Origin of the sequence: Mucilaginibacter aquatilis (assembly GCF_009755275.1) — a bacterium.
Lineage (GTDB): Bacteria > Bacteroidota > Bacteroidia > Sphingobacteriales > Sphingobacteriaceae > Mucilaginibacter > Mucilaginibacter aquatilis.
This window is the reverse complement of the sequence record NZ_WQLA01000002.1, coordinates 230,686-288,356: the sequence shown is the minus strand read 5'-3', so window position 1 is coordinate 288,356 and position 57,671 is coordinate 230,686. Positions and strand designations below refer to the sequence as shown.

General features: G+C 41.0%; 43 protein-coding genes (2 of these 43 only partly in view). 7 read left to right on the top strand and 36 right to left on the bottom strand.

Translation table 11 applies throughout. The annotated features are described in order from the left end of the window. The 15 genes from GO816_RS05770 to GO816_RS05695 all read right to left on the bottom strand — a co-directional run. Positions 1–1,062, bottom strand: partial view of a SusC/RagA family TonB-linked outer membrane protein gene (locus GO816_RS05770; RefSeq protein ID WP_157540403.1) — the 5' portion only. Its footprint begins 2,544 nt before the window's first position; only the first 1,062 of its 3,606 coding nucleotides appear in the window; its start codon is at positions 1,060–1,062; its stop codon lies beyond the left edge, outside the window. Between the two features lie 60 nt (positions 1,063–1,122). Continuing rightward, positions 1,123–2,283, bottom strand: coding sequence for a FecR family protein (locus GO816_RS05765; RefSeq protein WP_157540402.1), 1,161 nt, complete (start codon positions 2,281–2,283; stop codon positions 1,123–1,125). A gap of 85 nt (positions 2,284–2,368) precedes the next feature. Next, the gene (locus tag GO816_RS05760; RefSeq protein ID WP_232336501.1) at positions 2,369–2,950 is read right to left on the bottom strand and encodes an RNA polymerase sigma factor; all 582 of its coding nucleotides are present in this window, start codon (positions 2,948–2,950) and stop codon (positions 2,369–2,371) included. A 258-nt stretch (positions 2,951–3,208) separates the two neighbouring features. Then, positions 3,209–4,966, bottom strand: coding sequence for an ATP-binding protein (locus tag GO816_RS05755; protein ID WP_157540401.1), 1,758 nt, complete (start codon positions 4,964–4,966; stop codon positions 3,209–3,211). Beyond that, the gene (locus GO816_RS05750; protein ID WP_157540400.1) at positions 4,963–6,099 is read right to left on the bottom strand and encodes a sensor protein KdpD; all 1,137 of its coding nucleotides are present in this window, start codon (positions 6,097–6,099) and stop codon (positions 4,963–4,965) included. The genes GO816_RS05755 and GO816_RS05750 overlap by 4 nt, the downstream gene beginning before the upstream one ends. Positions 6,100–6,173: 74 nt before the next feature. Then, complete coding sequence (locus GO816_RS05745) at positions 6,174–7,253, bottom strand: porin (protein ID WP_157540399.1); 1,080 nt, start codon at positions 7,251–7,253, stop codon at positions 6,174–6,176. Between the two features lie 81 nt (positions 7,254–7,334). Then, entirely contained in the window at positions 7,335–7,892 is a 558-nt protein-coding gene (gene kdpC / locus GO816_RS05740; protein WP_157540398.1) for a potassium-transporting ATPase subunit KdpC, read from the bottom strand. Between the two features lie 11 nt (positions 7,893–7,903). Next, positions 7,904–9,931 (bottom strand): potassium-transporting ATPase subunit KdpB, encoded by a 2,028-nt coding sequence (gene kdpB, locus GO816_RS05735; RefSeq protein WP_198171431.1) that lies wholly within the window; start codon positions 9,929–9,931, stop codon positions 7,904–7,906. Between the two features lie 114 nt (positions 9,932–10,045). Then, positions 10,046–11,761, bottom strand: coding sequence for a potassium-transporting ATPase subunit KdpA (gene kdpA / locus GO816_RS05730; RefSeq protein ID WP_157540396.1), 1,716 nt, complete (start codon positions 11,759–11,761; stop codon positions 10,046–10,048). A 376-nt stretch (positions 11,762–12,137) separates the two neighbouring features. Then, positions 12,138–12,533, bottom strand: a complete 396-nt coding sequence (locus tag GO816_RS05720; RefSeq protein ID WP_157540395.1) for a YidH family protein — start codon at positions 12,531–12,533, stop codon at positions 12,138–12,140. Between the two features lie 79 nt (positions 12,534–12,612). Next, a complete protein-coding gene (locus GO816_RS05715) occupies positions 12,613–13,692 on the bottom strand; it encodes an efflux RND transporter periplasmic adaptor subunit (protein ID WP_157540394.1) in 1,080 nt (359 codons plus the stop codon). 4 nt (positions 13,693–13,696) lie between these two features. Further along, on the bottom strand, positions 13,697–16,951 hold the full coding sequence (locus tag GO816_RS05710; protein WP_157540393.1) for an efflux RND transporter permease subunit: 3,255 nt from the start codon (positions 16,949–16,951) through the stop codon (positions 13,697–13,699). Positions 16,952–16,959: 8 nt separating this feature from the next. Continuing rightward, positions 16,960–18,348 carry a TolC family protein gene (locus GO816_RS05705; RefSeq protein WP_157540392.1) on the bottom strand — a complete coding sequence of 463 codons (1,389 nt, stop codon included), beginning with the start codon at positions 18,346–18,348 and terminating at the stop codon, positions 16,960–16,962. 115 nt (positions 18,349–18,463) lie between these two features. Next, a complete protein-coding gene (locus GO816_RS05700) occupies positions 18,464–18,835 on the bottom strand; it encodes a hypothetical protein (protein ID WP_157540391.1) in 372 nt (123 codons plus the stop codon). 160 nt (positions 18,836–18,995) lie between these two features. Next, positions 18,996–20,270 (bottom strand): hypothetical protein, encoded by a 1,275-nt coding sequence (locus GO816_RS05695; protein WP_157540390.1) that lies wholly within the window; start codon positions 20,268–20,270, stop codon positions 18,996–18,998. Positions 20,271–20,735: 465 nt separating this feature from the next. Between GO816_RS05695 and GO816_RS05690 the strand changes: the two genes are divergently transcribed. After that, positions 20,736–20,963, top strand: coding sequence for a hypothetical protein (locus GO816_RS05690; RefSeq protein WP_157540389.1), 228 nt, complete (start codon positions 20,736–20,738; stop codon positions 20,961–20,963). A gap of 288 nt (positions 20,964–21,251) precedes the next feature. Continuing rightward, positions 21,252–23,273 carry a right-handed parallel beta-helix repeat-containing protein gene (locus tag GO816_RS05685; RefSeq protein WP_198171429.1) on the top strand — a complete coding sequence of 674 codons (2,022 nt, stop codon included), beginning with the start codon at positions 21,252–21,254 and terminating at the stop codon, positions 23,271–23,273. Here the strand turns inward: GO816_RS05685 and GO816_RS05680 are convergent. The 10 genes from GO816_RS05680 to GO816_RS05635 all read right to left on the bottom strand — a co-directional run bounded on the left by GO816_RS05680 (position 23,257) and on the right by GO816_RS05635 (position 34,813). Then, positions 23,257–24,021 (bottom strand): WecB/TagA/CpsF family glycosyltransferase, encoded by a 765-nt coding sequence (locus GO816_RS05680; RefSeq protein ID WP_157540387.1) that lies wholly within the window; start codon positions 24,019–24,021, stop codon positions 23,257–23,259. The two genes, GO816_RS05685 and GO816_RS05680, sit on opposite strands and share 17 nt — an antisense overlap. Before the next feature lie 388 nt (positions 24,022–24,409). Then, positions 24,410–24,961, bottom strand: a complete 552-nt coding sequence (locus GO816_RS18950; protein ID WP_157540386.1) for an acyltransferase — start codon at positions 24,959–24,961, stop codon at positions 24,410–24,412. Continuing rightward, positions 24,961–26,067 carry a glycosyltransferase family 4 protein gene (locus GO816_RS05670; protein WP_157540385.1) on the bottom strand — a complete coding sequence of 369 codons (1,107 nt, stop codon included), beginning with the start codon at positions 26,065–26,067 and terminating at the stop codon, positions 24,961–24,963. The genes GO816_RS18950 and GO816_RS05670 overlap by 1 nt, the downstream gene beginning before the upstream one ends. Further along, on the bottom strand, positions 26,042–26,614 hold the full coding sequence (locus tag GO816_RS05665) for a serine acetyltransferase (protein ID WP_232336500.1): 573 nt from the start codon (positions 26,612–26,614) through the stop codon (positions 26,042–26,044). The genes GO816_RS05670 and GO816_RS05665 overlap by 26 nt, the downstream gene beginning before the upstream one ends. After that, entirely contained in the window at positions 26,592–27,650 is a 1,059-nt protein-coding gene (locus GO816_RS05660; protein ID WP_157540384.1) for an acyltransferase, read from the bottom strand. The genes GO816_RS05665 and GO816_RS05660 overlap by 23 nt, the downstream gene beginning before the upstream one ends. Next, entirely contained in the window at positions 27,643–28,812 is a 1,170-nt protein-coding gene (locus tag GO816_RS05655; RefSeq protein WP_157540383.1) for a glycosyltransferase family 4 protein, read from the bottom strand. Before GO816_RS05655 ends, GO816_RS05660 begins: the two co-directional genes overlap by 8 nt. Then, on the bottom strand, positions 28,809–30,275 hold the full coding sequence (locus GO816_RS05650; RefSeq protein WP_157540382.1) for an oligosaccharide flippase family protein: 1,467 nt from the start codon (positions 30,273–30,275) through the stop codon (positions 28,809–28,811). The genes GO816_RS05655 and GO816_RS05650 overlap by 4 nt, the downstream gene beginning before the upstream one ends. Next, on the bottom strand, positions 30,235–31,566 hold the full coding sequence (locus tag GO816_RS05645) for an O-antigen ligase family protein (RefSeq protein WP_157540381.1): 1,332 nt from the start codon (positions 31,564–31,566) through the stop codon (positions 30,235–30,237). Before GO816_RS05645 ends, GO816_RS05650 begins: the two co-directional genes overlap by 41 nt. Before the next feature lie 44 nt (positions 31,567–31,610). After that, on the bottom strand, positions 31,611–34,016 hold the full coding sequence (locus tag GO816_RS05640) for a GumC family protein (protein WP_157540380.1): 2,406 nt from the start codon (positions 34,014–34,016) through the stop codon (positions 31,611–31,613). Between the two features lie 2 nt (positions 34,017–34,018). Further along, positions 34,019–34,813, bottom strand: coding sequence for a polysaccharide biosynthesis/export family protein (locus GO816_RS05635; protein ID WP_157540379.1), 795 nt, complete (start codon positions 34,811–34,813; stop codon positions 34,019–34,021). 389 nt (positions 34,814–35,202) lie between these two features. Between GO816_RS05635 and GO816_RS05630 the strand changes: the two genes are divergently transcribed. Then, complete coding sequence (locus GO816_RS05630; RefSeq protein ID WP_157540378.1) at positions 35,203–36,477, top strand: choice-of-anchor Q domain-containing protein; 1,275 nt, start codon at positions 35,203–35,205, stop codon at positions 36,475–36,477. 205 nt (positions 36,478–36,682) lie between these two features. On the opposite strand, the gene GO816_RS05625 is transcribed toward GO816_RS05630, so the two are convergent. Next, a complete protein-coding gene (locus GO816_RS05625) occupies positions 36,683–38,575 on the bottom strand; it encodes a BCCT family transporter (RefSeq protein ID WP_232336499.1) in 1,893 nt (630 codons plus the stop codon). 482 nt (positions 38,576–39,057) lie between these two features. Here GO816_RS05625 and GO816_RS05615 point away from each other — a divergent pair, with 482 nt between their 5' ends. Further along, positions 39,058–39,402 (top strand): hypothetical protein, encoded by a 345-nt coding sequence (locus GO816_RS05615; RefSeq protein ID WP_157540376.1) that lies wholly within the window; start codon positions 39,058–39,060, stop codon positions 39,400–39,402. Here GO816_RS05615 and nhaA read toward each other — a convergent pair. The 5 genes from nhaA to GO816_RS05590 form a co-directional block, all read right to left on the bottom strand. Then, positions 39,382–40,710, bottom strand: coding sequence for a Na+/H+ antiporter NhaA (gene nhaA, locus GO816_RS05610; protein ID WP_157540375.1), 1,329 nt, complete (start codon positions 40,708–40,710; stop codon positions 39,382–39,384). The genes GO816_RS05615 and nhaA overlap by 21 nt on opposite strands. Positions 40,711–41,153: 443 nt before the next feature. Continuing rightward, complete coding sequence (locus tag GO816_RS05605; protein ID WP_157540374.1) at positions 41,154–43,988, bottom strand: glycosyl hydrolase; 2,835 nt, start codon at positions 43,986–43,988, stop codon at positions 41,154–41,156. Positions 43,989–44,260: 272 nt separating this feature from the next. Then, positions 44,261–45,898, bottom strand: coding sequence for a RagB/SusD family nutrient uptake outer membrane protein (locus GO816_RS05600; protein WP_157540373.1), 1,638 nt, complete (start codon positions 45,896–45,898; stop codon positions 44,261–44,263). Further along, a complete protein-coding gene (locus GO816_RS05595; protein WP_198171428.1) occupies positions 45,898–49,332 on the bottom strand; it encodes a TonB-dependent receptor in 3,435 nt (1,144 codons plus the stop codon). The genes GO816_RS05600 and GO816_RS05595 overlap by 1 nt, the downstream gene beginning before the upstream one ends. Before the next feature lie 189 nt (positions 49,333–49,521). Then, positions 49,522–50,658, bottom strand: coding sequence for a FecR family protein (locus tag GO816_RS05590; protein WP_157540371.1), 1,137 nt, complete (start codon positions 50,656–50,658; stop codon positions 49,522–49,524). 128 nt (positions 50,659–50,786) lie between these two features. On the opposite strand from GO816_RS05590, the gene GO816_RS05585 reads away from it, so the two are divergent. The 3 genes from GO816_RS05585 to hemN all read left to right on the top strand — a co-directional run bounded on the left by GO816_RS05585 (position 50,787) and on the right by hemN (position 54,013). Next, positions 50,787–51,389, top strand: coding sequence for an RNA polymerase sigma factor (locus GO816_RS05585; protein ID WP_157540370.1), 603 nt, complete (start codon positions 50,787–50,789; stop codon positions 51,387–51,389). Between the two features lie 216 nt (positions 51,390–51,605). Then, positions 51,606–52,628 (top strand): 2-hydroxyacid dehydrogenase, encoded by a 1,023-nt coding sequence (locus GO816_RS05580; protein ID WP_157540369.1) that lies wholly within the window; start codon positions 51,606–51,608, stop codon positions 52,626–52,628. Positions 52,629–52,645: 17 nt separating this feature from the next. Continuing rightward, positions 52,646–54,013 (top strand): oxygen-independent coproporphyrinogen III oxidase, encoded by a 1,368-nt coding sequence (gene hemN / locus GO816_RS05575; RefSeq protein ID WP_157540368.1) that lies wholly within the window; start codon positions 52,646–52,648, stop codon positions 54,011–54,013. Between the two features lie 301 nt (positions 54,014–54,314). On the opposite strand, the gene GO816_RS05570 is transcribed toward hemN, so the two are convergent. From GO816_RS05570 to GO816_RS05550, 5 genes are all read right to left on the bottom strand, one after another. Beyond that, positions 54,315–54,536 (bottom strand): hypothetical protein, encoded by a 222-nt coding sequence (locus GO816_RS05570; protein ID WP_157540367.1) that lies wholly within the window; start codon positions 54,534–54,536, stop codon positions 54,315–54,317. A gap of 116 nt (positions 54,537–54,652) precedes the next feature. Further along, complete coding sequence (locus GO816_RS05565; protein ID WP_157540366.1) at positions 54,653–55,336, bottom strand: sulfite exporter TauE/SafE family protein; 684 nt, start codon at positions 55,334–55,336, stop codon at positions 54,653–54,655. Then, entirely contained in the window at positions 55,333–55,764 is a 432-nt protein-coding gene (locus tag GO816_RS05560) for a FixH family protein (protein ID WP_157540365.1), read from the bottom strand. Before GO816_RS05560 ends, GO816_RS05565 begins: the two co-directional genes overlap by 4 nt. A 4-nt stretch (positions 55,765–55,768) precedes the next feature. Then, the gene (ccoG, locus tag GO816_RS05555) at positions 55,769–57,145 is read right to left on the bottom strand and encodes a cytochrome c oxidase accessory protein CcoG (protein WP_157540364.1); all 1,377 of its coding nucleotides are present in this window, start codon (positions 57,143–57,145) and stop codon (positions 55,769–55,771) included. 29 nt (positions 57,146–57,174) lie between these two features. After that, positions 57,175–57,671 carry the 3' portion of a cbb3-type cytochrome c oxidase N-terminal domain-containing protein gene (locus GO816_RS05550; protein ID WP_157540363.1) on the bottom strand. Its footprint extends 406 nt past the window's final position, so the window shows 497 of its 903 coding nt (coding positions 407–903); the start codon falls outside the window, past its right edge — the gene reads right to left on this strand; it ends in the stop codon at positions 57,175–57,177.

The following is a 57,671-nucleotide window of genomic DNA, read 5'->3' as shown; positions in this document are numbered from 1 at the left end:
GGCATAATGCATTTTATCCAGATCAGGTTTGGTGGTTACAAAATAATCGGCATTGGCGTTAATGCTAACGCTGCCTTTTGCACCTGACTTCGTGGTTAATACAATTACGCCGTTGGCTGATTTTGAACCGTATATGGAGGATGCCGCAGCATCCTTTAAAACATAGACTGATGCAATGTCATAAGGGTTAACTTCTTCAATACGCAAGTTGGTTGGTAAACCATCAATTACCACTAATGGGTAAGTACCAATGGTCAACGACTGAAATGTAGCCGGTCCGCGTAACTCTAAATCATTACTGCCGGGGCTAAAGCGTAAACCTGCAACCCTGCCTTCCAACGCAGAAGCTAAACTGGGGTTGAGCTGCTGGTTTAACGTTGCCGAATCTATTTTAACAACAGCCGCAGTAGTGCGCTCTTTTAAAAGTGTCTGGTAACCGGTAACAACTACTTCTTTAAGGTTGGCGTTGCTCGCAATCATTACAATACTGATTAAATCAGCCGATTTTACGTTGGCAAGTGGCGTTTCCTTTAAAGTGTAACCCATACTGCGGGTAACGATTACTGGGTTAGCGGTAAAAGACAGAATAGTGAATGTACCGTTATTAGCCGTTTTAGTAATTGCTGTTTCACCTTTAACCTGTACATCAATGCCTGGCAAAGGCATACCTAATGTATCAATAACCTTACCGCTTACCTGTATGGGGTTAACCAGTTGCGGGCGGGCCTTAATGATGATAATTTTTTTATTGACTTCGTAAGTAAAAGGCTGGCCTGCAAAAAGGCGTGGTACCAGCTCGCTAAAATTAGCGTTGCTTGCTGTTAATGTTACCGGCGATGCACTTTTCAAAAAGGCTGCATCGTAAACAAACTGGTAACCGCTTTTCTTTGAAAAATCGGCTATTGCTTTTGCAAATGGTACGTTTTTGTAATCAACGCTGATTTTTTGTGCAAATACCTGTAACGAAAACAGGACTCCGAAGCACAGGAGAAGTACGCTGAATTTACTTTTGGCGGGGCATAGGAAGGGTGCACCCCGATGCTTTTGGGTAAAAAAAATCATTAGTTTTAATTAGGATGTTAATAGTGTAAAGGAGAGTAAAATTGTATTAAGTTGCAGGTGCTACATAACCGTAACCCTCCTTTCATCAATCCTGAACTTAATGCCGCTTGTTGTTGTAATCATGCCCAGTACCTCCGATAGGTTAACCTGCCGGCTGATTCTCATATATAATTTTTTAGTGGGAAGTTTACTGTAATCTATTTCAAAGTTATACCACCTTGACAGTTTGTGTATTATTAAATCCAAAGAAGCGTCTTCAAATACAAATTCGCCGCCTTTCCAGGCGCTGTATAAATCAGCGTCAACATCGGCAACGGTAATGCCGGCCGCAGTGGCATGGCTTTGCTGACCGGGTTTTAAAACGGTAGTTGCTCCGGCACCTGTTACTTTTACGCTGCCTTCATTAAGCGTGGTTATGGTGCCTTCATCTTCGGCAAAATTGCTGACGTTAAATTTGGTACCCAAAACCTCAACCTCCTGCTTGCCTGTAGAAACAATAAACGGCTTTGACTTATTCTTGGCAACTTCAAAATACGCTTCGCCGCTAAGCACCACCTTGCGCTCATTACCGGTAAAACCAACCGGAAACTCCAGCCTCGATTCGGAATTTAGCAGCACTTCGGTGCCGTCGCTAAGGCGTACATGATATTGACCGCCGCGTGGGGTAATTAAAGTATTGGTTTTATTGAGCGCAACCGTATCATTACCATAGGCGGTATAGGTAATTGTACCATTGCTGGTTTTACTGATGGTTACACCGGCCGTTTTGTTAATTATACCGCTAGCTGTACCGTTTTGCAAATTAAGGGTATCATTACCTCCAATGGTAAGCATGGCAATATTTCCGCCAGGCATAATATCAGTTGAATGTTGTGCTGTTTTGGTTTTATTAAGCAACAACAAACCTGCTATACCGGCAACAAGTGCAACACTGGCCGCTGCGTACCATATAGTGCGCTTGCGAGGCTTAAGTTCAATAACAGGAGCTGTGTCAGTACCGGCAAAATGCATTACCCGTGAGCGTACATTTTTGAGTAAAGCAATATGTTGCAGGGCAGCGTCCTCTTTAATACTTTCACCAATAGCAGAACCAAGCAGATCCTTTAGCTCTTGTTCAGTACTTTTATCAATAAAATCAAAAAGTTGCTGAAGCTCGCTACGGGTTGCTTCGTTTTGTAAAAATCGCTGATAAACCTGCCCTATATTTTCCGCTTTACTCATAAATCACTTGCTAATACGCACAGAATCAAAAAACACACTATTCCATCGCAAGATTTTTTTAAAAAATTTTAAAACAATTTTGTTTTTATGTTTTAATTACCCACGATATAAGCAGGAACATCAGTGTTTTTGAGTTAAAGATGTATTCTTTGATAGTTTTTGTAGCCTGAACAAGCTGATTACTTACAGTTGATGCACTTATGCCCAACTCTAAAGCAGCTTCCTGGTAACTTTTGCCTTCAATACGGCAAAGTTTGAACACAGCAAGGCGCTGTGAAGGCAGTTTTTGAAGTGCCTGATCTAAAAGCTCGCGCCTTTTTTCAAAAATGCTGTCATCTTCTGCGGAATTGTAAAACTCTTCGAAGCGATTTATCATTTCCTCCTGTAAACGGGTATCACGAGATAGCTTGCGGTAGTAATCATACACCCCGTTTATGGCAATTGCATATAACCAGGGTTTAAAAGATTGATTGGAGTCTATTTTCTCCTTGTTACTCCAAACTTTTAAAAAAACGTCTTGCAAAAGCTCTTCAGCGGCACTGGTATCTTTCACCATACGCAATATTTTAGCCAGCAGCATTCCACTGTATTGATCATAAATCTGACCAAAAGCAGCAGTGTCTCCTTCCTTTAATAACCGTATAACTTGCTCATGCCCGGCTTCCAAACCAACGCCAATAATGAAGATTAAAACAGACTTTGTTAACTAACCTGCATGCAGATTAACATCCGCAGCTAATTAGCTAAGATATGTATTTTGCGTTAAAAATTAGAAACCTGTTAACAAGAGAGTGCCTTAACCATCAATTGTGCAATAAAGCGCCACTAATTGCAATACTATAATGTTAAAGTATTTGTGAAAGCAAAACCGCCAGCAAAGCGTTGCCGGCGGTTTTATTATAAATACTTATAAGGAGGCTGTACTTTATGCCTCAACAGCCGGAAGAATAAAAAAGAACCTGCTCCCTTCGCCTAAGGCACTTTCCAAACCTATTTTTCCCTGCTGCACTTCAATAAAATCTTTTGAAATGGCCAGCCCAAGCCCCGACCCCGACTTGTTTTGCCCATCGGTTGGAACCTGAAAGTAGCGGTCAAACAATCGCTTTTGAAATTGCTCATCAATACCTTTACCAAAATCCTTTACCGAAAACTCAACCCTGCCTGCATATTTCTTCAACTCAATAACAACCTTCGATTTTTCGGAACTATAGCGGAGTGCGTTAGAAAGGAAATTGACAAGTACCCATGCCGTCTTTTCAACATCAACCTGCACCTTAGGCATATCAGCATCGCTTTTTACTTCAATTTCAACCTGTTTTTGCCCGGCCTGAAACTTTACAGCATCAACTGCATAGTTTACAATTTGAATTGGCTTAGCCGGTACATAGTTCAGTTGTATATTTCCTGTTTCCACTTGTGAAAGCTCTAACAGCTCGCTGGTAATTTTAAGTAACCGTGCGCTGTCTTCGCCAATATGTTCCATTAATTGTTGCTGCTCGGTATTCAGCTTTCCAACGCGCTCATCATTCAACAGCTTAAGGCTCATTTTTATTGATGATATTGGTGTTTTAAGCTCATGTGATATGGTAGCAATAAAGTTGGTTTTAGCTAGGTCGCGTTCTTTAAACTCTGTGATGTTTTCGAGTATGTAAACTTTACCGGCAGGTTTACTGGCAACTGCTAATGCTTCTGATGATTGCAGATTCATGTTCGGCACACTAATCTCTCTTGTTTCAAGCCTGAAGTGCGACTCCTTGCCGTCAACTACAATCTTAAACGTCTTCCCGTCTGCATGCTGCTCTACAATGCTCTTTAGCAAATCATTGCCCTTACTTAAATCATCAATATTCTCTCCTTCGGGCTGTTTACTGCCTAAGTTTAAGATGTCTTTGGCAGATGAATTAAGAAATAGTACTTCCCGTTTTTCGTCAATACCTATTATGGCATCGGTCATTTGTTCAATAATGGCTTCTATGCGCCTTTTGTCAGATAGTACATTGGCCAAATTGCTGTTTTCCCATTCTTTAAGCCGCGTTGCCATGCTGTTGAAGGCACTGGCAACTTCTGCAAACTCATCGTTTTGAGGCAAATCAAGTCGGGCGCTGTAATTTTGTCTGCTTATTTCAGCAATACCTTCCTGCAGCTTTCTCAATGGCTCAGATATAAACGTAGGGAAGTTAACGCTGAAACTAAATAGCACTAAAAAGGTAAAAGTACCTGCCAAACCCAACAACAGCGAAGTCTTTTTAACGGAAGCCTGTGCAGCATCGTTTTTCTTCACAATAGCCTGCATATTCACATCCTCAATTTCAAGCAAAACCGAGCGTACCTGCATTAAAGCATCAACATAGTTTTGAGCTGGCTTACCAGGTGTTCCTAGTATTACAAAAGCCTGCGTTAACTTTTTTACTGCATGCTTTTCGCCTGGTTCGGTAATATTGGCTTCTTCTTTTGTAAGATGAGTTTTAAATGCATCAATTTCTTTTTGTTGCAGAGGAAATACGTTTGCATCCAAAATCTTCCGCATTTCACGTACATACCTAAGGCTTTCATAATTATCTTTTAGTATTACGCGTGAGCTTTTAGCTATCTCGTTAATATAAAACAAAGACAGCGCTCCAAAAAACAGTACAACGGCAAATAGGAAGCCGAAGCCTATGCGGAGTTTGGTTTTTATTTTCATGACAGTATCACTAAGTCAGTTTCTGTAGTAGCAATTTTGGTAAGCAGCTGATTAAATATAGCGGTGCGCAATATAACCTGAAACAGGTTGAGGTGCGGCTTTCCAATGCAAATGGTTGTAATTTCGCGCTCTTCTGTTATCTTCATAATAGTTTGAGCTATGTTATCGCTTTTAATTTTCAGCAATTCGGCTCCCAACTCGGTGGCCAACTTAAAATTATTGATGAGATGCCGCTGCTTATCAAGCTTTATTTTATCCATGCTTTCATTGCTGCTTTGCACATATAGCACCAACCAGGGTGAGCGGTAGTAAGAAGCCAGCCGTGCTGTTTTACGAATTACAACCTTAGCCGTTTCATGGTTAGATGATATACAGGCCAAAAACCTTTCGGGCCGCAATTTAATTTGCTTAGGTATTTCAATATCAATCTTCCGTTCAAGATGATGGGCAACCTCTTTTAGCGCCAGCTCGCGCAGCTGCAGTATCTTTTCATTTCTGAAAAAGTTTTCAAGTGCCCGCTCAACCTTTGCCTTATCATAGATTTTCCCTGCCTTTAAACGTTCAATCAATTCATCGGCGGTAAGGTCAATGTTTACAATTTCATCGGCCATTTCCAAAACCTTATCAGGAATACGTTCGGTAATGGCTATACCGGTAATATTTTCAACCTCTTCGTTAAGGCTTTCTAAGTGCTGAATGTTTACCGCTGTAATAACACTTATACCGGCATCGAGTATATCAGTTACATCCTGCCAGCGCTTTCCGTTTTTGCTTCCTTCAATATTAGTGTGCGCTAGTTCATCCACAATAACCACTTCGGGGTGCCGGTTTAAGATGCTTTGCAAGTCCATTTCTTCCAGCTCTTTTCCTTTATAAAATGTGGTGCGGCGGGGTATTAAAGGTATCCCATTTAAAAGGGCATGCGTTTCGGCCCGCATATGTGTTTCAATGTAACCTATTTGTATATCTATACCATTTTTTAAAAGGGCGTGCGCTTCCTGCAGCATTCGGTAAGTTTTACCTACACCAGCACTCATACCAATATAAATTTTGAGCTTGCCACGCCTCGAGCGTTTTACAAGCTCAATAAAATCTTTAACTGAGCTGTCTTTGGTTTCTTCTCTCTGGCTCATAATTGGTTTTAGTTAAAGCTTTTTAAACTGAAAAAACGGGCAGCATTACTGCCCGTTTACAAAAACTAACTAATTTAAAAAGATATGGCAAAACTTGTGGTAACAAGCGGACTATGATTGGTTAAGGTATTTTGCCTGGCAAATATATCGTCCTTGCTGTCATAAACTTTACCCTCCAAACGTATTAATGCATTACTAAAGGGCGCGTAGTCTACGTTTAGTGAGTACCCCTTTGTTTGAAAACCGTTTGTTGTCCCGGTGGCTATAATGGCTCCGTTTTTATCTTTATAGTATTCAAACCTTCCGGCTACCGCCCACTTTTCAGCTAGTTGGTAACGTGCTATAACAACCGGCGATATTATATGGCTTTCCTCATTGCTGTCTTTAGCTTTTTGCTGGGTACCGTAATCAAAGCCGGCTGTAAGCCCAAGCTTTCGCGTAAGCTGAAAAATTCCGTAAAAGTTGTGGTAAAAACGGCGCACACGTACAGAGTCGGCCCCCTCGGTGCCCAAGTAGTTACTGTAGTTTAGTGTAACTTTATCAGTTGGTTTATAATAAACCTGCAAACCACCTGCTGGCTTGCTGTTTCCATCAACCCGGTTAATGCGCTGCCACCCGTTTAAATACAGGCCTGTAAGGGTAAGCTTTCCGTTGTTTGTTGTGTAGGTAAGCTTTGCACCGGTTTCATAATAAGGTGTGTTTTCTGAAGATATATTGCGCGTTAGTACCCAGCAGTCTTTTGATATGGCGCTTTCAAAACCAATGTGCGATGCAAATACACCGGCATCAAGCCAAAGGTTTGAAGTTTTTGATAGCTTTAAACCTGCGTTAGCTTCAAATACATTTTTTAATACACCTTGTTCGGCAGCCAGGTTGGCATTGGCATAGGTACCTGCCATTAATGCCAAATTAGCCCTGATGTTACCGTTATCGTAATTAGCTTTTATGAAGCCCAGGTTGAGGTTCACTTCATTATGCCTATTGTGTGAGTACACAAACCCAGGCCGTGTGTTATTTACCGGCCTGTTAAAGTCAAACCCATAGTAAAGTTCGGCATAACCACTGATGGTAAGATCAGATGACTTTTTTATAGAATCTTGTGCGTAAGTGGCTGTGCTGCCGAAAATGGCAGCAGCCAGTAAAAGTTTTTTCATTGAGGTGTTGAGACTATAGATATACGTGGGTTATGTTAGCACACGTTTGAATTGTGAAGTGATAAGGTTTGAGGTGTGAGCCTATCTTTTAAGCTCGTTAAGCGCTACGTTAAGCTTAAGTACGTTAACTTTAGCAGGACCAAATACCGGTTTTTCGGTATGATCTTGCACCAGCTTAGTTACGCTGGCTACACTTAAACCACGCACCTGAGCAACGCGTTGTATTTGAATGGCTGCTCCCTGAGCAGATATGTCAGGATCAAGACCACTGCCTGATGCTGTTACCATATCGGCAGGTATATCGGCCTTTTTTATGTAAGGATGATGTTTTAATAAGGTATCAACCCGGTCACTCACTTGCTTTAAATAATCGGCGTTGGTTGCTCCTTTGTTTGAGCCTGCCGAGCCTGCTGCGTTGTAGTCAACGGCAGAAGGGCGCCCCCAAAAATATTGTGGTTTATCAAATTTTTGCCCGATTGCGGCATAGCCAACAACTTTACCGTTAACCATAATGGTTTGTCCGTTACCAGCACCGTTTGAGAATTTGCCTATGAAGGCGACAATTACAGGATATAAAACGCATAGCAATGCTGTAAGTGCTACGGTTAAGCGTATAGATTGTATGATGTACTTTTTCATGACTTTAGATTTTATAAAAACAGGGCTATAACAACATCAATAAGCTTAATACCTATAAAAGGTGCTATAACGCCTCCTAAACCATAAATTAAAAGGTTCCGGCGAAGCAGTGCACTTGCACCAATAGGCTTGTACTCAACGCCCTTTAAGGCTAAGGGAATAAGCACCGGAATAATAATGGCATTGAAAATAACGGCCGACAAAATGGCGCTCTCCGGACTATGCAGGCCCATAATGTTAAGGCTTTGCAAAGCAGGTATTGAGGCAATAAACAAAGCCGGAACTATAGCAAAATACTTGGCTACGTCATTGGCAATAGAGAAGGTAGTAAGCGTTCCTCTTGTTATCAAAAGCTGCTTGCCAATTTCAACAATCTCAATAAGCTTGGTAGGATCGTTATCAAGGTCAACCATGTTGCCTGCTTCTTTAGCAGCCTGTGTTCCGCTGTTCATGGCTACACCAACATCGGCCTGGGCTAAGGCTGGGGCATCATTGGTACCATCGCCCATCATAGCTACCAGTTTGCCGCTGGCCTGCTCATGTTTAATATAATTCATTTTGTCTTCGGGCTTTGCCTCAGCAATAAAATCATCAACACCGGCTTTTTCGGCAATAAATTTGGCTGTTAATGGGTTGTCGCCTGTAACCATTACTGTTTTAACACCCATTTTACGCAGGCGCTCAAAACGCTCGGCAATACCTGGCTTAATAATATCCTGTAGCTCAATTACGCCCATTATCTCCTCATTTTGAGTTACAACCAATGGTGTACCCCCGTTTGATGATATAGCTTCAACGCGCTCTTTAACTGCGTTTTGCATAATGTGGCCTGCATTTAAAGCCAGTTTTCGCATGGCATCATAAGCACCTTTGCGTATGCGTAAACCATCGGGCGTATCAATGCCGCTTGAGCGGGTTTCGGCAGTAAACTTGATGAATGCTGAGCCTTCAGGTACGGCCGGAAGTTTAACATGGGTTGCAGCCAGTTCAACAATTGATTTTCCTTCGGGTGTTTCATCGGCCAATGATGATAAAACGGCTGTTTTAACCAAATCATCAGGACTTACGCCCGGTGCTGGCCAAAACTGCGTGGCTTTACGGTTACCGATAGTAATAGTACCGGTTTTGTCAAGCAGCAGCGTATCAATATCACCGGCGGTTTCAACGGCCTTACCTGATTTGGTAATTACATTGGCACGCAAGGCCCTATCCATACCTGCTATACCAATGGCCGATAGTAAACCGCCAATGGTGGTTGGTATTAAACATACAAACAGCGATATAAGGGCGGCAATAGTTATGGGCGTGTTGGCGTAACCGGCAAAGGGTTTCAGCGTAACACATACAATTATAAAGATGAGCGTAAAACTTGCCAGCAGAATGGTAAGGGCAATTTCATTAGGGGTTTTCTGACGTGATGCCCCCTCAACTAAGGCAATCATTTTGTCTAAAAAACTTTCGCCGGGCTGCGTGGTAACTACTACTTTAATACGGTCTGACAAAACTTTGGTACCACCGGTTACTGATGACTTATCACCACCGGCTTCACGTATAACAGGAGCAGACTCGCCAGTGATTGCCGATTCATCAATAGTAGCCAAACCTTCCGTAATTTCTCCGTCAGTTGGTATGGTATCACCAGGTTCGCAAACAAACACATCACCCTTTTTTAATTCATTGGATGATTTGGTTACCACGGTACCGTTATCAAGTACCACCTTAGCCGGAGTGTCTTCACGGGTTTTACGCAAACTATCGGCTTGTGCTTTACCTCTTGCCTCGGCAATGGCTTCGGCAAAGTTGGCAAACAGCACGGTAAGCAGCAGTATAAGAAAAATGATAAAGTTATAGCCCCAGTTGCCTTGCCCGCTGTACATAAAGCTGTAAACGGTTACGTATAGCATTATGGCGGTGCCAACCTCAACGGTAAACATTACCGGGTTACGCAACATAATGCGGGGGTTTAGCTTTATAAATGACTCGCGCAGCGCGGTCTTTACTAAAGCTGGTTCAAATAGTTTATTCGATTGATTTTTCATGATCTGAGAGCTCCTTTTCATTCATTACCCACGGGTAAGCATGTTTATGAAGCGTATTATTTTATTTAATAATTACCTTAAAATTTTCAGTATAGCTGAGGTAAAAAGGTGCGCTTAGCGCATACTAAAATATTCGGCCAACGGACCAAGAGCCAATGCCGGGAAATAGGAAAGGGCATTGAGTACCAGTATAACCGCTAAAGTCATCATACCAAAAGTTACGGTATCAGTACGTAACGTACCTGCCGACTCGGGTATGTATTTCTTTTTGGCAAGCATACCAGCAATGGCAACCGGACCAATAATTGGCAAAAAGCGGCCGAGTATGAGCACGAAGCCGGTGCTAACGTTCCAAAATACGTTGTTATCGCCCAGCCCTTCAAAGCCCGAACCGTTATTTGCGTTGGCAGATGTAAACTCATAAAGCATCTCCGAAAAACCGTGGAAACCAGGGTTATTTAACCAATTTGATGGTTTAACAGCCCAATCGGCATTGCCATAGGTGCTGAATACAAATGCGGCAATTGCAGTGCCTGCCATTATCAGCAATGGACTTATAAGTGTTACCAATGCGGCTATTTTAACCTCGCGGGCTTCAACTTTGTGCCCCAAAAACTCCGGTGTGCGGCCAACCATTAAGCCAGATATGAATACGGCTATAATGAGGTAAATAAAGTAATTTAGTATACCAACACCACAACCACCAAAAAAGCCGTTTATCATCATACCCAGCAATTGCCATACACCGGTAAGCGGCATAGCACTGTCATGCATGCTGTTTACAGATCCGGTTGAAACAATGGTGGTTAAGGTGCTCCAGTAACCTGTGGCCATAGGACCAATGCGTACCTCTTTACCTTCCATAGCACCGGTGGCTTGAGTAACACCCATTTTGGCAATGTTAGGGTTACCACCCAACTCACTGCTAATGGTTGGAATCATAAGCATAAACATGCCTATAGTCATTACGCCAAATATCACCCAGCCAAGTTTTTTACGGCGAATAAAGTAACCAAACGCTATAATCATAGCCATAGGAATGATCATTTGCGAGATGATCTCGGTCATATTGGTTACATACGTCGGGTTTTCGAGCGGGTGAGCAGAGTTGGCACCAAACCAGCCACCACCATTTGTACCCAGGTGTTTAATGGCAATCATTTCTGCTGCCGGGCCGCGTGAAACGTTCACGGTGTCGCCTTGTAGCGATATGAACTGATCTTTACCCGCATAGCTTGATGGTGTGCCGTTGAAAGCAAGTATAACAGCAACCACTATAGATAGAGGCAGCAATAAACGGGTAAGTGCTTTAACAAAAAACTCCCAAAAGTTACCTATGTTATCAACCGTTTTGTCGCGAAAGGCTTTAAATAAGCCTACAGCCGCTGCAATACCGGTTGCCGCACTGGTAAACATTAAAAACATCATTATAATATGCTGGGTAAGGTATGTTACTCCACTCTCGCCCGAGTAGTGTTGCAAGTCGCAGTTTACAACAAAACTTATAATGGTGTTAAAAGCCAAATCGGGCGTCATACCTGGGTTGCCATCTGGGTTTAGCGGCAGTTTGTCCTGATATATTAATACGAAAAAACCATAAACAAGCCAAAGCAGGTTAATGGTTAGCATGGCTTTTAAAAACTGTTTCCAGTCCATAGGCTCATTAGCCCGTATGCCCGCTATTTTGAAGAGCCCGTTTTCTACCGGCTTCATAAAATCGGTCCATACACGTTCGCCGGCAAACATTTTAGCCAGGTACTTACCCAGCGGTACGGCAATGAGCAGGGTAATCAAGAAAGAGGCAACTACGCCTGATATTTCTGAGTTCATGAGGTGTTAGTTAAAATTTTTCGGGTTTTAGCAGCACGTAAATCATGTATATGAATACGGCTATGGAGATGATGAATAAGGCTATCATAATTTTAGATTTTTTCGAACCAGTCAACAGATTTAAAGAACAGCCACATGCAAAGCAGTATGGCCAGGATGAGTAGTGCAGTGATCATTTTTATTACTTTTTTGAAAACGATATTGCCAAACTCAGTGCCCGCACACACTACAATTTGCTAATAACCTCTAGTACAGTATTTTAATTTAGTTACAAAGTTTTGGGCATAAAAAAACCCTTCCAAAATGGAAGGGTCGTTTTTCAAAACTGAAAGGTATAATGGTTTTAACGGCCTTGGTTAAGCCATACATATGATAACTACCTGCGCGGAATAAGGTATGCAACAAGCAATACCCCAGCTATCAAAATTAATAGTGTGAGTGATATGGCCAGCACGTAAGAAGGTTTAAATGTTGCTGTTAACAATTGCTTTTCGGTTATGCGATATCGTATGTAAGCGTAAATGGCCATCAAAACACCAATAGCTACTAAAAATATCCCAATTTCTGCCGAATACCCACGGGAGGGTGTTACCGCAGCAGGATTATTAATTACAATAGATATCTGCTTTAAAAACAAAGCAAACTTAACAACAACAAACCCGAAGCCCATTAATGCTATACTAGTTCTTATCCAAGCTAAAAATGTACGTTCGTTAGCTAAATGGTCAGCCGGGTTACTATAGCCTTTCCTCTCGTTGTTAAGTTCATTCATTACTTCAATGCTATTTAAATTAATCACAAAACAGCATGGCTAAAAGTTTCCTGTAGTTTAACTTTATGTTGTAGGAATACTAATCTATGGCTTGCCCCTCTTTAACTTCATCACTGGCATGAAGCAAAATTTTGTCTCCCGCTTTAATATTGCCAAATACTTCGGTATGGTCATCTCCAATCACACCCTCCTTAACGTCGGCAAATACGGCTTTACCTTCTTTAATTTTAATAACGTACTCGCGTTCGGTTGAACGAACTATGGCACTATTTGGGACAGTTAAAGATTTTGCACCTAGCACAAGCGGTATTTTAACTTCCCCGTACATGCCCGGTTTTAAACGCTGGTCGGCGTTGGGAACGTCAACTTCAATAGCTTCCGAACGCTGGTTGCCCAAAGCATTGGCCGAACGGCTGATGAAGGCCTTATTGTCTTTACCGGGGAGGGCGTTAAAAACAAAAGATACTTTTTGTTTAAGATCTACCTTATCTACATAGGCTTCGGGTATCATTACCTCCAACCTTAGCTTACGGGTATCCTGTAACACCAGCATAGGCTGATCAGTTGACTTGCCCGGCCCTACCAGGGCGCCTGATGATACGTTACGCTGTACAATCATGCCATCAAACGGTGCGCGTATGTTAAGGTATGATTGTATATCACGCATGGATGCCGCATTTGACCGCTCAGACAATACAACAGCCTCATCAGCCTTCATTTTTGAAAGTGCGTTATCCAAATCCAACGGTGATACAGCTCCTTCTTCTTTAGCAGCTTCTTTTAAACGGCGATATTTTTCGCGGCTTGCATTGGCTGATTCCTGCGCCTGCAAAAAACGGGCATTGGCCGATTGCACTTGCGACAGCATTTCGGGGGCTTCAAGTACAGCCAGTAGTTGCCCTTTTTTCACTAAAGAGCCGCGATCGACGTTCATTTGCTTAACAAAGCTGTTTATTTTGGCAAATATATTTACCTCGTTAAAGGGCTTTAACTGCCCCGGTAAGCGTACATAACTCGATAGCGCCTTTTCAGAAACTGTACCGATTTCAAATTTATCGGCAGCGGTCTTTTTCTCGGTCATATCTACCGGTTTATCAGCGTGCGAACAGCTGCTTAAAACAATGGCTGACAACAATACTGCGAATATTTTAGATCTCATTTTGTTATTGATTTAATTGCAAGGTTTCGTTAGTTGGAACTAATGATTCGTTATCGGGCATTAATGATGGTGATTGGTAGGTTGATTTATTTTGCACCCACGCAAACACCAACGGCAGTATAAACAGAGCTGCAATGGTTGATGCAAACAAACCACCAATAACGGCGCGGCCAAGCGGTGCACTTTGTTCGCCGGCTTCGCCCATGCCTGATGCCATGGGTATCATACCGGCTATCATGGCCAAACTGGTCATTAAAATGGGGCGCAAACGTACCGAAGCACTGGTAACGCTGGCTTTGGTAGCATCGCGGTAATCCAGGCGGAGCTTTTCGGCATTGGTTACAATAAGAATGGCGTTAGCTACCGAAACCCCTACCGACATAATCATGCCCATATAGCTTTGCAGGTTGAGCGTTGAGCCGGTAAGCAGCAATGCCGCTATAGACCCAAGCACTACTGCAGGCACGGTTGACAATACTGTTAGCGATAGTTTAACAGATTGGTAGTTGGCAGCAAGCAAAAGGAAGATTACCAAAATGGCAAACAACAAACCATTTTGCAAGCTGGAGAGTGTTTCTGTTAACAAGCCCGACATGCCCTGAACCTGGGTTACAATACCTTTAGGTGGCGTACCTAACTCATCAACTGCCTTTTGAACGGCAGTGGTAGCCGTGCCTAAATCTTTATGGTGAATGTTTGCACTTACCGTTAAATACCGGCGTGGGCCCATCCGGTCATACTCGCCGGGTACGTAAACCGTTTTAAATTGGGCAACATCGCCCAGTACCGGTGTGCTTTGCCCTTTTACTAAAGGTATCTCCCGTATTTCATCCATGTTATTCATTACATATTCGGGTATCTGTACCTGCACCTGGTAGGTATTAGAGGCTTTTTCATCCAGCCACTGGTTTTTTTCGGAGAAACGGCTTGATGAGGTACTTGCTGTAACCGAGCGCGCTATTTCGCTTACGTTTAAGCCCATCTGTGCTAATTTGAGCCTGTCAAGCGTAATTTTCACTACCGGAAACTTTAGGGGCTGGGCAATCTGCACATCTCGCAGGTAATCAATTTTTTTGAGCTTGTTTACCAGCTTATTGCTGAAAGCCTCAATCTGAGCCATGTCTTTACCAGCCACGGTAACCTCAATAGGTGTTGCGGCACCCTGGCTCATAATCTTTTCGGTCATGTCAATTGGCTCAAAGGTTATCCTCAGTTCGGGCATGGCGTAAGCGATGTTTTTGCGCAGCGTTTCCTTAAAATCGTCCATGTTTACTTTGTACTCCGCATCAAGGTTTACTTGCAGTATGGCTTCATGCGTACCAGTATTAAACACATACAAATTACTCACACCATAACTGCTGGGAATAAGACCAACATAGCCCGAACTTATAGCCACATGATGGTTTGATGTACTATCAATAATTTGCAGCACTTGCTTAAGCTTGGCCTCTGTTCGCTCCAAACGGGTACCATCGGGCTCCTTTATACGAATTTGAAATTGCCCGTTGTTGAGTTTGGGCATCATATCTTTACCAATGATAATAAAGCCGCCTAAAGCAAGCGCCAGCACTCCAATAAGGTAACCAATTACAATAGGTTTTCTGGCCGGCATCCAGCGCTGTAGAATATTCATGAAGCGCAGCTTTATGCGTTCAAATAAATCATTTTGCTGGGGGCGACTTTTCTCTTCATGCAAGTGTTGCTCAACCTGCTGCCTTTCTTCGTTATCAAGCGCTTCGCCGGCGTGGGCGTGTACTTCTTCATGATGATAATGCTGATACTGTTCGGCCTTAATCATCCAGTTACTTAAAATTGGCACCAGCGTTTGTGCAATAATGTAAGACACAATCATGGTTAAACCTATGGATAGCGATAACGGCAGGAACATAGCACGTGGTACGCCCTGCATCATAAATGACGGTGCAAACACAGCCAGTATACAAAGCAAAATAAGCAACAACGGAAAGGCAATTTCCTCACAGGCATCATAAATAGCACGCTTTTTTGTTTTGCCCATCTCAAGGTGCTGGTGTATGTTCTCAATAGTCACCGTAGCCTGATCTACAAGAATACCAATAGCCAGCGCCAATCCGCTCAACGTCATTATGTTGATGGTTTGCCCAAAAAAGCCAAGCAGCATAACGCCAATAATGATGGATACCGGAATGGTAATTACTACAATTAAACTGCTGCGCCAATCGCGCAAAAACAGCAGTACCATTAAGCCGGTAAGTATGGCTCCCAGGCCACCCTCGGTAAGCAAACTCTCAACTGCGTTTATAACGAATACCGATTGGTCAAATTCATATGATACCTTAACATCATCAGGCAACAAGCTTTGCATGTCGGGTATTTTAGCTTTCAGGGCTTGTACTACTGCCCAGGTAGACGCATCGGCCGTTTTAACAGCAGGAATATATACTGAGCGTTTTCCGTTGATTAGTGCATAGCTTACCGTAACGTCGGCACCATCGCTCACCCGCGCTACGTCTTTAATAAACACCGGCGATCCATTTTTGCTGATGACCGGTATGTTACCAAAATCCTCCACCTGTTTAATAAGCGAATTCATGGTAGTAACGTACATGGTATTGTTCATGCGCAGGTTACCCGAGGGCGACATTACGTTGTACTTGGCCAGCGAGGCAACAACTTCATCGGGTGTAAGGCTGTAGCTACGCATTTTTGTAGGATCAACGTTGATGATAACCGAACGTGAATTTGCTCCAAACGGCGGCGGTGCCGATAAGCCGGGTACCGAAGAAAACGTTGGCCTCACACGGGTGGTTGCTAAATCATAAATATCTTTAAGGCTGCGTGTTTTTGACGACATAACCAGCTGCCCCACCGGCAATGATGATGCATCAAAACGCAACACCTGTGGTGGCAATGCACCGGGCGGGAAGAACTTCATGGAGCGGTTTACCTGCAAGGCAACCTGTGCAGAGGCTTCGCCCATGTCGGTTCCTTCGTAAAACATGAGCTTGAGCAGAGTTAAGCCCTGTATGTTTTTTGCGGTGATGCTTTTAATACCGTTTACGTACAAAAACTGATCTTGTAAACGGGTTGAGAAAAAACCCTCCATTTGCTGCGGCGACATGCCCCCGTACGATTCGATTACGTACATGGTAGGCATGTTTAACTGCGGAAAAATATCTATCGGTATTTTAATAGCGCTCAGTACCGAAAATAGTAAAAGGCTTATGGTTATAATTACTGTTGTAACCGGCCTTTTTAGCGCTGATGTAACCATTGACATAGCTCTTATTAATTAAGTAGATTGATAACTGTATTGACCTGGTTTTCGGTAACTGCCTTTTGAAACAGCGCCTGCACATAGCTGTACCTGGCTGATATTAAATCAATTTCGGCACGGTAGAGCAGGTTAAGTGCGGCATTAAGTTCTATGATGTCGGTAAGTCCGTTTTTATAAAGCGAAAACTTTTGACGGTAAGCCGCATTAGCTGCTTTAAGCTGATTAGGTATTTCATTTAATCGCTCTAAAGCGGTGCTCACATTGGCATCGGCTTGTATGGCGCTTGCGTTAAGTAATGTGCGCTGTTCGTTCAATTTATTTAGCGCATACTGCGATGTAAGCTTTTGCGTATTTACCTTAATTTGCTTGCGCTTTATATCAAATAAATTATAGGTAATGCCTACACCAACCAAATAATTTTCGCGCTGAAAACCCCAGCCGGTATGTAACGGCTTAAAGTTTTGCTCAGCATCTAAACTTGCACCACGGCCCCAAACTGCGGCTTGTAACAATACTTTAGGGTTATAGCTTTTCTTTACCGCCTCCTCGTGCTGTAAGCTGCTGTTGTATAATGACGAATAGTAGCTAACCAGCGGGTGGTTAAGCGTATCGGCATTAAACAACTTCATTTCGGCCGATTGACCGAATAGCTTGCTTTCGGCCGTAGTATCAGGGATAATGGTTTGATACGGCAGCCCGCTGATAGCCGAAAGTTTGAGCTGGATTTGTTTTGATTGATTGGTAAGCTCAATATAATTAAGCCTCGATTTGGAAAGTTCGGCTTCGGCAATACTAGTATCAACACCTGCGCGAATACCACTGCGGGCCAATGCTCTTATCGATCTGCGTATTTCTTTATTACGCTCGATATTGCGAAGCTGTATGGCCTCGTACTCCTGCAGGCGTAAAAGCTGTAAATAATTTTCAATAGTGTAAGCCTCAAGGTTGTACTTTGATGTAGCAAACTGGGTTTTCTGCACCTCAATATCAGCCTCGGCTGCTTTATTTTGTGCCTTATACGATCCGAAATTATACAGCTCCCAATCAAACGCAGCAATACCCAAGTTGGCCAAAACGGTAGTGGTGTTGCTCTCGTCGCGCACCCCACGGTTGTTTGATGGTACTATGCCATAACCGAAATACGGTCCGGCCACGTTATTGTTGGTACCTATATTGGCCTGGTAATTTAGCTTTAAATTAGGAAGCCAGTTTAACCCGGTTTCGCGGGCCTGTGCCTCTTTAATTAATATAGCCGATGAATCTGTTAACAGCGTTGGTGCCGACTGACTGACTTTTTGCAGCAGGTACTTTAAGCTCATACTCGGCTGAGCCTGTGCATATAATAGCCGGGGTGCCAGCAGCAAAAAGCCGAGGCACCAGCTAAGTTTTAAACGTAGCATTTTGAATTTTAATGATTTGAAACAATGCTGAGTAAGTAAACGGCGCAGTAAAATTGCGCAACACAGTTACACCACCTTTATAAAGGCAGGGTAACCAAATAACAGCAAACGAAAATCAAATGGTAAGACTACGGTTAAGCAGATAAATTGGCGTTGCACAGGAGGTAACAACGTAATGATGTAATTTTGAGAAGGCAGATGATGCCTTAAAACGTGTGGCAAAGTAACTGAATAATGTAACCAGCAGTGCGCTTAGCGTTAAATTAGATGCTTTAGCATTTTGACGCAGCAGCTGTTTTACAGTGGCCGATTTTGCAGCGGCCTCATCTAAAAATTCAGGCTTGCGCTTGGCAAATATTTTTACCAGTAGATTTGTCTCTTCCTTATCTTGCAGGCGCTCAAATACCGTGTAGCCCATAAATGGCTTGGCAATAAATAATATTGCTGCAAGGCATAGTATAAGTTTAAAAGTATTTAGCTTATTCATTATTAGTACTGCACTCTGTATTTAACGTATAAAGTTGGCGTTTTATAGCATCAATTAGTTATGGTAACGGAAAAGTTGCAAGACTAGCGTGAACTACTCACCTATACAAACGCAAAAGGGAGGCTATAAAACGCCTCCCTTTTTTGTGTATTTCATAAATCTAATTTAGCGGCAATGCGCCTTTTTGATAGTATGCTTTTATACCTTTGCGTAAAAAGCCGCCGTCATCATCAGCGGTTTCATTGGGGCCTGTAACGCCATTATTTTTTAAATCATAAAAGCTGGTGCATTCCTCGGCACCACGGCCAAATAAAAAGGCTACCACACCGGCCCTTTGATAATCAAGCAGCTTTTCGACGTTGTTATCGTCAATTACTGGTTTCAGAAAATATTCAGCGCGGTTATCTTTATAGTGGCCTGGTGTATTGTTACAGGTGTTGGTAAGCGTGTTGCCTATCGGAATTTGCCACAGTATTATCTTTTTGCCTGTGTTTAGATTTAGCTTTTTTAGAAAGCGTTGAAAGCGGTCAAAATCGCTTAAGTTGTTGTTCGACTTATCGCCAATGGCTGACCACATAGGATCACTTTTCTTCCTAACTAACAAGTCAAACCCCGAATCACGGTCGGCAAACTCCGAGAAAATGATATCAAAATTTGCCTGTAACGACTTGTAATAATCTGCAGTTTGGCTCGCTACTTCTTCGGGATTGTGTTTATGCCTTATAACATCAACACCTGTAGCCCATTGTGACGCGTGCCAGCCTAAAATTACATTAGGTGCATATTTGTTACGCATACTCACTATAGCCTGTGCCAGCCCCTTAGCATCATTGCTAAATGGTAATACATCAGCTTGCTTACTTAAGCCTACCTTAACAACACTCTTTGCTGCATCACCTTTATACATTTGCATGTACCCGAATAAATCAGGCTCGTAGTGAATAATTACCTTTTTACCGTAGCTATTACAAATTTGCAGTAAAAACTTCCAGTCGTCAAAGTACTTGTTCATTACCTCAGCATCATTAAGGTTGGTAAAGCCCGGATCCTCAAAGCGATGTTTAGCAGGCACTATATTATAATAGGTAAATACCGGTGTTTTACCCATTTGGCCCATTTTGTTTAAAAAGTTACGTGCAAACTGGCCGCTGGGAGCGTTCCATGTCGTCCACCCATTTGAAAATATATCACCGGCCAAGTATTGGTATTGATAATCACATTCTGCAATAAACTGATTACTAACCGATACATCACCCTCGGTACCAAACGCAAGTTTACGCGGCAAACCGGCAGGTAATTTAGCCGTATCGGTAACTGATTTATCAGCACCTGTTTCATGATAACCTGAGGATCCTCCCGGAATCAGGTTCTTTTTAATACAGCCTGTAGCTGCTAACAGCAGGCAAAAAAATATAAGTATTTTCGATCGCAGCATAAAACCAATTAGGGGAAAGTTTTTTCTTACGCGTTTACAAATTACTTTGTTGCAGTTAAATTTCAAAAATAAATTTTATAGAATTTTTTTATGCCTGAAATTTAATGCACACGAAAGCAATGATCAAAAGTGTTTAATCTCTGATAAGTAAATGTTAAGCATATATTATCATTTTTAAGCCTGTGTAAATACCATGTGCCTGAGTAGTTTAAAGTGTGTATTAATCTTACCTGCAATAAGATAAATATGAAGGCAACTTTATTAACTGCTGGTTTCATTTGCAAATGCCTTTTTCAAATGAGGTATTTAATTTTTATAATTGTTTAAACATTAGTACCATTAAATATTAACTAATTCATTTTATTGTAACTTAAAACATTTGAGCCCGTATAAGCCAACATGAGGCTTGTTGATTTCAAGAGCAGGGTTAGAGAACAGTTACAATTATTTTATATACATACTAAGGTGAAGGCGAAGAAAATCAATGATAAAAAGATGCTTGAGTTGGCGGGACGTCTTAAAAAAGAACTGCCCGACTGCGGCTTCGCGCTACTTGCTTTTGATGTAGAAGACAATCAAACGGTATCAAACTACGTTTCAAATCTTAACGATGAGTTTATGATTAAGGCGCTGGAGATGCAACTTAACATGCTTAAAAGCAAAGTAAGAACTCCGGTTGTTGTAACACCTTAACAGGATTTTAATCAAATAACCAATTTTATTGTAAAAAAGAACATTCCGTTTGCCAATGGAATGTTTTTGGCACGCCTATACATTTTTCATTTAGTACACTTTTAGATACACTAGTTGTTCGATTTATGCTACACAATTGCATATTTCTTGAAACAAAAATTCTTACCTTAGCGTAAACAGCTGTAATTAAACACATAGCACACACATTATTCTTTGTGTTAATATAAATTTAATTGTGTGTAAGTGCTTCTTTTAGGACACTGATAAATGAACGCTTGGCGTATTTATATGAAAAAAGGATTTGTGCAGTTACTTATTGGGTTTAGTTTTATAGCATTTTGCAAAAACACGCATGCAACTACGTACTACTTTTCAAGTACTGCAGGCAATGATTTATATACTAGCTTAGAGGCCAGAAACCCTCAAACTCCATGGAAGTCTATTGATAAGCTAAACTCTTTCTTCAAAAATTTAAATTCGGGCGACTCTGTATTATTTAAACGCGGCGATGTATTTAACGGAAGCATTGTAGTAAGCAAATCAGGTGCTGTATTTGCTCCTATTTGCTTTGGCGCTTATGGCAATGGTACACAACCTCAAATAACTACGCTTAAACCTATTACCGGTTGGGCCATGGTAAAAAGCGGCGTTTATGAAGCTCCTTGTACTGCCGGAAGCACAATGCTTTTGATGAATGGCAAACAACAGGCAATGGGCAGGTATCCTAACAAAGGTTATCTTACCTTTCAAAACCACGATGGTAATACATCAATTACAGATAACCAATTACCTGCGACTTCAAACTGGAGCAGCGGTGAGGTAGTTATTAGAAAGAACCGCTGGATAATTGACCGCAACAAAATTGTATCGCAAACCGGTTCAACCATTAATTACGAGCCTGGTAATACCACTTATCCTCCAACTAACAAATACGGTTACTTTATACAAGATAATTTAAAAACGCTGGATGTACTAGGCGAGTGGTATTTTGACAAGCAACGCAATAAAATGATGGTGTTTTTTGGCAACCGTAATCCTGATAAGTTCACGGTGACTACCAACACCGCCGATTACCTGGTTGATATACACAAATTTCAGTATTTAACCTTTAATGACATTGCTTTCACCGGTGCGGGAAAGAATGCTTTCAATATCATTCAAAGCAGAAGCATTGTTATTAAAAATTGCAAAATTGATTTAACAGGTGCCGATGCCGTATTTGCTAATTACAGCCCTTTGTTAACCGTATCAAACTGTGTTATTAACCACTCATTAAGCGGAGGCATAAACATGGATGCCGGTTGTGTAAATTCAATTGTGCGCGAAAATGAGATTTTAAACACAGGTTTGCTGCCGGGTATGGGAAAAAGCAACTCGGGCACTTATGAAGGTATTACATCTTTTGGCGACAATACTAAAATTGAACAAAACAGGATTGACAGCGTTGGTTACAATGGTATTTATTTTGGCGGCAATGCTTCAACTGTAAAGAATAACCATATTACTTACTTTTGCCTTACTAAAGATGATGGAGCCGGTATTTATATAGGCGACTGGTCAAAAACCGTTAATAAAAAGGTAATAAGCAACATCATATTACATGGTGTAGGTAATAGCGAAGGCACTCCATATACCCAATCACTACAAGCTGAGGGAATTTATATTGATGACAATTCAGAAAGTGTAACCATTAATAACAATACCGTATCACGATGTGCTAACAATGGTATAAAAGTACACAACGCTAAAGGTGTAAGTATAGCCAACAATACTGTATTTGATAACGGCGTACAGCTGCGTATGGAGCAAGACCATTACATTGCAACAAGCAGCCTCATCAGGAATAATAGTGTTAAAAACAACACTTTCTTCTCTAAATCTGACATGCAGCCGGTTGCAAAGTTCTCAACGCACCTTGATGACATTAAAGCTTTTGGCCAGATAGACAGCAATTTCTACAATAAAAATCACCCTAACAGCATTAAGGCCGCTACCGTAAAAAACGGAAAGCATGTTAACTCAAGCTATTCACTGTCATCTTGGAAAGCAAGTTCAGGAAAAGATCACTCATCTGTAGAAGCGCGTAACGGCAATATACTTTTTGAATACAATGCCAGCGGAAAGGCTAAGACAGTAATACTTAAACAGCCATACGTTGATGTTCATCAAAACGTATATGTTGACAAAGTTGTCATTGGCTCTTATTCTTCGGTATTGCTGATTGCAAGCGCTGAACCTGTTATTAAACATGGCAATGCCTACACAGCAATATCGAAGCAAAAAATTGAGTCGTTTAAATGGCGTGACTAAAGAAGATGCCGAATATGCTTTTCTTCACACGCTCTTTAGCAATAAGCCAAACAAACACCGGCCCGTAAACTAAATATCTTTTCCACAAGCGCTTAGGTTCTTTAACCAAACGGCCAAGCCACTCTAAACCCAAATCAATCATAATATTACTGGGGCGTTTAATGGTTCCTGCATAAAAATCAAACACAGCGCCTACAGTACAAATCATTTTAGCATCAATCCTGTCTTTATTAGCGTATGACCATTTTTCCTGTTTCGGAGCAGTCATACCAACAAATAAAACATCAGGTTTAAATTCGTTTATTGAGTTGATTATTTCGTCGTTTTCTTCTTCAGTAAACGTTTTTGCAAACGGCGGCGAATAAACACCAACTCTTACGTTAGGATATTCTTTGGCCATGCGGTTCTTTATTTTTTCAAGCGTTTGCTGGCTCGATCCCAAGTAAAAACAGCTGCCACCTTTAGCGTTCAAATCTTCGAGTAAATGGCGGTGTAAGTCTGCCCCTGATATTTTTTTAATTACCTTACCGGTCATTACATATTCGGCGGCAACCACCATAATACCATCAGGTAAAAGCACATCTGACATTTGTAAAGACTCCTTGAAGCCCATGTCTTCATTAGCCATACAAAATGAGTACTGATTAATTGTATTGACTAATAGCGATGATTTTAACGGAAGATCGTTAAGCGATTTGGTATACAGCGGGTAATCAAGAAATTTTTCAGCATCTTCAATTTGTTCCATTAGTTCATCTCCTTCTTTATTAATCTGCAGTTATCAATCGTTAACTTTCAACACTTTTCGGCGCTATTTTAAGCAAAATAATTAACCCCTGTGTCATCCCATCTTCCCACCTTTACAACCAAAGGTTTTAAACCTTACTAGTTAGGCATTTAAAATTTTTTCCAACGCCTAACTTATACTTTTTAAATTTTACTTATAGTGGCATCAATTGTATTATTGAGAAACTATTTTAATAATGCAAATATTTATTTCCTATTAAGTTAAATAATCTGTAAATCCAAAAGATTTAACTGACTTACTTATATTAGGCAAATTTGCTGCCATTGACCATTTTACCATAAATTAATTTCGGATGTTAACTTATAGGTAATTTTACCCGTATTTTTAGTTAAATATAGCCTTTTTGAGCACTTAAACGTATGTGTTCGTCTAAATCATCCTGACACTCAAAACGGTTTCTGACCTTTTTTGCAGGCACTCCTGCGTAAATGGAGTAAGCATCAACGTCTTTAGTTACCACTGAACCTGCAGCTATTACACTTCCTGTTTTGATAGTAACGCCACTAAGTATAGTACTTCCATAACCTACCCAAACATCGTTTTCAATAATGGTTAAACTATTAAGGCCATGCCAGTTATAGTCTGCATCTCTAATTTGCGAGGCTAAACGGGTGGGAACACCTATTTGCTGGTAATGATGATCATAACGGCCAACAATAGCAGTACGGTTAGCCATTATTACATTGTTGCCTATTACCACATCAGTTTCTATGAACGAATCGCGACCGATGTAAAAGTTTTTACCAATCTCTATTCTTTGCTTCCCCCATATTCTTACCCTTATACCACTATAAAAATTGGGGCCAATTTTATAATGACGGTACTTTACCTTTCTTAAAAATTCGTTCCTTATTTTTTTCAAAAAGCTTACTATGCCCATTACGCTTTACAAATTGTGTTTAATATTGTAGCTAATTCGCTGCATACAACCGCACGGCTAAACTCTGTTCCTTTAACAACATTTTTACTTCTCATAGTATTAGCCAATGTAGGCTCATTCAACAACTTAAGCATGGCAGCATTAACGCTTTTAGAATTTTTGGGCTCAACCCAAATACAGTTTTCATACTCTGTAAGGTAGTCGGTTGCTGCCCTGGTAGGCGTAGTAACCACAGCCATGCCAGCAGCTACGGAGTTAAACAAAGCCATAGGAAAGCCTTCGGGGAAATAAGTTGGAAATACCAATACATCGCAGTTGGCGTAGTAACTTACTACATCCTGCTCGGGTATGAAACCTGTAAAGTAAATACGGTTATCAACCTTTAAGGCTTTACTTAAGTCTTTTACACCGCTAAGGCTTGCACCATCGCCAACAACAATAAGCGTTACGTCGGTATCATGAGCTGCAATTGTAGCAAATGCCTTTATCACATCGTAAATACCCTTTTCTTCAATAACCCTTCCTACAAAAAGAAATACCGAATGATGCTCGGGAATATTGAGCTTTGCCTTAAAATCAGCCGCTTTTTTGAACTGATTTGTACGAACTATGTTCTTGGTAACGAAAATATTATTTGGAGAAAAATAATTTGTTTCGATGGTCTTTTGCTTTTCTTCTGTTGACAAAAAAAGCCAGCCAGCTACGTTTCTTCTAAGATAAGGCAGTATCAATTTTCCCCAAAAACCATTTGATTCATTTAAAACGTCGATATCTGATCCGTGTGATTTAATAACAAACTTTACAGGGCCACGGTATAATATTTTGCAAATAGCAATGGTAATAAAGTCGCGAAAACCGGCTAATTTTTCCAGGCGAGAATTAAAATAGATAACATCGGGCTTAAAGCCGCGTGCAACTTTCACCAACTCAAAAGCATTTTCAATTAGTACTTTAAGCCTGCCAAACTTCGACACAACACCTTCCCTGGCGGCATAATCAAAACTTGCGCAAGCAAAACCAAGCTCCTGCAAACCCTCCAATTCGTCTAACGCAATTTCAACGTGATGCCGTGTTGGCACACTAAATAATACTCTTGGTTTGCTCATCTATTAAACTTATATCCTGCCAATCTTTCCTTTTACGCATAACACCGGGATTGCCGGTTACCACGCAATAAGGATCTACACTTTTAACAACAACTGCACCGCAACCAATATTAACATAATCGGCTATGGTTACCGGCCCTATTATACATACATTGCTGCCTATATCAACATGATTGCCAATTACGGGCGAGGTACTAAACCCTGTTGCGGTTTGCTTATTTCCAATGGTTGTACTTTGCCTTAAGGTGCAATTATGGCCAATTACAACTTGGTTTGTCATCACCAAAGCCTGCCCGTGATAAAGCCGAAGATTCCTGCCTATTTTTGTATTCCATGGAATTTCGGTACTAAAAAACCATTCAACCAAAATGCGGTAAAACAGCAGGTATAAAAACCCAAGGTAATAATATATCCTTCTGCGTGCGCAAAAATTGGCAATTCTGAACAAAACCAAAATTAAGCGTCCTTTAATATTACCTTGATTTGCCCTCCAATCCTGGAAAACAAATTCAAAAAAATTCATTTTATCCTGCAAAATATTTTCCATAGGGGAGCTTATGAATGATGTAAACCAAACCTGCGCTTATGGCCATACATATAACCGCAGTTAACGGTATGCCTAAAACCGGTGTAACAAGTTTATAGTCGATGTTAAAATGCGATAAAATGCTGATTATTAACAAATGAGCCAGATAAATTCCGTAGCCATAACGTGCCACAAACTTGCTTAGCAAACTTGGAGCACTCTCATTTACAGAGGCCGCAAGACTTTTAAATAATACAAAAATACCTACAGCAGCACATAATACATTTATAGTTAAATATTCGTAATAGGCATGTGAAAACGCGCCAGCTTGTTGTGTGATTTTATTGGTACCCAATAGGGTACTTGCAACCCCTGCAATGAATAAAAACACTGCAATTAATTTAACATTAATGGTAACAGAAAGCCGGTGTGCAATAAAATAGCCTGTTATTACATAGCCTATGTAGCCGCTAAAATAACGCAAATCAAGCGGTGAGTTTGATGGCACTAAACTAAATTGCCCAACCAAAATTGTTAATATCCATATAGCCAAAAAGAACAAAATACCTTTGTTACTTGCGTTAACAACCCACGGCTGAATAACTGGAATAAAAAGATAAAGGCCGATAAGCATATAAATATACCATAAATGAGGTGCCGGCGCTTGTGTAAATTGAGCATATAACCATACCGGTAAATTACTTAATGCTGCACTGGTACCTCCATCTCTAACTTTTAAAGCCAGGTTGAATGCTATATAAATAAAGCACCAAAATATAAATGGCAATAGTACACGCTTAAACCGTTTGTTTAAAAACGTTCTTAAGTTTTGTTGTTGAGGTAAAAGTAAAGCGCCGGTTAGCATTAAAAATACAGGCACACAAAAACGACAAATTGAGGCGTAAACGTTACCAATCCACCAGTGATTGTTGTTTACGTTAAATTGCGTAAACACAGCGGGGGTAGCTACATGTATGATAATTACAGCAATGGTTGCAACTACACGTAAATTGTCCATCCAAACGGTTCTTCTTTCGCTAACGGCAAACTTACTCATTGTGCTTTAGGTGGTTGTTTATCAGCTTAGCAAAACTGTTTTGCCATGAAGTTTGGTTATTTTGCTGAACAAGATTCGCTTGAAGAGTTTTATAATAATCATCTTTCAGTGCCCGCTGTATGGCATCCGCAAGCAAGGTAGGGTTTGAAGGCGGCACCAGCAAGCCGTTATAATTATCAGTTATAAATTCAGGAAACGAGCCAACGTCAGATGCAATGACAGTTTTATTAAGCGCAAAAGCTGTCATTAAAACACCGCTTTGCGTTGCATCTAAATATGGGCAAACAATGAATTTTGCCCGGCTTATCAAATCTACCAATTCTTTATTATCAATGTAACGGTTAATTATTTCAACGTTACTATTAGTGCCAATGTGCTTATCATTTATTACAAATCCGTTGGCACTTTTACCGGCAATAATGAGCTTTTCGTTCTTGTATTCCTCAAAAACCTGCTGCATGGCCTGCAGCAATACATCAACACCTTTATAGGCCGATATCCGCCCAAAAAACAATATATATTCCCCGTTAATCTCTGTTACCGACGGCAGTTTAAAATAACTATATGGCTTCATTGCAATCAGCAACTTTTCACCTGTTACGCCTGCATAGTTTTTAATAAATAACTGCCTGGCAAACTCCGAATAGAATACAAAGAATCGTTTAAGCGGAAGCTTGAAGAACATGTAATTAGGCATACTTATTTTCCAGCTTCCCTCACCTGTATGGGGTATGGGATCATGTATGGTTAAAAAGACCTTTTTAATGCCAAGAAGGTATGGGAGCAAACCAACAGTTCTTAAAGTATAGCCTTCAAAGTAAAATGCCGAAGGCTTAAAGGGCTTCATAAAATTGTAAACAGCACGCGAAGCTTTAATGGTTGACCATGAAAAACCGCTTGGGTGGCTATGAATAACGAACTGCGTGCTGGCCGTTCCTTCAAAATAAGGCGCCAACTTTTGAAGCGCATCTGCACTTAAAACCTCGTTTGGTTCAGCCAACAGTTTATTTGCCGGCAACTCGCTGATGTTAGCAACCGTAGCATTTTTTGAGGCGGTCGTAACCTCAATAAACACATGCAGGTTAACATGCTGCTTAAGTACATTAATTACATCAAGCGATAAATCTAAAAAAAACGTAGAGGTATAGTAGGCTACCGTCATGCCTTACCTCCGCTTAACGTATCAACACTTTTGTTGGCAAAAAAAGCAAATGCAGTCATACCTGCTACCACTAAAAAGCCCATGAAAAATGCATATGGATTTATTAACGGTGCCAATTTTATACATGCCAATATGGTTATACAAATGGCTGTATAAAATATGATGCAATGCTTTAGGGTCATGAACTGCTTTTTGATTAAAGAAAAATCCTGCAACAAGTGGAATATTAAAAACGATGCAAATACCGAGTAATTGACTGCTGTCAGGTTTTTGAAAAAATACAAGCCTGCCAGGCAACCAACAATATTAATTAATAAACTCACAACGTTAAACCACATATCCAGCTTCTCGAGGCCTATGGCAACTAATAAATTAGCTTGCAAAAGTACTGTTGGCAGAATTAAAAATGTAAGAAACATTTGTTGCAAACACTCAACCGCGCCGGGGTAGCCGCTACCAAACGCGGTGGGTATAATAAAGTCAGCAAACAGATAAATGAAAGTATATGATGCAAGGGCAAATATTGTATACCCCACAAATACATTTTTGTAAAGCTTGTTCAGTTTTGTAAAGTTGCCTTCGTTATAAAACTTAATAAATTGAGGATATATGGTAGTTGAGGCAATAACCGGCATTATTTGCAATACCGAAAATATACGGAAGGAAACCTCATAATTGGCAACACTTTGCAGCGTAAGCATCTTGGAAATTAATATGTTTCCAATTTTCCAGTAAATGATTGATATACTGCCGATAACAATAAACTGCCAGTTTTTAACAATAAGTTCTTTTAAATCGGCGTAATTAATTTTAGCAAGCCCAATTGCCCGCAAGGTTATCGTGTCTGATGATCCTACTTTGATAAACAATCCTAAAGTAAGCAGCCTTACCACTATTACAGCAACGGCAAGTTGGGTAATGGGCACTACATAAATAAACAGCGCAACACCAATTAAGAGCCTTAAAAAACCATCTATTACCAATATAGATGCTGTTTTGCGTTGCTCATTTTGCACCACATTAAGGCTTTTTATAGCATTAATAAAGTTGTCGAAAATAATATTGGTACCCAGTATCAAACAAAGATTTCTTATCTGCTCATCATTGTAAAGCATATACGCTACAACAATGTTAACCAGGTAAAAAGCAATGCCTAAACCCAATTGCGTTTTCAAAAACTTGGAAGTAAACCCGGGCTGATCTTCTTCGGTAACGTATTGGCGTATAAACCATTGCCCCAAACCCATTGATGAGAATGCAGCAATAAGCTGGTATACCGTTGTTGATATTAAAAACTGGGCAAAAACAGGGGCGGGATACCGGCGTGCCAGTATAGAAAAAAACAAGAATACGAATAGTATTTGCAGCCCGTTAGCAAGTATACCCCAAATACTATTTTTTACCAGCGCCGATTGCCGATAATCAAATTTCTTTATTCGGGATAAGTTCAGCTTCATCATCATAAACAGGGTAGGACACAATAAGCACAATCATGCTCACTACCATTATTAGTATACGGTAATCGTAAATTGAGTATACGGTATTAAAGGCAATTGCCCAACTGATAAGTCCGGCCATAAAAAAGGCAACGTTGCTATTATATATGCCCTTTATGTAATAAATAAATCCCTTTAAAAATGGTATTATTAAAAACAGCACAAAAATGCCAAAGCCTATAAAGCCCAATTCTGACATAATTTTCAAGTAGCCGTTTTCGGGCTGATCAAAATAAACCAGCTGCCCGTTTTCAACTTCAAGGTACTGCCCTTGTGCATGCCGTATTACGTAATTTTGATAATTACCTGAGCCAATACCCAGCAACGGATGCTTTTTAGATATCTCAAACGCCTCTTTCCATATACTCTGACGGAACAAGAAATCTTCTGATAAGTTTTTGGTACGGTCAAATACACCGGTCTGGAGAGACACAAACGAAAATATAAGGTAGCCAACCACTACAGCAACTAAACCGTAAACACGGTATTGCCGTGCAGCCATAAAAAACACCATAATTAACCCCAGTGCAAACCCGCCAAATGCAGCACGACTACCTGCTAAACTTATACCCGCAATGGCTAATACAAATACAAGGTAATTAAGCAAATGAACTTTGCGTGATGCAGCTTTGTCAACATACAGAAACAAGAAGCTTCCTAAAGCTAAATACTGCCCGCTGGCTTGCGAGTCATAAAATACACCCGGGTACCTGATGATTTTAAAAATAGGGTCAATTGTATTTGGGCTAAGCTGCGGGTAGAAAGTAAACCTTAAACCAACTACCGATTGTATAAGCAGGAATGACAACGCACCAACGTAAGCTATTTTTAAGCCATTTACAGCCTTTTTATGAAACGTTGGATCCTTATAGCATTCGGTTAAAAAGAAACGCGCAAAAACAAAGATGGGCAACACCTTGAAAAAGTTTAAGTATGCCCTTGACGGAAACTCTGATGCCAAGCCGCCAAGCAGTACGATAGCTGCAAACAGTACAAAGAGGAAAAAGTAAAAACCGTTTGGATTGTAATGGTTGATTACGGTAAATTCTTTAAGTAAAAATACCAGGCTATACAGGCATATTACATCAAATACCTTAAAACCGCCCCATGCTTCGTTAGTAACCTTTAAATCCATTAATGGTAAAAGGGTAAGCACAAAAAGCAGGCACGACTGTACATTATTGCCCTTGTAAAAAATGTTTACAGCAAACAATAACAGTACTATACCCGGTAAAATATAGATCAGCTTATCCAGCATTTACTAAAAATGGAAGTGAATGGAAAAAGAGAATGTTAAACAGGTTAAAACCTGCTTAACATTCCTTTAAATGCTCTTTTGAAAGATACCTGCTTACGTTGCTCGCTATAATAGCTGTTATCGTAATTGTAACCGTAACCGTATTTATTTTTCTTAATACCGTTAAACACAATTTGCAGGCTAGGCAAATAGTTGGCCTCTACAATGGTACCTAAAAAGTCAAGCTCATCTTTAGTGGTATATCCTTGTCTGATAATGTACAGGCAAACATCGGCTTGCTTGGCAATAATCATGGCATCGGTTACCAAATGCAATGGAGCTGTATCAATAACCACATCATCATACATATTCCTTAAATCGTTTATTAAGGTTGTAAGGCCTTCACGCTCCAATAGCTCCGATGGATCAAGTGGAATTTGACCAACACCTATCACATCAAGCCCCGGGTTATCAGGTGTATGCTGAATAATGCTCTCAACAGGAACATTTCCTTTTGATAAATATTCGCTTATTCCCGGATGGTTAGATGGTAAATCAAAAACCCTGGTGATTTTTGGTTTGCGCAAATCCATTTCTAAAATCACCGTTTTTTTGCCCGATGCAGCCAGCGATGCAGCAAGGTTACTTGATACAAAGCTTTTACCCTCTTTTGATACGCTTGAGGTTAACATCGTCACCTTACCGCGTGGTGCTGTAATGGTTGCTGAGTTGGCAGAATATGCATCCGTTTCCTGTAATAAGTTGCTATGCAGATAATTCAGGTTAGTACGCAGCGTACGGAATTGCTCCCCAACAAGGTGGTGTTTGGTATTAACCACAATAGCTTCCCGCTCCGAATCATTGTAAGACAATTCTGCAAGAATAGGTACGTTCAAAGCCTTTTCAATATCGCGCCTTCCGGTGATTTTATTGTTGAATGATTGCCTGAAATAGATGATCATGAATGGCACACCAATACCTAATAAAAGCGCAAGCGCCATAATAAGCGGTGGTTTAGGCCATTTTTTATCGCCTATGTTGGCTTTATCAACAATGCGAGCATCAACAAAGGTTGAGGCGTAGCTTAATGCCAGCTCTTCACGTTTTTGAAGCAAATAAACGTAAAGGTTTTCCTTTATTGATTGCTGCCTCTTCATGCCTACAAACTGACGCTCCTGCACCGGAATATCTTTGATAGATGATTCCGTTTTGTTACTTACCGCCTGAAGCTCACGCTTTGAATTCAATAACGATGCCTTAACACCGCTTACCGTTTCGCGTATGGCGGCCTTCGTAACTGCAATTTGCTTGTTAATAGGCTCAAACAAAGGGTTGTTCTCAGGCGTGGTAGCTAATAAAGCGCTTCTCTTCAACTGCAGTTCTGATAGCTTTTCAATCTGGCTGTTCAACGCCGGATCAGATATACCTATAGTTGCAGGAGCCGTAGCATTGGCTGATGGTGAGTTAACATACTGCTCAATACCGGCAATTACGTTTAGCTGAACGTTAACCTCATTCAACTTGTTATCATTTGCCTGTACGTTTTCAAGGTAAACCTTGGCCTGTGAATTAATATCGGTTAACCCCTGGCTGCTGCGATAACCTTCAACCTGCTTTTCAGCAGTGTTCAATTCGCCGGTTAATGATGCCAGCCTGCGGTCAATAAAATCAATAGTGCTTTTTGTAGTGCGCTTTTGCTCATCAGATGCGGCATCGTTATAAGCAGTAATAAGGCTGTTCAAAAAGTCTAATCCGCGCTGCGGAACCTCATCAGTAATGAACAAACCAATGGTAGGGGCCAGCTTATCCAACAAATGCGCATCAAGTGATTTGATGTAGGCGTTGCTTACCATCTCAGGATCTTTAACGGTAACAGTTATTACCGAACCGATATACTGATCAAGCACATTAGTTGGCTTTAATAACCATGTACCGGTACTGTTTTTAAACGACTGGTTAAACGCAACAGTTTGCTTATTACCGTTCAGGTTTTCAACTTCAAAGTGCTTATTGTCTTTAATAAGTACTTCCATCTTCTCGCCATCAAAACTTCCCTTTTTTAACAGTACAAATTTAAACGGCGGATTTTCGTACAAATCCTTTGAGGTTAAACCTTTATCAACTTTGTAGGTAGTCCATAATTGTAAATCATTTACAACCTGGCTAACCAGTTTTTTTGATCTTAATATTTCAATCTCCGACTCGGCATTTTTAGGAGAGCTGGATTGCTCCAGCTCCGGTAAAACAGCTTTTTCCTGCGGCGATTTCTTTTCATCCTTTACCAGTATTGTTGCGCTTACCTCGTAAGCCGGGTTAGCGTTTTGCAAATAAAAGTATGCACCGGTAAAAGCAATAATCAGGCACAGAACAAATAATGGCCAATGATAAAAGTACTTAGCTAATACCGTTTTCAAGTCAGAAAACTGATGCCTGTTAGCCCTGTTAGGGCCTGATGCCTGCCTGGTGCTCATAATTAGTTAGTAAATAATGAAATGGCTATGGCCACTAATGTTAAAGCAGAAATAATTAAGCTGGCATTACGGTATCCGGTATCAACAGTAGCCAGTTTAAGTTTTCCAGGCTGTACAAATAACAAGTCGTTTGATTTCATGTAGAAATACGGCGACTGAAATAAGTTTTTAGAAGTTAAGTCGATAGGAATGTATGTTCTTTTTCCGTCAATCTCTCTTACTAAAGTAATATCATCACGTTTTGCAGTGATATTTAAATCGCCGGCTAAGCTTAAAGCTTCTGTAATAGTAAGCCTATCGGTTGAGCTGCGGTAGATGTTTGGACGGGCAACATCACCCAGTACGGCAACTTTAAAGTTTACAATTTTAACTGATACGTTTGGCTTGCTCAGGAAAGAGGTAAGTTGTTGTTGTAATTGCTTTGAAAGTTCTTCGCTGGTTTTACCGCTTACTTTTACTGCACCAAGCAATGGCAGGGTAACTTCACCTTTTGAGTCAACTGTGTAACCATAAACCGGGTTTTGTGAATCGGTACCGGCAAGATTGCCATTATTAGTGAAAACGTTAGCCGCATCCTGGTTAAGGCTGGTTACGCTAATTGATATCTGATCTTCGGGCTGAATGGTAAGTGAAGACATATTAGTAATGGCTTCAGATGTCACCTGTGATCTATCCAAATCCTGAAAATAAGGAACTTTTTTGTAAGAGCCACATGATGATAAAATTGCTGTAACAGCAAATAATATTACTAAGCTCTTGATAGTTTGAAGTTTTGTAGTACTCGTTTTTGTTTCCATAGATAATTTATTAAATAGTGTCACATTTATTAACTAATTCTTATTAAATACAATGTATGATTGCCACTATCATAATATTTATGAGTGGCTTTTTAATACATTGTAACAGGTACATAAATACATTTTATGCAGATAAGTTTGCGCAAACTTAAATTAATTCTGTGAACCCCGGCTTAACCATGCGTTAATTGCCTTTAATTCAAACACTAAGGGTGGTGCTGCAATTGCATTAAACAGGGTTTACATTTAATTTTTAATCAAAATTTGGTTTCTGCCGGGCATCGTGTTAACACAATACCTGCTAATTATTGTTGTGCATGGAATTTAAGGCTACTATTGGGATGAGACTTTGTTATTTATTATGCTTATTAGTTTGTTTTACAAACGAATTGAGCGCAAAAAACTATTATGTAAGCGCTTCAAACGGCAGAAAAGAAAACGACGGACAAAGCGTTCAAAGGCCTAAGAAAACAATACAGCAAGCGGCAGACCTTACTTCGGCAGGAGATACCGTTTTTGTAATGAACGGTACTTACACCAATGATTGCGCACCATGCAACGTACTTAATATACCCAAAAGCGGCAACAAAAACAAATACATTACTTACACCAACTACCCTGGCCATAAACCTGTAATTAAGTTTGATGGCTGGGCAGGCATATCAATTAATAAAGGGATAAGTTATATAAAAATTGATGGCTTTGAGGTTATTGGCAATAACGCAAATATCAAGTTAGCCAAGGCGCTAAAGCAACCGCAAAGTTGCGCAAATAAAAAAGGCACCATTGACCCGCAATACAACGGCAACGGTATTGTGGTGGAGAGCTATAAAAAGAAAAGGTCGCACCATATTATTATCACAAACAACATTGTTCATGATTGTGGCGGCGGTGGTATCGGCGCTTCACAGTGTGATTATGTTACCGTTGAAGATAATATAGTTTATAATAATAGTTTGTATAGCTTATTTGGCACCAGCGGCATTGCCTTCTATCAATTTTACAACTATGATAAAAAGCCAGGGTATCATAACGTTATCCGTAGAAACAAATGCTACAACAACCGCTCGTTAGTACCATGGATAAAAATGTGCAAAATTTACGACGGCAACGGTATCATTATCGACGACTTCCGCAATAAGCAAAATGGTTCAAAACAGGGGGGATATAGCTCACGAACGTTAATTGAGAACAACGTTTGCTGGTATAACGGCGGCACGGGTATACATGCCTTTCAAAGCGATCATGTTGACATTATCAACAACACGGCATATTGCAACTCACGCAGCCCTGAGTTTAACCCCGGCCAAATACTAACCGGTGTAAGTAGTGACGTACATATTGTAAATAATATTTTAGTGGCCGAAAGCGCTTCGGTCATAAATTCAAACTATCAGAACACTAAGCTCATTTACGAAAACAACTTACATTATAACATCACCAACCCTTCAAAAGCTATAGTAAACGTTAACACCGGCTCGTGCATAAACGGTAAAAGTCCTGAATTTGTGAATGCAGCAAACAGCCTTAACGCAAACTTTTCGCTTAAACCCGGAAGCCCGGCTTTAAGCATTGGCCATCCCCGAATATTTAGCACTACTGATTTTAGTGGGAAAAGCCGTAAGCAAGGGTCTGTTACCCTTGGTGCGTATGAGTTGAATTAGAAGCACATTCAAAAATTATTACACTTATTAAAAGAGCCTTGATTGTCATCAAAGGCTCTTTTGTTATTTAGGATGAAACTGAGCACTAGCTTTCAGTGCGATTAGTATCAGCGCTGATGAACATTTCGTTAGCCTCGTCAGAGACGATCTCCAAAAATCGATCGTAATGTTTCAGAACATCACTAATGAGTTCATTTTTAGTGAATTATTGTACATCATAGCCTTCCCTTGCATCACCAAAAAAGGTTTTGGGGTAGTATGTTTTCTTTTCTGCTACATCGGGGAAATTATCATCTGATATGATGTGCTCAGATATAGTTTTAAGCTGGCTTTGAACACCATAAACAAAGTTATTAACTTGATTATGCTTAATTTCAAAAGCAATTTTACATGGTTTTTGCGTAGTACTTATGGTAACGGCAATACCATTTGCTTTAAACTCCTTTTGCAATTCGGTAAAGGCCTCGGTTACCCTTCCGTTAATGAAATCCCCCACCGATGAACTATCCTTATAAGACACAATTTGCTTTAAACGTTCTTTCCAAAACTCACCAGACCAGGGCACCGTTGAAACTGAAAACTCTTTAGAATAATAATTGTGATCAATTATTAACCCTTTCATTAACGCTATAGCAAAGAAAATCATGATAACAGAAAACGGCAATGCAGTAATCAGCGTCATGGTTTGCAAGGCCTGTAAACCGCCGGCATTGAGCAGCATAAGCGCCAGTGTAGCTAACAACAATCCCCAAAATACCTTTTGCCAGTTAGGCGAGCTCTCATTATTTCTTGTTGATATACTATCCATAACTAAAATGCCTGAATCTGCAGAGGTCACAAAAAATATAATGATGATTCCAATTACTAAATAGCTGGAAATTTTAGCAAGCGGTAAGTATTCAAGAAAGCGAAACATCAAGGCATCTTTATCATTCACCAGGCTGCTCAAGGCTCCTTCTGCAACATTCAAATCTAACCAAATGGCGCTGTTGCCAAATATGGTAAACCAAATACAGTTAAATAAAGTAGGCAAAATAAGCACGGCAGCAATAAATGATTTAATAGTGCGGCCCTTTGATATACGCGCTATAAAAAGCCCTACAAATGGCGCCCATGATATCCACCAGGCCCAGTATAGAATGCTCCAGTTATAAAACCAGGGTAAGGTTTCCTGGTCATAAACATGGGTGTTAAATGTTATGTTAAAAAAGTTGTTAATGTAGTTTCCTAAACCGTCTGTAAAGCTGCCTATCAAATAAACGGTTGGTCCGGCAAACAATACAAAAACCAAGAGCAATATGGCCGCTATGATATTAACATTACTTAAAATTTTAATGCCTTTACCCACGCCAGAAACGGCTGAACAGATAGAAAGACAAACCAGTATTGCTACAATGACTACCTGGTAAATAAAACTTGATCCGGGCAATATGCTCAATGTTTTTAAACCCGAGTTTATTTGAACCACACCAAATCCCAGCGTTGTGGTTATACCGAAAAATGTACTGCATAAAGCAAAAACGTCAATCGCATTTCCCCAGCCACCATTTATCTTATTTTTTAGTAGTGGAAACAAGCAACTCCTTAGCGAAAGCGGCAAGCGATAACGGTAAGAAAAGTACGCAAGCGAAAGTCCTACTAACCCATATACTGCCCAGGCATGTATGCCCCAATGAAAAAATGTGTAAAGCTGTGCATTTTTAGCACGGTTGATGTAGTGATTATCGGCAAACTCTTTAGCCGAATAATGAGACATTGGTTCGGCAACGGCAAAATACAATAAGCCAATTCCCATGCCGGCTGCAAACAGCATGGCTAACCACGAGAAAAATGAATACTCGGGTTTACTGTCATTTGCGCCAAGTTTTATATCTCCGTATTTACTGAACATGAGGTAAACCAGAAAAATAACAAAAATTGTTACCGACCATACGTATACCCAGTTAAGATTAACAAATATGAATTGCTTAACAACGTTCAGAACATTCTGTGTAGGTTGAGGCAGGAAAACCGCAAAAAGGCAAACGCCAATAATGAATGTTAAACCAGGAACGGTTACACCCTTATCAAATGTTGATTTAAGTTTTTGTTGCATCATAGGATTTGTTTTTAGTAGACCAATAATCTGCTGATATGGGATCCAACCTGATGAGTGCTTTTCTACAAAATACCTGTCATCAAAAAAAGAAGGACTGCCGAATTGGTGATTTATACACCTAACACTAAAGCCCTGCATATGTTCGTTCGCTTAAACTACTTGTCTTTATCAGAATTTAATAAAGATTTTACACCTTGCCCGATACCTTGAATACCAGGCCCGTTATTCCGCTTATTTAAATCTACTATGAGCTTAAACAAGATCAAATGTCCGAATTGTCAGCATTGGAATATTTCTAACGGCGAACATGATCAGCAATGCAGCAATTGCGATGCAATACTTGACAGCAGGTATGCAACCCGTATTAAAAACTCAGTAAATGAGGGCTATAGTTTCATCGATTCATTGCCACCGTACGCTCGCTACATTTTTCTTGCAATAGTCTCCCTTGTTGGGCTTATTGTAGTAATTGCATTTGCTTAATGAACTGGAAGTATTGGTTAGCAGTATTATCTACCACTGGGTTAACGGTCTATTTTGCCAAAAAAACGCACGTTGCGCTCCCTGAATTTGTGAGTTATTATCTTAACGATTTACTTATTGTTCCGTTAACTGCATTAATTACCCGAACGGTTATGCGTTTAATTTTTGGAGCTAAAACGTTAATTTTAACTACCGGCCAGGTGCTATATATTGTAATATTCTACAGCGTTATTTTTGAGCTTATATTACCCTTTTACATACAACGTTACACGGCAGATTCTGCTGACGTGATGATGTACACATTAGGCGGCATTTTTTATCTTTTAATCATTAACCGGTCTTAATGCAGGCGCAGAACGTTTCAAAATAATAATGCCTGATATACCAGCAATAACCGAGGCAATCAGGATGCCGTATTTCGCTTGCTCTATTTGTTCGGCATTTGAAAATGCTAGCGAAGAAACAAATAATGACATAGTAAACCCTATACCGGCAAGTGTAGATACACCCACAATATGTTGCCATTTGGCGGCGTAAGGAAGCTCTGCAACCTTGGTTTTAACTAACAGCCATGTGAAAGCCAGTATGCCCGTAAACTTGCCTAATATTAACCCGCAGATTACTCCTATACTAACCGGATTAACCAATTTTTCCATAAAATCAGCGCTTATGGCAATTCCTGAGTTTGCCAAAGCAAACAGTGGCATAATTAAAAAAGCTACCCATGGGTGTAATGACGATTCAATTTTTTGTAATGGCGTTTGCGCCGCTAAACTTAAGCCTTTAATATACTCAATAAGCTCATGTTGTCTTGGCGTTGTCAGGGTACTGCAATTGGGTATTTCCTGCTCAAACTCATCAGAAAGTTCCTTGAGGCGCATTGCGTAACGTTGCTCATCTACTTTTCGCCTTGCAGGAATACTAAATGCTACCAACACACCGGCAATAGTAGCATGCACGCCCGAAAGCAGAAAGCCAACCCATACGCCAAGCCCAAGTACCAGGTAAAATGCAGAGTGTCGTATACCAATTGCATTGCCTATAACCAATGCCAGTAAAAACACGCCGCCAACCATCAGTGGCATAAAATGAATGTTACTGCTGTAAAAAAATGCAATTACCAGCACAGCACCTAGGTCATCAGCCACAGCAAGAGCCGATAAAAATACTTTAACCGAAGATGGTATATGCTTACCGGCCATTGATAACAATGCAAGCGCAAAAGCAATATCGGTTGCCATGGGTATTCCCCAACCGTGAGCACCATCTCCACCCTTGTTAATAAGCGTGTATATAACAGCCGGTACCAGCATTCCGCCTAAAGCCGCAAACATGGGTAATGCCGCCTTTTTAACCGATGATAATTCACCTGCCAAAAACTCCCGCTTTAATTCAAGGCCAATCACAAAAAAGAAAATGGCCATTAACCCGTCATTTATCCATAAATGTAAGGGATGGCTAAGCTTATCGCCTCCGAAGCCTATCGAAAAATTGATCTCCCACAGATGATGGTATGAATTAGCAAAAGGTGAATTTACCCAAGCAATGGCCAACACCACGCCAAAAAGCAGTACAAGCCCACTGGTATATTCCAGGTGTATAAATTTACTAACCGGCTTTAATAATTGATCTATAGGCGCTTTTTGAGGCATTGATATTACTTGAATTGTTTCGCAAATGTATTAGTTGATTTACTGTATACAGCTGCTGGGTTTAACAAATTTGATATAATCAACAGCTGCAAAATTAAGATGGCAATGACCTTTCAGCTTTTATAGCCGTTTAATTACAAATGTATAATCTGTTCAGAAACTAATTGTTTCATTGTTTAATAATGATTAGTTACATGCCGCAACAACGCAGGCTAATTCAAAAGCAGGTCTAACATCAACGGTTAACTCACTAAACTCCAATAATACAAAAAGCATATTCAATCAGTCCTAAAACCTCTCAAATATGCTTTTCCTTTATATGGGGTGGCAGATTATTGCCAGAACATCAATAAAGAACTATACTTTTCAAGGAGTATGTCATTATTTTCAATTCTTCCAATGCTAATAGATAAGTCCGTTAACAATATGTGCTATCTAAAAATCTACTTCATTAAACGCAAAGGCGCCACTGTTACATTTCCAACCATTCCTGATGGCTGAACCGGCATATTTAGTGCAGTGAATAAGCGGTCGGCCCCCCTGTTGGCCTGATCGCGTGGCTGAAAGTTAACGTTGTAGAAGATTTTATATGGAATATTTTTCTTCTCCATATCCTTAATGCGATTGGCCATTGAATTTACCACTTTAAATTCAAGTTTGTTTGATTGTTTAAATTTACCGGCCGGTATATTAACCGTATACTGCGGACCTAACAGGGTAGCAATTTTGGTATCATTCAAATAAACCTCAACACTGCCAAAAGCTTTTTCCAAATTCAATTGCCACATATCGGCCTCTTCTTTAGGCATTGGAAATGTGATGCTATAACTACCAACTCCAGAGAATGACTGATAGCTTTCTCCCTCTAAATCTGTCCAGGCTTTGAGCTTACCCAATTGTACCGATGGAGGTAATTCTGGGCCGCCATGCTCAAATTTAAGATTCCACGTACCGCTAACTTTCGTTGCGTTGCCTGCAGGTTCATAATTGGCGTATTGCTGACCCTTTTTTACCGTGTTAAAGGTTTGAACAATACAGCTTTCGCCGGGCTGCAATTGTATGTACATCAAAGTGTTGTTGAGCTGTTTGGCAGTGGTTGCCAAACCGTAACGCTCAGTCATAGGGTTAAATATTGTAGCCGATACTGCATTTGTGTTTAGTTGTATATTTTGGTTTACTGCCTTGCGGGTTTGATTTACAATAAAATAGGTTTTGCCATTTTCGTTGCTGCGTCGTGAAAACTGCAGGCCTGCATCGGTCATGGTTTCGCGCTTTACAGCTGTTGTATTTAACAGTTTTTGTAAATCATCACCTATCAAAACACTTCCTTTGCCTATAACCGCTTTTTTTACACCTGAGCTTAAGTCTGCAAAATTAAATTTACGGATAAGCGCGTCAAACTTAGCTTTGGTTTCGGCGGTATACAACCCGGCAACATCATTAGGCAGATTTTTAAGCACAATAATTTGTGCGCCATTGGTGGCTAATTCAACAATGCGTTGTAAGGTTGACAACGGAATTAAACTGCAATCGGGTATAATAAGAGTTTTGTAATTCCCGCCGCCTGTTAGCAAATTGTTGCTGTTTTGTTTTACGTCCATCAGCTGCCTGTCTGATATAAAATCAAATGTATAGCCTTTGGCCAGCATTTCACGTGCGCTTTTTTCAAAACCATGTGCCTTAAACTGGTCCATGTTGTGATAGTGCTTTAATAAGCTACCACCATAATCAGAAAAGCTATCAGCTATGGGCGTATATAGCAGTACATCGTTATCGGGTTTGCCCTGTTGCAAAAACGACTGGCAACGTGCAAAATAGTTATTTAACGTTCCAAAGTCGCGCCAAAAAGGATCGGCGGGTGTAAAGTTTACCGCTGCATAAAACAGCCAGCCCGGCCATGAAACATTTTTTGGAGAATAGTTTACGCCATGATAAAAAACGTGGTTTACACCGCCAACAAAGCACCTGTCAACCGATTCCTTCACATCGCTCAGCTTGGTCATAAAATGCTCGTTCATCCATGTGCCCGACTCGGTAGAAGCCAGGCGCTTGCCACTAACATGCGCAGCCGAGGTAGCAAATTTGAAGCTCATTACATCATTGCCTTCAGTTTCGGGGATGTCTGATGCAGCATATAAATCCAAAATATTGGCGGGTGAGCCATGTGCCTGGTTACGGATTACTGAACCCTTTGAGCGTGCCCACTCCTGCCACGGTTTGGTGAAATTGTCAAGCAACAATTCGGATATAGTTAAACGGTAATCATACAATATGCGTTTATCTGCTTCTTTGCCATCTGCCGTTAAAAGCCCAGGCAAGTGGTTTCGAAGGTCATAGCCACGCCGGGTTTTAAATTCTTCAAATAATGCAGGTGTGAAGTTGGCCTCGCCATTTGCATCATCTACCTCATACGAATCATTAAAAAATGCCCTAATCAGCTTACCGTTTTTTGGATCAAACGGTTTATCAAAATTTTTGAGGTAGTTGTTTATCGCACGTTTCGAAAAGTGATCTATCACATAGCCTTCTCCGCCGGGAGCTGCCCTTTCAACCATTTTGCCATGGCTGCCGGTAAATACAGCATACAGTTTCCAATCGCCCGCAGGTGCCTTCCAATCAAGCCGGCCATCTGCACCAACTTTACTGGTAAGGTTAATTGCTGATCCTGATTGGTTGTAAGCCATTAGCACACTTAATGGCAGCGCAACAGGATATCTTATTTGCTCTATACCTAGTTGCTGTAAGTTATTGTTTGCAACAAAAGGTTGCTTTATTTCATTGATTTTAACACGTGTACCGGCTTGTGTAAGGTAAGGTGCTTGCACAAACGTAACAGTTTCGTTTAATACATCTCCTTCCTTAACATTGTAAGACTTCCAAAACAATTCCTTAGTGGCATCAGCATAATCAACCCAGGGGCCGCCAAAAGGCCAGCCTGTAGCATTAGCCATATCTATGCCCATATCAAGTCGTTTACCCTGTTGCACGGTATACTTCAGCATATCCATCCACCTGGGTGAAAGAAAAGGTATAAACTGCTTCTCGGTGCCTTTTACGCCGTATACGGGTGTAATTTCCATACCTCCCAGGCCGGCAGCCTTGTACTGCTCCATTGTCCAGGCCAAATCAGGCTTGGTAACAGCGCTGCCCTGCCACCACCATCGCCCCCACGGGCGGTTTTCGTGTGTTATTGCAGGCCATTGTATTTGTGCATGGCTTATTGGGGGTGCCGTTAAGTAAACCGCAGCCAAGGCAATTATTATAGATAGTTTTTTCATTATTTTTAGTAGCAGAAGTTATACTAGAATCAGCTCATCAGGAGGGTAACGCTTTACCTGCCTATTTATATAGCAGGCCATATAGATTGATTAACCTTAGAGGCTTATTCACCATATTGAAGCTCCCCCTGCTTATTGTTGTTAGAAAAAAGAATTTAGGCACATAACATGCCTTTTGCAACGAGTGCCATTTCGCATTGCTGCATTACGACGCTCGTTGCCGGGCATGAGATGTAGATATGGTTTAGGTGTTTATTTAAAAACTGAAAATTTTAATAACCTGGGTTTTGTACCAGATTAGTGTTTGTAGCAATGTCACGACTTGGTATTGGATACCATATTTTATAATCTTGAAAATTTGCTTTAATCAGATTTATATCATGCCCAGGGAACATATTGCCTGTGCTTAAGCCATTTAAAACAGTCCTTATTCTGCCTGTTCTGATCAGGTCAAATCTTCTCCAGCCCTCGGCCAAAAGTTCGCGTCCTCTTTCATCCAGCAGTTCTGTCATAAAATCGGTTTTGAAGTAGGCCGTAGTAACGGTTGTGGTTTTGGCAACGTCATCACCACAGGCACGCAAGCGTATTTCGCGCAGCAGTGCGCGCGCACCCGCCTCATCACCTGTTTGAAATTTGGCTTCGGCATACATCAGTATAATATCGGCAAACCTCAGGATGGCAAAATCAGTTTCACCCGAAAAGGTGTCTATACCTCTTGCCAGTTTAGCATTAGGATCATCTTCGCGCCACTTATTTACACATAAGGTGCCTATGGTACTTGTTGATATAGGTTCGGGAGTATAATACTTAAATCCGTTTATAGTGGTAAAATTGGTAGTGGTATTGAGGTAACCACTCATCGTGCTTATGCGGCCGTCATTAGCGTTATAGCGCAGGTATGTTTCCCGGTGCGGCCTTAGCCAACCGTAGGTTCCGGAATTTGTACGGTAATTACCCCTTGGACCGGCCAGGTATGAAAATAAAATAATTTCCTGCGAGCCACCGGTGCCGGCCTGCACAATCATCATGTTCTCGTCACGCGCTGCTGCCTCGGTTGCGGCCAAAAAGAGGTAATTAAAGGGGCGGATTAGTTTATAACCGCTGTTGTCATACACATCCTTAGCCCAGTTTAACGCTTGTGTGTAGGCCTCGCTGGCGTTCACCCAATCAAAGCTGTTTAGTGCAAAGTTTAACGACTGGCTTACATTATTTTGTTTACACGATGCTTCGTACAAGTAAAGCTTAGCCAGAAAACCTGCCGCTGTATATTTGTTAACGCGCCCTATTATGGTACTACGGGCGGGAAGCACGTTGTAGGCGGCCTTAAAATCGGCTTCGGCTTGCTGTAAAACCCGCTGTACCGGTAAACGTGGAGTGGTAATCTCCGGATTGGTGCTTGTTGTTACAGGTACACCGCCCCAAAGCCAGGCAAGGTAGCAGTAAAACATACCTCTCATGTATTGCGCCTCGCCCACAATTTGAGCACGGCGGGTCGCATTCATATCAATGGTTGGTACACGTTCAATAACAAAGTTTGCCCGGTTTATACCTGCATACAACGAAAAATAGGCATACCATAAGTTAGGGTTATCGGCAGTATAGGTATAATCATAAAACGGCATTAGATCGGGGATTGCTGTGGTATAGCGCACATCTTGAGTTAAATCATCAACACCTAAGTTAGTTAGGTAATGCATACCCCTGCCCCAAAGAGCTTGGTTGCCGTAGCCTTGTATAGAGGGTGCATTCATCACATCGTACACGCCGGTAATTGCCAGTTCGGCATCGTTTGCCGATTTAAAAAAGTTTTCGGGTGCAATAAGTGAATACGGCTTTTGATCAAGGAATTTTTTACACGAGCCGCATAATAATGCAAGCACGCAAAATATGAGAGTAAATATCTTTTTCATTATAGTTTAATGTTAAGTCCGAAAATGATTGACCGTTCGCGGGGATAAGAAATGTTGTCAACACCGGGTAATAGCGGCGTGTAAGAATTAATCTCGGGGTCAAAGCCACTGTAGTTTGTCCAGGTATACAGGTTTACACCGGTGGCATAAACACGCAGGCCTTTGATACCTATCTTTCTTAAAGCTTTGGTTTCATTTAAATTATAGCCAAGTGTTAAATTTCGCAACCTCAAAAATGATCCGTCTTCTTTGTAATATGACGAAACATCAAGCCTGCCCTGTGAGCTTATACCAGGATAAGTATTTGATGGATTGGCAACAGTCCAGCGGTTAAACCAGTACTGCCCGCTAGGGTTGGCAAACGTAGATTGGCCTGCCTCAATACGGCCTCTCCCTACATACAAAATATCGTTACCGTACGACCAGTTGAACAGCACACTTAAATCAAAATTTTTGTAAGTAAAGTTATTGCTGAAACCGCCATAATGCTTAGGGTTACTATTGGTAATAACCTGGGCATCGCTGCTGTTGGTTAAGCCATCATTGTTCAAATCTTTGAATTTGATATCACCGGGGCGAGCATTCCTGTTAGGCCCGCGCGGAACGCCTGGCTTAGGCGTATAGGTATATCCAATTAAATTGGCATCAGTTACCGCCGATGGATTAATCACAGTACCTGCAGCGTTGGTAATTACAAAATCATTAAGCTGGTATATGCCATCAAACACATAGCCGTAACCTGTGCCTATAGGTTGTCCCTGCGTTACCCGGCCTAATGTACCAATAGGACCGCCGTAAACAGTTACAGGTATAAATGGTACACCGCCAAGCGAGATTACTTTATTGCGGTTTATGGAAACATTGATATTGCTGCTCCAACTAAAATTACCTTTTCTGATGTTGATGGTGTTCAAGGCCAACTCGATACCTTTGTTATCAACCTGACCTAAATTTTGGTATTGGCGTAAAAAACCGCTTTGCGCGGGTATATCAGCCAGCACCAGTAAGTCTTTAGTTTGCTTTAAGTATGCATCGGCCGTTAGTGTAATGCGGTCTTTAAACAAACTCAAATCAAAGCCTAAATCATAAGCATAGGTTGTTTCCCATTTTAAGTCAGGATTGGCTACGGTATTGGGTGCAATACCTAATGTGGCGGCGCCTGTGGCCGAAGCATAAAATACCTGCCCAAAGGTTGGGAAATATTGGTAAGCCGGTATTCTTTCATTACCGGTTACGCCAAAGCTACCTCTCAGCTTTAAATCAGATACAACTTTATTATTTTGTAAAAAACTCTCTTTTGACACCCTCCAGGCCAACCCGGCACTTGGAAAAAGAGAGGACTTGCGGCCATCGGCTAACCGTGAAGATGCATCGTTACGAATGGTAGCGGTTAGTAAGTACTTGTCATTATATCCATAATTTACGCGGAAGAACTGTGAAACACGGGTGTTTCTTACTTTTGAAGTAGCAGGCGGTACAGGTATTAACTTAACAGAACCAAAGTTAAATACCGGGTTAACACTTTGTATATCAAACCCACGTCCCTGCAACGAGAAGGTTTCTATATCATAAAAGTTCATTTCAAAGCCGGCTAATGCATTCAAAGAATGAACTTTTGCAAAACGCTTATTATAAGTAAGCGTACTGGTTTGATACCAGTTAATCGATTTACTGGTATTTAAAAATGCGAGGCCATTAGTTGGGAAGCCCCATGAAACCGTGCCCGGATAAAACTCATTGTTTTCGGATTGGGTGATTACTGCACTACCCCTCACATCAAGGTTTAGGCCGTTGATAATGCGGTAATTGGCACCAATATCAGTGAGCACCCTTGATAGAGGGCTTTTTTTGTAAGAAAGATTGGCAAAATCAACCGGGCTTGATACGGCAGCGCCATCAGGGTCAAGTGCAAGCTGAGCCGGATCTGGCGCGTTAAGCGGCCTTGTAATTAAGAGCATCTGCATTAAACCATTATAGTTTCGCACGTCGTTACCTCCATTTGATGCAACTCCTCTGCCTGTAGCATGCGAAAGATTCACATTAGCTGATAATCTCAACCTGTCGGTAACGTTGTGGTTAACTTTCATCAGCAAGCCATACCTTTCAAAGTTGTTGTTTATGATTAAACCTTGCTGATTTAGATAGGAGGCCGAGGTAAAAAAGTTGGTTTTTGCGGTACCGCCGCTAAAGCTCAAGCCATAATTTTGAGTTATAGCAGTACGCAATGCCTCTTTTTGCCAGTCGTGAGATTCAATTGAACTTAAATCTTTAACCTGATCATAAATTTGATCGCCGTTTGTATCAATGGCATAGTTTTGATCGGCCGTATTATTGGCTAATCTGTAAGATGCGTAGTCTTGCGCACCAAGCATCAGTATGTGCTTAGGTGCCCAGGCAAAGCCGGTATAGTTGTTAAACTCAAAGCTTGATGTATTGGCTTTGCCTGATTTGGTAGTGATTACAATAACACCATTAGCACCCCTTGAGCCAAAGATTGCTGTAGCCGAAGCATCTTTCAATACTTCGATAGAGGCAATATCATTAGGACTTATACCCGCCAGCGGATTAGTTAATGCTGTACTGCCCAAGCCCGACGATGCGGCCTCTGCATTGTTCACATCAATTTGAACACCATCAATTACGTATAGCGGCTGCGTCCCAGAGTTAAAAGAATTAGTACCTCTGATAGTGATATTGGCAGCAGCACCAGGCTCGCCCGACGATGAAGTTACCTGCACGCCTGCTAAACGGCCCTGCATAGCTTCCATAAATGATACTGATTTGGCCTGCTGTATTTCATTGGCCTTTACACTAGCTACAGATCCGGTAAGGTCTGCTTTACGCTGTGTGCCATAACCTACAACCACAATATCGTCAAGGCGGCTGGTTACCTGTTTTAAAACAATAGTTAGCGGCTGGTTATCATTTATAGTAACTTCGCGGGTTTCAAAGCCCAACATGCTAAAAACCAAAATTGTGCCTTTGTCAGGCACGTTGATGGTAAAGCGGCCGTCGGCCAGTGAAACAGCGCCTACGGCTCCGCCCTTAATCCTGATATTGACACCCGGGAGAGGCTGCTTGCTTTCATCTGTTACAATACCTTTAACTTGTAGCGCTGCCTCATTTTGAGTTTTAACTATCCGTTTAGGCACAATTATAATAGTGCGGTCTTTTATTAAATAGCTTAAGCCCTGGTTTTGCATGCACAGCGTCAGTGCTTCCTCAATGCTGGCATCATGAACATTTATGGTTACGTTTTTGGCGGTGCTGAGCACATCACTATCATAAATAATTTCATAACCGCTTTGCTTGGTTATCTTTTCTAAAATTGGTTTTAAAGCTGCATTTTTTTCATTTAGCGTAATGCGCTGAGCAATTGCTGTAGCACTTACCTCCATTAAAGCCAGCAGCATAAATACGAAGGTGAGGTTCATGGTTATAAACAGTCGTTTATGGGCATAGCTATGACACCTGCAAGTTTTAGCAGTAAAAATTTTGTACATTTGGTTTGGTTTAATAATTGATGGTATGGCTTATACACGTTGACGATTTAACCAGCAATACCGGGGGCGGTGCAACGCTTCCGGTTATTTATAAGGTTACGTCATGTTATAAAAGTTAGGTTATTTCATAACAATCACTCTCCCTTCTTTAATCGCATAGTTAATTCCTTCTGTTAGTTTAAGTAATTGCATAAAATCTTCAAGGCTTCGATTTCTTGAGATTGTGCCGTAAAATGATTTTTGCTTCACTTCATCAGCAATTTCAACTTCAACCCCATACCAGCGGCCTGCTGTTTTCATAACGTTTTGTATGTTCTCGTCTTTGAATATGAACAGTCCGCTTTTCCAGGCCATAGCATCGGTTACGTCTGCTTCGCTTGATTTCAAAGATTTATTGCTAAGGTTGGCAACACCCACCTCTCCTGGTTTTAGCTTTAATGTTGATTCGCCATTTGTGAGTTGAACAGCACCTTCTAAAAGGGTTGTTTGCACCAGCTTATCTTCGGGATAGGCCGACACGTTAAAATGGGTACCTAATACGCGCACAACTGTTCCGTTAGCAAACACACTAAATGGTGCTTCATTATTTTTTGCAACCTCAAAATAGCATTCTCCGGTAATGGTAACGTCGCGGTTTTGCTTGCTAAAAGCAACCGGAAACTTGATAGACGATTGTGCATTCAGCCAAACCCTGCTTCCATCAGAAAGCTCAATTTGATACCGTTTACCAACCGGAGTGGTTATGGTATGGTAAACCAGCGTTTCGGCATTCAGGGCGAGGTGCTTACGGTATTTGATGTAGCCGCCGGAAACAGAATCGACGCCGGTTTGATAAGACAGAGCCGCATTTTTACTTGCGTTATCAAGCTGCAATTCTTTGCCGTTGGGCAGCCTTAATACTGGTGCTGTAGCTTCTGTTTTTTTCGATACATGTTTGGATGCGTAATTCCGGAGGGAAAGAGGCTGGATTACATTGTAGATAACTAAACCTAGTGTTGCAACAATAAGTAATGACGCTGCAACCTGGAGCCATAGAGACTTAATACCAGCCGTTTTTTTAGTATGCTGTTTTACATGGCGATCAATACGTTCACTTAAATCAGCATGTATTTCTTTATTAAAAATGGCATCATCCTCAGACACATCATCATTAAAAGATGAATTGGCACTGTAAAACTCCAATAACTCCTCTTCCTCTTTAGAGCATTGGCCATCCAGGTATTTTTTACAAAGCTTAAAGTATTCTTCCTGAGTCATCTTAGGTTGGTCTGCTTACTAATAGTCTGTTTTTGTAGTAGATAACTCACAAACTTTTTTAAAAAAATACAAATAGCGCCCCTTTTTGAAAACCCGAATTATTTATTGTTATTTGTTTAACCAATTATATGTTTAATTCTTCCATTACTGACGCACAGCTATTGTTGGCCGTAAAGGCTGATGATGCTTCAGCTTATCGTGAGCTGTTTGAAAGGTATTGGCTTAAACTTTATAAATACGCATTTAAACACTTTGGTGATGAGCATCAAAGTAAAGAAGCTGTACACGTTATTTTTGTTAATTTATGGGAGCGCAGGCATCAGGCTAATATTAACTCCCTCCAAACGTATTTAATTACCGCTGTTCGTTATCATTATTATGACCAGCAAAAACTCGCTTTCAATAAATTAATTTTTGTAGATACGCCCGAATATCAGCAAGTTAATATAGCATCTGATTATAACGAAGCGTGGGACCGTTATAACCATGAGCATATATTTTCAACGGTTGAACGAAAGCTGACATCGCTACCCAAACGTTGCCAGGAGATATTTTTGCTGAGCCGTAAAAATCATTTAACTAATGAGGAAATTGCACAAAAGTTAAACCTTTCTAAACGGACTGTAGAAAACCAACTAAGTCAGGCTACGCGTTACATAAGAGACCATATTACTTTAGCTGAGCTATTTTGTATATGCGTATTCCTGTATGCTTCATTTATAAAATTTTGACCTCCTTATAGCGCACCTACCTCAAACTTGATGTACTAATTGTGCCAATTTAAATGAACACCGGATTAGGCATATTTTTTTGATATAACGCAGATGAGTTGGTCCGGCTCGCCAAAATGAAAAACTGACGTAGATCACTTTTTGCACTGACCACTCTCATAGATTAATCACCTGCATAGGGGTAGTTTTGTAATCACATAAAACGCCGTTTTACAGATGAAAGTGGTTGCATACAGTATTAAATCTTTCGAGAAAGAGTTTTTGGCCAAGGCCAACCAGAAAAAGCACGATATTACTTTGATATCGAACCCGTTGGGCCTTGAAACCACGCGCTATGCTGAAGGTAAGGATGCCGTGGTGGTTTTTACTAATGATGACGTATCAAGGCCGGTTATTGAACAATTGGCTGCACTGGGCATCAAATTCATTGCAACCCGCTCAACCGGTACCGACCATATAGACAAGCAGGCAGCTGCGCAGTATGGTATCAAACTGGCCAATGTACCTCATTATTCACCTCAAGCTATAGCCGAGCATACCGTTGCGTTGGCTTTATCATTAAACCGACGCCTTGCTAAAGCGCAGGAACATGCACAACACTTCGATTTCAGGCAGGAAGGCTTAATGGGTTTCAACTTTTACGGTAAAACAGTTGGCGTTATTGGCCTTGGGCATATTGGCCAGGCGGTGGCCAATATATTTACAGGATTGGGTTGCCTGGTTATTGGTTACGATATAGCCCCGCAACCTGAATTAAAAAATATCACAACAGTCACTCTTGAAGAACTCTATGCACAATCGGATATCATCTCGCTACATACCCCGTTAACGCCTGGAACCAGGCACTTCATTAACGCCGCTATACTCAAACAGATGAAAGATGGAGTGATGCTGCTGAATACCTCCCGCGGTTGTTTGATTAACACGGCCGATGTACTGAAAGCCTTGAACAGCGGCAAAGTGGGCTATTTAGGCATGGATGTGTATGAACATGAAAAAGGCTTGTTTTTTGAAGACCATGAGCATGATGCTATAAAAGACAGCCTCCTACAGGATCTGATCAGTCATCCTGATGTTTTGGTAACACCGCACCAGGCTTACTTAACCCGCGAAGCTGTACAACAAATTGCCGACCAAACGATCAAGAACCTGGACATGTGGCAGCAAAGCAAATGCGTAGGCAAAGCTTGTATATGCGCCAAGAACTGCCGCGCAATTGAAACAGCTATAACCATTTAACTCTAAAAGTAATTATTATGGAAGCGCCTTCAATCCTTGTGCAAAAATACCACGTAGCCGCCCCCAGGTATACCAGCTATCCCACTGTACCTTATTGGGACAACGCCAGCTTTGATACGGAGCAATGGAAGAGCTCTGTTGCGTTATCATTTAAGGAAAGTAACAGTACCGACGGAATAAGCCTTTACGTACACCTGCCCTATTGTGAAAGCCTGTGTACCTATTGTGGTTGTAACACCCGCATAACTAAAAACCACTCCGTTGAACAGCCTTATATAAAAGCGGTAATAAAAGAATGGACCATGTACCGGCAGCTTTTTGACAGCACTCCTGTTATTCGCGAACTTCACTTGGGCGGTGGAACACCAACATTTTTTAGTGCCGAAAACCTGCGGATGCTGATAGCTGGTTTGCTGGCCAATGCCGACGTACACGCTGAGGCTGAATTTAGCTTTGAGGCTCATCCGGCAAATACTACCGAAGCACACCTACAAATACTATATGACTTGGGCTTTAGGCGATTAAGTCTGGGCATACAGGATTTTGACCCCAAAGTTCAGTTGATTATTAACCGGCTGCAAAATTTTGAACAGGTAAAAAAAGTTACCGAACAGGCCAGACAAATAGGCTATACTTCTATAAACTTCGATTTGATTTACGGGCTGCCGTTGCAAACCGTAGATAGTATTTCTGATACCATTATGCAGGTATCGCAACTAATGCCTGAGCGCATAGCGTTTTACAGTTATGCCCATGTGCCATGGATTAAACCAGGCCAGCGTAAATTTACCGAGAAAGACCTACCCGATGCCAAAATTAAGCAAAAGCTGTATGAACTTGGCCGGAGCATGTTTACCATGCTGGGGTATAAAGAAATTGGGATGGATCATTTTGCGCTACCTGGCGACAGCTTGTTTAAAGCGCTGGAAAACGGAACCATGCATCGCAATTTCATGGGTTATACACACCAGTACACCCAGCTGATGGTTGGCTTGGGCGTATCCTCCATTAGCGACACCTGGTATGCTTTTGCACAAAATGTAAAAAAAGTAGAAGACTACCTTGACCTTATTGATAGCAACAAGCTGCCTGTAGTTAAAGGGCACGTGTTAACCCATGATGATTTGGTGATACGTAAACACATCCTGAATATGATGTGTAAAGGTAAAACCTGCTGGAACTTTCATATTGAAGGTTGTATTGCATTAATGGATGGCATTGAACGTATGCAGCAATTGGCCAATGATGGCCTGGTAGAGCTAAACTCCTGGTGTTTGACGGTTACACCGTTAGGAAAACGTTTCTTAAGAAATATATGTATGGCATTGGATGCCCGCCTTTGGGCTGATAAACCGGCTACCCAGCTGTTTAGTTTGGCTGGATAATTTAAACTTGTGTGATGTTGTATTTAGTTTGATATGCCTGCAAAGGCAAAAAGCGGTTCAGTAAATGAACCGCTTTTTTGATATGCTGGTAAACCGGCTATGCAATTAACAAAAACCATAAAAAAAAGCGGTTGTCAGAACCGCTTTCTGTTTACTTAATACGAAATTAATTAGAGGATGAATACAACTGCCATAATGAGGTGCAACAATATACTGCCGGCAAACACGGTTAAAGCCGCTTTGATACCCGCACCACCCATAGTGGTAATTAAGTTAGTGAAAAAGCAAACCATGGTTACTGCTAAACACCAACCGGTGCATTAAAGTAAAACATTAAAACGGCTGGTAACGGCAAAAAAAACACACCGTGTACCATAAGCACAATAAAGAACCATAGGGTATGATTCGCTTTTTGGCTATCGGCAAATGTGTTAAACTTTGACCACAAGTTTAATGATGTATTGTTGGTTTGCTCAGGTGCAATGGTCCAGGTTGCAGGCGCGATAGTTTTTAAAGTTGCCATGATGTTTTGTTTTAACTTGTATCACAAAGATGGGCGCATGAGCGTACCTAACCCCTGATGATTGTCAGGATAAAAAATGATTGTAAACACATATTAAAAGACTAATTAATTGAGAACTACTTGCATATGCTGCTATCTGCAGTAGCTTGAGGCATACTTAAATACGGTATATCCAACTGCAGCCCTCTGAGCATAAACCATATTCCTAAAAACAGCATGAAATACGGCACAAACTTGGTTACGTATTTACGCAATGCCTGAGTGACAAAGCCTGTGCCGATAGTAAACAGTAACATTAAGGGCATAGTTCCTAAACCAAAACAAACCATATACTCCACTGCATTGGTAACACCATTAATTCCAACAGCGCCAGCCAACGCCAGGTACACAAAGCCACAAGGCAAAAAGCCATTTAACACGCCTATCACAAAATGACCCGCGTTTTTTTTTAGCAATGCGATCAATAAGCGATTCAAAGGCTGGGCAATAAACATGCTTTGCAAGGCTGATGAAACTTTCAGTAACTTGAATATGGCTACAATTATCACCAGCATACCACTTAAAAGGCTTACCCAACGCTGTAGGCCAGCAAGCCATAACTGTTTACCCAGCAAACCAACCAGTAACCCTAAAAAAGCGTAAGTAACTATACGGCCAAAGTTGTACAATAGCTTATCCCATATCAGCAGCCATTTATACCCTTGCTTAACAGGCAGAGCAAATGCCAATGGCCCGCACATACCTATACAATGCATACTGCTGAATATGCCTATAAAAAAAGCTATTTCATTATTGCTCATTTTATAAGAATGGCTTGTTGATACAAGTAGTCTTTTTGATTACTCTGCCACTCGGCGCGCAACTTCCACTCGCCTTTCGCCAGTTTTGATAAGGGTATCCAAACAATATTATCAGAATTATCACTTTTTAACGCAAAGGTTCGGTCCATGTGCCGGTCAGCAGCGCGAGTGAGGTAAATTTTGCCTTTTATGGCTGCCGAAAAATGAAGCTGCAAGTATTCTTTATTAAAGCTGATAACTGGCTGAGCTTTGTCAGCTATAACCTGTTTTTCGCGCAGATAATCCTGATCGTAGTTTAAGCCCTTTTCATAATACAGCTTGTCATAGTCATCTTTGCTTTGGGTGAACATGTAGACACCCATACTAATGATAAATGTCATGAATGCTGCCATGCCCAGCATCAAATATTTTCCCCAGTTCATTTGCATAATCTTAATTTATTGGTCCGATGAAAGTGGTTTTAGTTTCACCCATCACTGTTTTACCCTGCATTACCTTTAAGTGAATGTTGGTTTTGGCCTCATGTATGGTATTGGCAGGCATTATGATAAAGAAGGTTGTCCTGGCTGATTCTTCCTTATTCAAGGTCTTTACAGGCTGTATGTATTTTATCTTCACAGCTGGATTATCAGCTTCAAGGGTAATTTGTTGACTGGTATTGGTTTTATTAATTAAATCAGCACTATATATATTGCTGATATACCCGCCGGGTTGTTCTTGGTAAAGCAGCCCCGCCGAACGTAATACTGTTATATCAATATCACTGCGCTGTAGTGTAAAATAGCTAAGTACGCCCATCAAAATCACCATAACGGCAGAATAGGCACCCATTTTGGCAGTAAACCTCGGCTTGCTGCCCTTTTCAATTATTTCTTCAGAGTAGAAGCCAATTAAGTTCACTTCACGGTTTATTTTCTCCATTACCTGGTTGCAGGCATCAATACAAACCGTACAGTTTATACATTCTAGCTGCGTGCCATTGCGAATGTCAATTCCGGTTGGGCATACGTCTACACATAAGCCGCAATCCACACAATCTCCTTTTTGATTGTTTTTATCTCTTGAGCGCTTACCACGAGGCTCGCCCCTTACATTGTTATAGGCCACCATCAATGTATGCTTATCCGTAAGCACCGTTTGTAACCGTCCGTAGGGGCAAATCACAGTACATACAATTTCCCGCACCTGGCTGTACACCAGGTAAAATACCAACGCAAAAATCCAAATAGCTATAAAACCTGAGAGGTGCAGGTTTACAGGTTCTGTAATGATGTTCATTAAAGCATCGCTGCCAATAACATAGGCCAGAAAAGTATTGGCGATAAAAAAAGATAAGACCAGGAATAATAAATGCTTACCGGTCTTCTTGCCAATCTTTTCGGCTGTCCAGGAGCCTTCGTCTAATTTGCGTCGTTGCCTCGCATCGCCTTCAATCCAGATTTCAATTTTACGGAAAACCATTTCCATAAAAACCGTTTGCGGGCATATCCACCCGCAAAACACTCTTCCAAAAGCCATAGTGAACAGCACAATACAAACCACAAAAGCCAGCATGGCCAGCACAAACAAGAAAAAATCCTGCGGCCAAAAAACCTGTCCTAATATTACAAAGCGACGGTCAAGTACATTAAATAATAAAACTGGGTTGCCGTTTATACGCAAGTAAGGCGCGGTAAAAAATAATGCCAGGAAAATATAGCTTAGCCAGCTGCGGTACTGGTATAGTTTACCCTTACGAACAAGCGGATACATCCATTTTCGTTTCCCATCAGTTGCAGCATCCAACTTGCTCGTTTCAGATAAAAGCATGACTCTTTGCTTTATTTAGGATAAAAAAATCAATTTTGAACTACCATGGCGGTATTAGCAGCAACGGCAGGTTCGTCATCTTCTTTAGTGCCTTGTGCCTCTTTTGCACCCGAAGGGTTGGTACCGCGTATAGACTTAATGTAATTGGCTACATCGGCTATCTGTTTAGGCGATAGCTGTTTTTCCCAGGTTGGCATACCTTTAGCCGTAACGCCGTATTTAATGGTTTTAAAAACATCGCTGATTTTGCCGCCATGCAGCCAGTAGTCGTCGGTTAGGTTAGGGCCAACCATACCCTGCGCCTTATCGCCATGACAAGGTGCACAGCTTTGCTTAAAAACGTTTTTCCCCTCGGCCAGTGCAGCTGGCTCAGTTGAGAGCTTTACGGTAGTTTCATCAACACGATTGGCTGCTTTGGCTAAATAAGCCTCCTTTTCTTTGGCTGCAACCAGCATTTCAGTTTTATATTCCTCGTCCTGCAACTGCCCAAAGCCAAACACGTGATAGCTGAGCAGGTAAACTATAC

What these genes read in the sequence shown, in the direction of transcription:
- GO816_RS05710 (WP_157540393.1), bottom strand. Translation starts at nt 16,951, where the DNA reads ATGTCAATGGTTACATCAGCGCTAAAAAGGCCGGTTACAACAGTAATT.
- hemN (WP_157540368.1), top strand. Translation starts at nt 52,646, where the DNA reads ATGGAAGCGCCTTCAATCCTTGTGCAAAAATACCACGTAGCCGCCCCC.
- nhaA (WP_157540375.1), bottom strand. Translation starts at nt 40,710, where the DNA reads ATGCCTCAAAAAGCGCCTATAGATCAATTATTAAAGCCGGTTAGTAAA.
- GO816_RS05625 (WP_232336499.1), bottom strand. Translation starts at nt 38,575, where the DNA reads ATGATGCAACAAAAACTTAAATCAACATTTGATAAGGGTGTAACCGTT.
- GO816_RS05720 (WP_157540395.1), bottom strand. Translation starts at nt 12,533, where the DNA reads ATGAATGAACTTAACAACGAGAGGAAAGGCTATAGTAACCCGGCTGAC.
- GO816_RS05745 (WP_157540399.1), bottom strand. Translation starts at nt 7,253, where the DNA reads ATGAAAAAACTTTTACTGGCTGCTGCCATTTTCGGCAGCACAGCCACT.
- GO816_RS05635 (WP_157540379.1), bottom strand. Translation starts at nt 34,813, where the DNA reads ATGGAAACAAAAACGAGTACTACAAAACTTCAAACTATCAAGAGCTTA.
- kdpA (WP_157540396.1), bottom strand. Translation starts at nt 11,761, where the DNA reads ATGAACTCAGAAATATCAGGCGTAGTTGCCTCTTTCTTGATTACCCTG.
- GO816_RS05665 (WP_232336500.1), bottom strand. Translation starts at nt 26,614, where the DNA reads ATGGAAAATATTTTGCAGGATAAAATGAATTTTTTTGAATTTGTTTTC.
- GO816_RS05560 (WP_157540365.1), bottom strand. Translation starts at nt 55,764, where the DNA reads ATGCAAATGAACTGGGGAAAATATTTGATGCTGGGCATGGCAGCATTC.
- kdpB (WP_198171431.1), bottom strand. Translation starts at nt 9,931, where the DNA reads ATGAAAAATCAATCGAATAAACTATTTGAACCAGCTTTAGTAAAGACC.
- GO816_RS05590 (WP_157540371.1), bottom strand. Translation starts at nt 50,658, where the DNA reads ATGACTCAGGAAGAATACTTTAAGCTTTGTAAAAAATACCTGGATGGC.
- GO816_RS05640 (WP_157540380.1), bottom strand. Translation starts at nt 34,016, where the DNA reads ATGAGCACCAGGCAGGCATCAGGCCCTAACAGGGCTAACAGGCATCAG.
- GO816_RS05660 (WP_157540384.1), bottom strand. Translation starts at nt 27,650, where the DNA reads ATGAGTAAGTTTGCCGTTAGCGAAAGAAGAACCGTTTGGATGGACAAT.
- GO816_RS05600 (WP_157540373.1), bottom strand. Translation starts at nt 45,898, where the DNA reads ATGAAAAAGATATTTACTCTCATATTTTGCGTGCTTGCATTATTATGC.
- GO816_RS05700 (WP_157540391.1), bottom strand. Translation starts at nt 18,835, where the DNA reads ATGAATAAGCTAAATACTTTTAAACTTATACTATGCCTTGCAGCAATA.
- GO816_RS05655 (WP_157540383.1), bottom strand. Translation starts at nt 28,812, where the DNA reads ATGACGGTAGCCTACTATACCTCTACGTTTTTTTTAGATTTATCGCTT.
- GO816_RS05645 (WP_157540381.1), bottom strand. Translation starts at nt 31,566, where the DNA reads ATGCTGGATAAGCTGATCTATATTTTACCGGGTATAGTACTGTTATTG.
- GO816_RS05695 (WP_157540390.1), bottom strand. Translation starts at nt 20,270, where the DNA reads ATGCTGCGATCGAAAATACTTATATTTTTTTGCCTGCTGTTAGCAGCT.
- GO816_RS05705 (WP_157540392.1), bottom strand. Translation starts at nt 18,348, where the DNA reads ATGCTACGTTTAAAACTTAGCTGGTGCCTCGGCTTTTTGCTGCTGGCA.
- GO816_RS05615 (WP_157540376.1), top strand. Translation starts at nt 39,058, where the DNA reads ATGAACTGGAAGTATTGGTTAGCAGTATTATCTACCACTGGGTTAACG.
- GO816_RS05595 (WP_198171428.1), bottom strand. Translation starts at nt 49,332, where the DNA reads ATGAACCTCACCTTCGTATTTATGCTGCTGGCTTTAATGGAGGTAAGT.
- GO816_RS05650 (WP_157540382.1), bottom strand. Translation starts at nt 30,275, where the DNA reads ATGATGATGAAGCTGAACTTATCCCGAATAAAGAAATTTGATTATCGG.
- kdpC (WP_157540398.1), bottom strand. Translation starts at nt 7,892, where the DNA reads ATGAAAAAGTACATCATACAATCTATACGCTTAACCGTAGCACTTACA.
- GO816_RS05580 (WP_157540369.1), top strand. Translation starts at nt 51,606, where the DNA reads ATGAAAGTGGTTGCATACAGTATTAAATCTTTCGAGAAAGAGTTTTTG.
- GO816_RS05765 (WP_157540402.1), bottom strand. Translation starts at nt 2,283, where the DNA reads ATGAGTAAAGCGGAAAATATAGGGCAGGTTTATCAGCGATTTTTACAA.
- GO816_RS05755 (WP_157540401.1), bottom strand. Translation starts at nt 4,966, where the DNA reads ATGAAAATAAAAACCAAACTCCGCATAGGCTTCGGCTTCCTATTTGCC.
- GO816_RS18950 (WP_157540386.1), bottom strand. Translation starts at nt 24,961, where the DNA reads ATGGGCATAGTAAGCTTTTTGAAAAAAATAAGGAACGAATTTTTAAGA.
- GO816_RS05565 (WP_157540366.1), bottom strand. Translation starts at nt 55,336, where the DNA reads ATGAGCAATAATGAAATAGCTTTTTTTATAGGCATATTCAGCAGTATG.
- GO816_RS05685 (WP_198171429.1), top strand. Translation starts at nt 21,252, where the DNA reads ATGAAAAAAGGATTTGTGCAGTTACTTATTGGGTTTAGTTTTATAGCA.
- GO816_RS05680 (WP_157540387.1), bottom strand. Translation starts at nt 24,021, where the DNA reads ATGGAACAAATTGAAGATGCTGAAAAATTTCTTGATTACCCGCTGTAT.
- GO816_RS05585 (WP_157540370.1), top strand. Translation starts at nt 50,787, where the DNA reads ATGTTTAATTCTTCCATTACTGACGCACAGCTATTGTTGGCCGTAAAG.
- GO816_RS05750 (WP_157540400.1), bottom strand. Translation starts at nt 6,099, where the DNA reads ATGAGCCAGAGAGAAGAAACCAAAGACAGCTCAGTTAAAGATTTTATT.
- GO816_RS05605 (WP_157540374.1), bottom strand. Translation starts at nt 43,988, where the DNA reads ATGAAAAAACTATCTATAATAATTGCCTTGGCTGCGGTTTACTTAACG.
- GO816_RS05715 (WP_157540394.1), bottom strand. Translation starts at nt 13,692, where the DNA reads ATGAGATCTAAAATATTCGCAGTATTGTTGTCAGCCATTGTTTTAAGC.
- GO816_RS05570 (WP_157540367.1), bottom strand. Translation starts at nt 54,536, where the DNA reads ATGGCAACTTTAAAAACTATCGCGCCTGCAACCTGGACCATTGCACCT.
- GO816_RS05670 (WP_157540385.1), bottom strand. Translation starts at nt 26,067, where the DNA reads ATGAGCAAACCAAGAGTATTATTTAGTGTGCCAACACGGCATCACGTT.
- ccoG (WP_157540364.1), bottom strand. Translation starts at nt 57,145, where the DNA reads ATGCTTTTATCTGAAACGAGCAAGTTGGATGCTGCAACTGATGGGAAA.